General features: G+C 70.5%; 48 protein-coding genes and 2 pseudogenes (2 of these 50 cut by a window edge). 28 read left to right on the forward strand and 22 right to left on the reverse strand.

Features of this window, described 5'->3' with window-relative positions; translation table 11 throughout:
- From KIF24_RS33855 to ltrA, 7 genes and pseudogenes are all read left to right on the forward strand, one after another.
- Positions 1–87, forward strand: partial view of a helix-turn-helix transcriptional regulator gene (locus tag KIF24_RS33855; RefSeq protein ID WP_269440671.1) — the end only. The gene continues 327 nt to the left of window position 1, outside the view; 87 of the gene's 414 nt are visible here — the last part of the coding sequence; its start codon lies beyond the left edge, outside the window; its stop codon occupies positions 85–87.
- Between the two features lie 34 nt (positions 88–121).
- The gene (locus tag KIF24_RS09825) at positions 122–907 is read left to right on the forward strand and encodes an MBL fold metallo-hydrolase (protein ID WP_221083753.1); all 786 of its coding nucleotides are present in this window, start codon (positions 122–124) and stop codon (positions 905–907) included.
- A 35-nt stretch (positions 908–942) separates the two neighbouring features.
- A complete protein-coding gene (locus KIF24_RS09830; protein ID WP_221083754.1) occupies positions 943–1,719 on the forward strand; it encodes an alpha/beta fold hydrolase in 777 nt (258 codons plus the stop codon).
- Positions 1,668–2,549, forward strand: a pseudogene (locus KIF24_RS09835) (alpha/beta fold hydrolase); the annotation flags it as partial. The gene KIF24_RS09830 and the pseudogene KIF24_RS09835, both read left to right, overlap by 52 nt.
- Entirely contained in the window at positions 2,546–3,340 is a 795-nt protein-coding gene (locus KIF24_RS09840; protein ID WP_221083756.1) for an alpha/beta hydrolase, read from the forward strand. The pseudogene KIF24_RS09835 and the gene KIF24_RS09840, both read left to right, overlap by 4 nt.
- A gap of 316 nt (positions 3,341–3,656) precedes the next feature.
- The gene (locus KIF24_RS09845) at positions 3,657–3,914 is read left to right on the forward strand and encodes a group II intron maturase-specific domain-containing protein (RefSeq protein WP_269440672.1); all 258 of its coding nucleotides are present in this window, start codon (positions 3,657–3,659) and stop codon (positions 3,912–3,914) included.
- A gap of 769 nt (positions 3,915–4,683) precedes the next feature.
- Positions 4,684–5,949 carry a group II intron reverse transcriptase/maturase gene (ltrA, locus tag KIF24_RS09850; RefSeq protein WP_221083758.1) on the forward strand — a complete coding sequence of 422 codons (1,266 nt, stop codon included), beginning with the start codon at positions 4,684–4,686 and terminating at the stop codon, positions 5,947–5,949.
- 270 nt (positions 5,950–6,219) lie between these two features.
- Here the strand turns inward: ltrA and KIF24_RS09855 are convergent, their stop codons facing one another.
- On the reverse strand, positions 6,220–7,134 hold the full coding sequence (locus tag KIF24_RS09855) for a YhjD/YihY/BrkB family envelope integrity protein (RefSeq protein ID WP_221083759.1): 915 nt from the start codon (positions 7,132–7,134) through the stop codon (positions 6,220–6,222).
- A gap of 778 nt (positions 7,135–7,912) precedes the next feature.
- On the opposite strand from KIF24_RS09855, the gene KIF24_RS09860 reads away from it, so the two are divergent.
- Positions 7,913–8,149, forward strand: coding sequence for a hypothetical protein (locus KIF24_RS09860; RefSeq protein WP_221083760.1), 237 nt, complete (start codon positions 7,913–7,915; stop codon positions 8,147–8,149).
- Between the two features lie 140 nt (positions 8,150–8,289).
- Here KIF24_RS09860 and KIF24_RS09865 read toward each other — a convergent pair whose 3' ends face one another.
- Together KIF24_RS09865 and KIF24_RS09870 are read right to left on the reverse strand one after the other, a co-directional pair.
- A complete protein-coding gene (locus KIF24_RS09865) occupies positions 8,290–8,883 on the reverse strand; it encodes an adenylyltransferase/cytidyltransferase family protein (RefSeq protein WP_331461064.1) in 594 nt (197 codons plus the stop codon).
- Positions 8,884–9,206: 323 nt separating this feature from the next.
- On the reverse strand, positions 9,207–10,115 hold the full coding sequence (locus tag KIF24_RS09870) for an SDR family oxidoreductase (RefSeq protein ID WP_221083761.1): 909 nt from the start codon (positions 10,113–10,115) through the stop codon (positions 9,207–9,209).
- Between the two features lie 53 nt (positions 10,116–10,168).
- Between KIF24_RS09870 and KIF24_RS09875 the strand changes: the two genes are divergently transcribed.
- From KIF24_RS09875 to KIF24_RS34980, 3 genes and pseudogenes are all read left to right on the forward strand, one after another.
- On the forward strand, positions 10,169–10,831 hold the full coding sequence (locus tag KIF24_RS09875; protein ID WP_230415441.1) for a TetR family transcriptional regulator: 663 nt from the start codon (positions 10,169–10,171) through the stop codon (positions 10,829–10,831).
- Between the two features lie 521 nt (positions 10,832–11,352).
- Positions 11,353–11,757: a hypothetical protein gene (locus tag KIF24_RS09880; protein WP_221083762.1), complete on the forward strand. Its 405-nt coding sequence runs from the start codon at positions 11,353–11,355 to the stop codon at positions 11,755–11,757.
- Between the two features lie 101 nt (positions 11,758–11,858).
- Positions 11,859–11,975, forward strand: a pseudogene (locus KIF24_RS34980) (hypothetical protein); the annotation flags it as partial.
- Between the two features lie 122 nt (positions 11,976–12,097).
- On the opposite strand, the gene KIF24_RS32480 reads toward KIF24_RS34980, so the two are convergent.
- A complete protein-coding gene (locus KIF24_RS32480; protein WP_230415442.1) occupies positions 12,098–12,409 on the reverse strand; it encodes a hypothetical protein in 312 nt (103 codons plus the stop codon).
- A 351-nt stretch (positions 12,410–12,760) separates the two neighbouring features.
- Here KIF24_RS32480 and KIF24_RS09890 point away from each other — a divergent pair, with 351 nt between their 5' ends.
- From KIF24_RS09890 to KIF24_RS09905, 4 genes are all read left to right on the forward strand, one after another.
- A complete protein-coding gene (locus KIF24_RS09890; RefSeq protein ID WP_221083764.1) occupies positions 12,761–13,159 on the forward strand; it encodes a hypothetical protein in 399 nt (132 codons plus the stop codon).
- Positions 13,156–13,851 carry a S1 family peptidase gene (locus tag KIF24_RS09895; RefSeq protein ID WP_221083765.1) on the forward strand — a complete coding sequence of 232 codons (696 nt, stop codon included), beginning with the start codon at positions 13,156–13,158 and terminating at the stop codon, positions 13,849–13,851. The genes KIF24_RS09890 and KIF24_RS09895 overlap by 4 nt, the downstream gene beginning before the upstream one ends.
- 308 nt (positions 13,852–14,159) lie before the next feature.
- Positions 14,160–14,450 carry a hypothetical protein gene (locus KIF24_RS32485; RefSeq protein ID WP_331461065.1) on the forward strand — a complete coding sequence of 97 codons (291 nt, stop codon included), beginning with the start codon at positions 14,160–14,162 and terminating at the stop codon, positions 14,448–14,450.
- A gap of 75 nt (positions 14,451–14,525) precedes the next feature.
- Positions 14,526–14,699, forward strand: coding sequence for a hypothetical protein (locus tag KIF24_RS09905; protein ID WP_221083767.1), 174 nt, complete (start codon positions 14,526–14,528; stop codon positions 14,697–14,699).
- A gap of 411 nt (positions 14,700–15,110) precedes the next feature.
- Here KIF24_RS09905 and KIF24_RS09910 read toward each other — a convergent pair whose 3' ends face one another.
- Positions 15,111–15,260, reverse strand: a complete 150-nt coding sequence (locus tag KIF24_RS09910; protein WP_221083768.1) for a hypothetical protein — start codon at positions 15,258–15,260, stop codon at positions 15,111–15,113.
- Positions 15,261–15,708: 448 nt separating this feature from the next.
- On the opposite strand from KIF24_RS09910, the gene KIF24_RS09915 reads away from it, so the two are divergent.
- On the forward strand, positions 15,709–23,844 hold the full coding sequence (locus KIF24_RS09915) for a non-ribosomal peptide synthetase (protein WP_221083769.1): 8,136 nt from the start codon (positions 15,709–15,711) through the stop codon (positions 23,842–23,844).
- Positions 23,845–23,935: 91 nt separating this feature from the next.
- Here the strand turns inward: KIF24_RS09915 and KIF24_RS09920 are convergent, their stop codons facing one another.
- Genes KIF24_RS09920 through KIF24_RS09935 form a run of 4 tightly spaced genes read right to left on the reverse strand, consistent with a single transcriptional unit; the run spans position 23,936 to position 27,274 of the window.
- Positions 23,936–24,340 (reverse strand): FAS1-like dehydratase domain-containing protein, encoded by a 405-nt coding sequence (locus tag KIF24_RS09920; RefSeq protein ID WP_221083770.1) that lies wholly within the window; start codon positions 24,338–24,340, stop codon positions 23,936–23,938.
- A complete protein-coding gene (locus tag KIF24_RS09925; RefSeq protein ID WP_221083771.1) occupies positions 24,337–24,612 on the reverse strand; it encodes an acyl carrier protein in 276 nt (91 codons plus the stop codon). The genes KIF24_RS09920 and KIF24_RS09925 overlap by 4 nt, the downstream gene beginning before the upstream one ends.
- Complete coding sequence (locus KIF24_RS09930) at positions 24,609–25,031, reverse strand: phosphopantetheine-binding protein (RefSeq protein WP_221083772.1); 423 nt, start codon at positions 25,029–25,031, stop codon at positions 24,609–24,611. The genes KIF24_RS09925 and KIF24_RS09930 overlap by 4 nt, the downstream gene beginning before the upstream one ends.
- Positions 24,950–27,274 (reverse strand): condensation domain-containing protein, encoded by a 2,325-nt coding sequence (locus KIF24_RS09935; protein ID WP_221083773.1) that lies wholly within the window; start codon positions 27,272–27,274, stop codon positions 24,950–24,952. The genes KIF24_RS09930 and KIF24_RS09935 overlap by 82 nt, the downstream gene beginning before the upstream one ends.
- An 85-nt stretch (positions 27,275–27,359) precedes the next feature.
- On the opposite strand from KIF24_RS09935, the gene KIF24_RS32490 reads away from it, so the two are divergent.
- Entirely contained in the window at positions 27,360–27,725 is a 366-nt protein-coding gene (locus KIF24_RS32490) for an acyl carrier protein (RefSeq protein ID WP_221083774.1), read from the forward strand.
- Positions 27,722–28,507 carry a glucose 1-dehydrogenase gene (locus KIF24_RS09945; protein WP_221083775.1) on the forward strand — a complete coding sequence of 262 codons (786 nt, stop codon included), beginning with the start codon at positions 27,722–27,724 and terminating at the stop codon, positions 28,505–28,507. The genes KIF24_RS32490 and KIF24_RS09945 overlap by 4 nt, the downstream gene beginning before the upstream one ends.
- Positions 28,508–28,510: 3 nt before the next feature.
- On the opposite strand, the gene KIF24_RS09950 is transcribed toward KIF24_RS09945, so the two are convergent.
- From KIF24_RS09950 to KIF24_RS09985, 9 genes are read right to left on the reverse strand one after another with little or no spacing between them, the layout of a single operon-like run.
- A complete protein-coding gene (locus KIF24_RS09950) occupies positions 28,511–29,284 on the reverse strand; it encodes a maleylpyruvate isomerase family mycothiol-dependent enzyme (RefSeq protein ID WP_221083776.1) in 774 nt (257 codons plus the stop codon).
- A 7-nt stretch (positions 29,285–29,291) separates the two neighbouring features.
- Positions 29,292–30,440 (reverse strand): aminotransferase class I/II-fold pyridoxal phosphate-dependent enzyme, encoded by a 1,149-nt coding sequence (locus KIF24_RS09955; protein ID WP_221083777.1) that lies wholly within the window; start codon positions 30,438–30,440, stop codon positions 29,292–29,294.
- Positions 30,437–31,870, reverse strand: a complete 1,434-nt coding sequence (locus tag KIF24_RS09960; protein ID WP_221083778.1) for an FAD-binding oxidoreductase — start codon at positions 31,868–31,870, stop codon at positions 30,437–30,439. Before KIF24_RS09960 ends, KIF24_RS09955 begins: the two co-directional genes overlap by 4 nt.
- Positions 31,867–32,949, reverse strand: a complete 1,083-nt coding sequence (locus KIF24_RS09965; RefSeq protein ID WP_407939990.1) for a thiamine pyrophosphate-dependent enzyme — start codon at positions 32,947–32,949, stop codon at positions 31,867–31,869. The genes KIF24_RS09960 and KIF24_RS09965 overlap by 4 nt, the downstream gene beginning before the upstream one ends.
- Positions 32,850–33,524: a thiamine pyrophosphate-binding protein gene (locus KIF24_RS34985; RefSeq protein WP_407939907.1), complete on the reverse strand. Its 675-nt coding sequence runs from the start codon at positions 33,522–33,524 to the stop codon at positions 32,850–32,852. The genes KIF24_RS09965 and KIF24_RS34985 overlap by 100 nt, the downstream gene beginning before the upstream one ends.
- Positions 33,521–34,756 carry an ABC transporter substrate-binding protein gene (locus KIF24_RS09970; protein WP_221083779.1) on the reverse strand — a complete coding sequence of 412 codons (1,236 nt, stop codon included), beginning with the start codon at positions 34,754–34,756 and terminating at the stop codon, positions 33,521–33,523. The genes KIF24_RS34985 and KIF24_RS09970 overlap by 4 nt, the downstream gene beginning before the upstream one ends.
- Before the next feature lie 46 nt (positions 34,757–34,802).
- Complete coding sequence (locus tag KIF24_RS09975; protein ID WP_221083780.1) at positions 34,803–35,927, reverse strand: sulfotransferase family protein; 1,125 nt, start codon at positions 35,925–35,927, stop codon at positions 34,803–34,805.
- A complete protein-coding gene (locus KIF24_RS09980) occupies positions 35,924–36,859 on the reverse strand; it encodes an NAD(P)-dependent oxidoreductase (protein WP_221083781.1) in 936 nt (311 codons plus the stop codon). The genes KIF24_RS09975 and KIF24_RS09980 overlap by 4 nt, the downstream gene beginning before the upstream one ends.
- A gap of 29 nt (positions 36,860–36,888) precedes the next feature.
- Positions 36,889–38,028: a Glu/Leu/Phe/Val dehydrogenase dimerization domain-containing protein gene (locus KIF24_RS09985; RefSeq protein WP_221083782.1), complete on the reverse strand. Its 1,140-nt coding sequence runs from the start codon at positions 38,026–38,028 to the stop codon at positions 36,889–36,891.
- Between the two features lie 148 nt (positions 38,029–38,176).
- Here KIF24_RS09985 and hppD point away from each other — a divergent pair, with 148 nt between their 5' ends.
- Genes hppD through KIF24_RS10005 form a run of 4 tightly spaced genes read left to right on the forward strand, consistent with a single transcriptional unit; the run spans position 38,177 to position 43,899 of the window.
- Positions 38,177–39,214 (forward strand): 4-hydroxyphenylpyruvate dioxygenase, encoded by a 1,038-nt coding sequence (gene hppD / locus KIF24_RS09990; protein WP_331461066.1) that lies wholly within the window; start codon positions 38,177–38,179, stop codon positions 39,212–39,214.
- Positions 39,211–41,658, forward strand: a complete 2,448-nt coding sequence (locus tag KIF24_RS09995; protein WP_221083784.1) for an aminotransferase class I/II-fold pyridoxal phosphate-dependent enzyme — start codon at positions 39,211–39,213, stop codon at positions 41,656–41,658. Before hppD ends, KIF24_RS09995 begins: the two co-directional genes overlap by 4 nt.
- Positions 41,655–43,151, forward strand: coding sequence for an amino acid adenylation domain-containing protein (locus KIF24_RS10000; protein ID WP_221083785.1), 1,497 nt, complete (start codon positions 41,655–41,657; stop codon positions 43,149–43,151). The genes KIF24_RS09995 and KIF24_RS10000 overlap by 4 nt, the downstream gene beginning before the upstream one ends.
- Before the next feature lie 13 nt (positions 43,152–43,164).
- Positions 43,165–43,899 carry a thioesterase II family protein gene (locus KIF24_RS10005; protein ID WP_221083786.1) on the forward strand — a complete coding sequence of 245 codons (735 nt, stop codon included), beginning with the start codon at positions 43,165–43,167 and terminating at the stop codon, positions 43,897–43,899.
- A gap of 10 nt (positions 43,900–43,909) precedes the next feature.
- On the opposite strand, the gene KIF24_RS10010 is transcribed toward KIF24_RS10005, so the two are convergent.
- The 4 genes from KIF24_RS10010 to KIF24_RS10025 all read right to left on the reverse strand — a co-directional run bounded on the left by KIF24_RS10010 (position 43,910) and on the right by KIF24_RS10025 (position 48,411).
- The gene (locus tag KIF24_RS10010; protein WP_221083787.1) at positions 43,910–46,171 is read right to left on the reverse strand and encodes a non-ribosomal peptide synthetase; all 2,262 of its coding nucleotides are present in this window, start codon (positions 46,169–46,171) and stop codon (positions 43,910–43,912) included.
- 71 nt (positions 46,172–46,242) lie between these two features.
- Positions 46,243–46,431, reverse strand: a complete 189-nt coding sequence (locus KIF24_RS10015; RefSeq protein WP_221083788.1) for a hypothetical protein — start codon at positions 46,429–46,431, stop codon at positions 46,243–46,245.
- Positions 46,424–47,650: a cytochrome P450 gene (locus KIF24_RS10020; RefSeq protein WP_221083789.1), complete on the reverse strand. Its 1,227-nt coding sequence runs from the start codon at positions 47,648–47,650 to the stop codon at positions 46,424–46,426. The genes KIF24_RS10015 and KIF24_RS10020 overlap by 8 nt, the downstream gene beginning before the upstream one ends.
- Positions 47,650–48,411, reverse strand: a complete 762-nt coding sequence (locus KIF24_RS10025) for an FkbM family methyltransferase (RefSeq protein WP_230416210.1) — start codon at positions 48,409–48,411, stop codon at positions 47,650–47,652. The genes KIF24_RS10020 and KIF24_RS10025 overlap by 1 nt, the downstream gene beginning before the upstream one ends.
- A 142-nt stretch (positions 48,412–48,553) precedes the next feature.
- Here KIF24_RS10025 and KIF24_RS10030 point away from each other — a divergent pair, with 142 nt between their 5' ends.
- The 6 genes in view from KIF24_RS10030 to KIF24_RS10055 are tightly spaced (at most 55 nt apart) and all read left to right on the forward strand, a layout consistent with a single transcriptional unit that may run on beyond the window.
- On the forward strand, positions 48,554–51,478 hold the full coding sequence (locus tag KIF24_RS10030) for an amino acid adenylation domain-containing protein (protein WP_221083791.1): 2,925 nt from the start codon (positions 48,554–48,556) through the stop codon (positions 51,476–51,478).
- On the forward strand, positions 51,475–53,043 hold the full coding sequence (locus KIF24_RS10035) for an argininosuccinate lyase (protein WP_221083792.1): 1,569 nt from the start codon (positions 51,475–51,477) through the stop codon (positions 53,041–53,043). The genes KIF24_RS10030 and KIF24_RS10035 overlap by 4 nt, the downstream gene beginning before the upstream one ends.
- Positions 53,040–53,936, forward strand: coding sequence for a GHMP family kinase ATP-binding protein (locus tag KIF24_RS10040; protein WP_221083793.1), 897 nt, complete (start codon positions 53,040–53,042; stop codon positions 53,934–53,936). The genes KIF24_RS10035 and KIF24_RS10040 overlap by 4 nt, the downstream gene beginning before the upstream one ends.
- Positions 53,937–53,944: 8 nt before the next feature.
- On the forward strand, positions 53,945–56,167 hold the full coding sequence (locus tag KIF24_RS10045; protein ID WP_221083794.1) for a pyridoxal-phosphate dependent enzyme: 2,223 nt from the start codon (positions 53,945–53,947) through the stop codon (positions 56,165–56,167).
- A 52-nt stretch (positions 56,168–56,219) separates the two neighbouring features.
- Positions 56,220–57,251, forward strand: a complete 1,032-nt coding sequence (locus KIF24_RS10050; RefSeq protein ID WP_221083795.1) for a GntG family PLP-dependent aldolase — start codon at positions 56,220–56,222, stop codon at positions 57,249–57,251.
- A 55-nt stretch (positions 57,252–57,306) separates the two neighbouring features.
- Positions 57,307–57,671, forward strand: the beginning of a protein-coding gene (locus tag KIF24_RS10055; protein WP_269440674.1) for a TauD/TfdA family dioxygenase. The gene runs 517 nt beyond the window's last position; only the first 365 of its 882 coding nucleotides appear in the window; its start codon is at positions 57,307–57,309; the stop codon falls past the right edge of the window.

Genomic DNA, 57,671 nt, shown 5'->3' on the forward strand with positions numbered 1-57,671 from the left:
CTGTACCGCATCTTCCCGAAGCTCGGCATCAGCGCCCGCGGCCAGCTGCGCACGGCTCTGGAGACGCTGCCGCAGTCAGCTGACTGATGCGTCCCCGCCGGGCGCCGGAGATGGTCGGGGCATGAAAGACGTACGAGTTACGCATATCGGTGGACCGACGACGCTGATCGAAGTGGCCGGCTGGCGGATCCTCACCGACCCCACCTTCGACCCGCCGGGCCGTCGGTACTCGTTCGGCTGGGGCACCGGCTCCCGCAAGACCACCGGGCCGGCGCTGTCACCGGAACAGGTCGGCCCGGTGGACGTCATCCTGCTGAGCCACGACCACCACGCCGACAACCTCGACAATCGCGGCCGGGAACTGATCGCCCGGACACCCGTCGTGATCACCACCCGCGCCGGAGCCCGCCGGCTCGGCGACCCGGCGCAGGGGTTGCAGGCCTGGGAGAAGACCGTCCTGCGGGACCCGGATCGGCCGGCCATCACCGTCATTGCGACGCCGTGCCGGCACGGACCGGCGCTGAGCAGGCCGATCGCCGGCCAGGTGATCGGCTTCGCCCTGCACTGGCCCGGGCAGGAGCACGGCGCCCTCTGGGTCACCGGCGACACCGTCCTCTACCCGGCGGTGCGCGACGTGCCGCGCCGGCTCACCGTCGACACGGTGTTGCTGCACCTGGGCGCGGTCCGGTTCCCGATCACCGGCCGGCTGCACTACAGCCTCACCGCGGCCGAAGCCGTCGAGCTCTGCCGCCTGGTTCGGCCCCGCACCATCATCCCGGTGCACTACGAGGGATGGTCGCACTTCAGCCAGGGACGGCAGGCGATCGAGCGGGCCTTCGCCACCGCCCCGGACGGGCTCGGCGAGCGACTGCACTGGCTGCCGCTGACACGACAGTCAGTGGACTGATGCCCGGGCGGCCCCGGATCGACCAGCGTGGTGGCATGCCAACTCGACGTAACCTCATCGCCGGCTCAGCGGCCATCGCGGCCGGCACCCTGATCGGATCACCGGCCACCGCGTCCACCCGCAGCAAGCCGACCGTCGTGCTGGTGCACGGCGCGTTCGCGGACGCCTCCGGCTGGAACGACGTCGCCCGAATCCTGTTGCACGATGGCTACCGGGTGATCGCCCCGGCCAATCCGCTGCGCAGCGTGTCCGCCGACTCCGCCTATCTCTCGAGCGTCCTGGCGACCCTGACCGGGCCGCTGATCCTGGCCGGCCACTCCTACGGCGGCATGGTCATCACCAACGCCGCCCGGGACAACCCCCACGTCAAAGCCCTGGTGTACGTCGCCGCGTTCGCCCCTGACGAAGGGGAGACCCTGCACGACCTGCAGGTCAAGTACCCCGGCACCAAGCTCGACGAGAGTTCCCTGGACTTCCGGCCGCACCCCGGCGGCTACGACGGATACGTCAAGCCGGAGGCCTTCCGCGAGGTGTTCGCCGCCGACCTGCCCCGCCACGTCACCGACCTGATGGCCGTCACCCAGCGGCCCGGCGACACCACCACCCTGGGCGAGCCGTCCGGTGCGCCCGCCTGGAAGACGATTCCCTCGCACTTCCTGATCGCCCGCCACGACAACCTGATCCCGGCCACCGTGCAGCGATTCATGGCCGCCCGGGCCGGTGCCCGCAGCGTCGAGGTGAACTCCTCGCACGTCGCCATGATGTCCCAGCCGCGCGCGACCGCGGCCCTCATCCGGAAGGCAGCCCGATGAGATACGTGACCACCACCGACGGCGCGTCCATCTTCTACAAAGACTGGGGCGCGGGACGCCCGGTCGTGCTCAGCCACGGCTGGCCGCTCAACTCCGACAGCTGGGAGGCCCAGGCGCTCTTCCTGGCCGGCCACGGCTACCGGGTCATCGCCCACGACCGCCGGGGGCATGGCAGGTCCACCCAGACCTGGCACGGCAACGAGATGGACACCTACGCGGACGACCTCGCGGCCCTGATCGAGCACCTCGAGCTGACCGAGGTCACCCTGGTCGGGTTCTCCACCGGCGGCGGCGAGGTCACCCGCTATCTCGGGCGGCACGGGAGCGCCCGGGTCGCGCAAGCGGTCCTCGTCTCCGCGGTGCCGCCGCTCATGGTGCGCCGCGACGACAACCCGCACGGTGTGCCGATCGACGTCTTCGACGGCCTGCGCGCCGGCTCGGCGGCCGACCGTTCGCAGTTGTATAAGGACCTCGCCGACGGCCCGTTCTTCGGCAACAACCGCGACAGCGTACAGATCTCCCAGGGTATCCGCGACGCGTTCTGGCTGCAGAGCATGGCGGCCGGGCACCGCAACGCCTACGAGTCCATCGCGGCGTTCTCGGCCACCGACTTCCGCGACGACCTCGCCGCCTTCGACGTGCCGACGCTCGTCATCCACGGCGACGACGACCAGGTGGTGCCGTTCGAGGTCGGCGGCAAAACCTCCGCCGACCTGGTCAAGGACGCCCGGCTGCTCGTCTACCCGGGCGCGCCGCACGGTATCACCGACACCCACAAGGAGCAGCTCGGCAACGACCTGCTCACGTTCCTCGAGGAGTACCGCGCATGAGCACGATCGTCCTGATCCACGGACTGTGGGTCACCCCGCGCAGCTGGGAACAGTGGATCCCGTACCTCAAGGCCAAGGGCCACACGGTGATCGCGCCCGCGTACCCCGGCTTCGACGTCGAGGTGGAGGCGCTACGCGCCGACCCGGCCCCGATCGCCGCTGTGACCGTCCCCGAGACCCTCGCCCACCTGGAGGAGATCATCACCGCACTGCCGGAGAAGCCGATCCTGATCGGGCACTCCTTCGGCGGCACGCTCACCCAGCTGCTGCTCGACCGGGGCCACGGCGCGGCCGGCGTGGTAATCGACTCGGCGCCGCCGGAAGGTGTCCGGGTCACCCCGCCGTCGCAGATCAAATCCCTGTTCCCGATCTTGAACAATCCGGCGAAGCGCCACCAGGCGGCCGGCTTCACCCCCGAGCAGTGGCACTACGCGTTCACCAACACCCTCTCCGAGGAGCAGGCCCGGGAGGCCTACGACCGGTACGCGATCCCCGCGCCGGGCAGCTGGGTATGGGCCTACGGCCTGATCGCCAACTTCAAACCCGGCAAGCAGGAGACCTGGGTCGACTACCACAACAACGCCCGGGCGCCGCTGCTGTTCATCGCCGGCGGCGCGGACCACATCATGCCGCCGTCGGTTAACAGATCCAACGCCGAGCACTACAAGGCGCCGGACACGATCACCGACTATTACGAGTTCGCCGGCCGGTCCCACTGGACCTGTGCCGAACCGGGCTGGGAAGAGGTCGCCGACAAGGCACTCGACTGGGCGTTGCACCACGCTCGCTGACGGGTCGCATCCTGGGCCGGCGTCGTCTCCTGCCGGCCCAGGGAGCCGAGGATCATGCGTAGGTCCCGAGTTCGATTCTCGGAGGCGGCTCAGGGGAAGGCCCCGACCAGGAGAAATCTCGATCGGGGCCTTATGTTTGTCTATGTTGTTTGAATCGCCCCCCGAAAACCCCCCAGAAACGCGTGTGCGCGATCGGGTTTCACGTGTCTGCGCCGTGGCAGGGGCACGGCAAAGTCAGCGGGTGGGGTGTTTGGGCCACGGGCAGGGCAAAGTCGTAGAGTGCTCGTCTGAGGAGCAGTGACAAGTCCTCAAGGACCTGGCACTGATGTTCAACAGCATCGTGCAGGGTTGGATCAACTATTACGGGCGCTTCTGCAAGTCCATGTTGTATCCCCTCCTGCGGCGCATCAATGATCATCTGGTGCGTTGGGCCATGCGGAAATACAAACGGTTGCGCCGACGCGAGAAGCGGGCGGGGGAGTTGATGGCGGAAGCCTCACGGCGATCCCCACGACTGTTCGCCCACTGGCGGTTCGGCCTCAAACCCGGCGGCTGGACGATGGGAGCCGTGTAAGCCGAGAGGTTTAAGCACGGTTCTATGAGCGGCGGGGGTGCGATTCCCCCCGCCGACTCTCCTCGTCGTCATGGTGTCCGGAACGAGGGAACAGGCCGAAAGCCTGTGGGAACAGGTGGCGGCGGTCCTCGCCCCGGTCCGGCTCCGGCTGGCACCGGACAAGACGAAGATCGTGCGTGTGCCACGCGCGCAGAGGGAGAGGTTGGGATGTAGGTAGGAGACCTCGATCGATGTGCTGCTGCGTGGAAGATGAAGGATTGTGGCCCTTCGGCATCGCCCTTCGGGGGGTGGTGTCAAACCGCCTCATGCTGCGTTGGCTGAAGACCGGCGTGGTGAGCGATGAGGAAAAGGCGCCGTGAGAGGTGTCAGGTGGGAATCGGGAAGGCGAGCGTAAGCGAATCGCTATTGAAGTGTCGAAATTAGTTTTAGATGGCATCAGAACTGGAGCGTGCACGAGGTTCCAGGATGAGTCTGGCGGATACCCGGTTACTGGCCAGGCGGTGCCCGGCATGTAGGCGACGCGAGCCCGGTTTGCTGCTTTCACGTGGAACGTGGGAAGGCCAGCCCCGACACTGCCGCCGCTGGGGAGCGGCGGCGAGAGGGAGTGCGCCAAGCGGCAGAAACCGTAAGGCGTTGAGTACTGTCGCGGGGTTGGCATTCGGACCGGCTCATAGTAGTGAGGAACCCTCTGTAATGGAGGGGGAGCGAAGGGGCCGGACCATCCGGGGTGAGTTCGTTCGGGCAACCAGAAGATTCTGGGAGGGATCGAGTGGGCGAGCTGAAGTCGCCGGGAAAGCCGTTTGTCATCTCGAAGCGGCTCGTCTGGGAAGCGTACCTGAGAGTCAAGGCCAACCAGGGTGCGCCGGGTGTGGATGGGTGCTCGATAGAAGAGTTCGAAGCCGATCTGGAGAATAATCTGTACCGGATCTGGAATAGGATGTCTTCGGGTAGCTACTTCCCACCCCCGGTGAAGGCGGTGGAGATGCCGAAGTCGCATGGCGGGGTAAGAATTTTGGGCGTGCCGACTGTGGCTGATCGGATTGCGCAAACGGTGGTTGCCATCGAGTTGGAGAAACGGGTGGAACCGATGTTCCACCGGGACTCGTTCGGCTATCGGCCACGGCGCTCCGCGTTGGACGCGGTAGGCACGTGCCGGAAACGCTGCTGGGAATACGATTGGGTGGTCGATTTGGACATCCAAAAGTTCTTCGACAGTGTCGATCACTCGCTGATGGTCAAGGCGGTAGAGGCCAACACCGACCAACCGTGGGTGGTGCTGTATGTGAAAAGGTGGCTCGTTGCGCCGATACAGCATCCCGACGGTTCCCTGCACGAGCGAGACAGAGGAACCCCGCAGGGTTCGGCCGTTTCGCCCGTGCTGGCCAACCTCTTCCTCCACTACGGATTCGACCTGTGGATGGCCCGCACGTTTCCGGCTGTCCGGTTCGAAAGATATGTGGATGATGCGGTGGTGCACTGCGCGACCCGCCAGCAAGCGGAAATGCTGCGGGCCGCAATTGATCAGCGGATGGTGGAGATCGGGTTGCGACTGCACCCGGACAAGACCCGAATAGTCTATTGCAAGGACAGCAACCGGCGGGACGAGCACGATGCCGTCTCGTTTACGTTCTTGGGCTACACCTTCCAACCCCGGCGAGCGCGGAACACGCGGAGGCAGGTGCGGTTCACCTCGTTCCAGCCTGCGATGAGCCGGGAGAAGCTGACCGAGAAGGGCCGGGAAGTCCGCCGCTGGCGGCTGCACCGGCGACCAAACGACACTCTGGACGACCTCGCGGAGGCGATCAACCCGATCGTGCGAGGTTGGATGACCTACTGGGGCCGGTTCTACCGGACCGAAATGGACCCGCTTCTCAAACGCATCAACACCTACCTGATGCGGTGGGCGCGCAAGAAGTACAGGCGGTTGCGTGGGTTCAAGCGCCTCAAGGCGTGGTGGAAAGCGGTTACGCAACGTGACCCCGTCCTCTTCGCGCACTGGGAGTGGACTCACCGTTTCCATCCGGCTGGGTGGTAAGAGCGGAGTGACGGGAGACCGTCACGCTCCGTTCTGTGGGAGCCCGAGGGTGAGATTCCCTCGGGCTACCCGACACATCGACGAGGGCTTCAAACTTTCTCGGGTTCCGCATCCGGAGAGACCGGCAGAAGGGAAGCGACCGCCGTTACATCTACGCCTTCCCATCGAAGATGGCGCTCGCCCCGGGGTCCGACGCGGCCATCCTGTACATCGGCGGCAAGGCGGGCTGCGGCTGGCGCATCGACCGAGCCACCACTAGTGTCTGCGGGTTCAGTCGGGATGGCGGGCGATGGGTTTGCCGCGTGGGTGGATGCCGGCGACGCCGCGGCCCAGGTCTATGGCCGTGCCGGAGCGTGCGGTCGCGGCGAGCGCTGCGCCGAAGAGGAGGATCTGGTTGAGCAGGTAGAGGTAGGTGAGCAGGCCCACAGGCCCGACCACCGCTGTGAAGGCGGGCCGGTTCTCGGTACGAGCGATGAGCAGGCGTCCGACCGTGTTAAGCAGTTGGATGCCGAGGGCGGTGACAAGGGCCGCCGGAAGCAGCCGGCGCAGGCTCATCCGGATCCTGGACAGTGCGGTGAGCACCGCGGTGGCGAGAACCAGGTTGACGAGCAGCTCGAGCAGGTGGCTGCACACCGCCACGACGGTGCGGGAGCCAGGTGTCAGACTTTGCGTGAGCGTGTTAATCAATGCGGTGGTGGCGAGTGATCCGGCGAACAGTAGTCCCAGCCCGACGAGCGCGCCGAGGTCGACCAGCCGGCGCAGGAGCCAGTTGCCTGGCTGTTGGTCGAGCAGCCATACCGCGCGCAGCGAGGAGCGTAACGCCTCTACCCAGCCGATCCCGGCCAGCAGCAGGGCGGCGCCCGCGAGCACGGTCACGTCGCCGCGGCGGACCTCGTTCGCGATCGGCGCGATCCAGGGCAGATTCGACTCCAGGTACTGGTTTGCCGCCCGTAGCACACCCGCTTCGTCCGGATCCAATAGACGCCCAACGATCGAATACGCGAGCACGCCCAGTGCGTAGGTGGCAAAGAACCCAAAATATGAGACGGCACCGGCGAGCCGGCCGCCGAGCACATCGGTGAACCTTTGGACTGCTCGCCACGTGTGATTGACCACCATCAACCGCTGGCGGGCACCGGCGAGTGTCCGAGAAAACCGATCCTTCAACCGGCTGTTGATCCCCACTCCCGTATCATCGCGCACGGACACGGCCGGCCTCGGAGTTTGAGCGAGTCCACCCTGACGGAGCTAGAATGTCACCGGCGATAGGCAACCAGCCGGGGTGGCGATCGGCTGCTCATGCTGTCGTTGGTTCGTGCCGGCTCAGGGGGTGGCTGCTTGAGCTGCTGGGGTGCGTCATGGTCTCGACCGCACCGCGACCGAGGGCGTCGGCCCGGCCTCAGCTGGGCTCCTTACGTACTGGTAGGGGATGGCAACACATCCCAGCGCTCGTGACAGCCGTCCAAGATCGCTTATATCGTTTGATAACGGATCTATGGATGGCATGCAGAAGAGTCCATGGATGCGGCTGCCAGCGGTCAACGGAGCCTTGAAGCGCGAGTAGGCGGCGGAGCAGGCAACCCAACGACGGCGATGATGCAGAAGCCGATCGCCGCACGGAGCACGGTCAACATGACCGGAGACACCCCGGCTGCGGCGAGGTGCGGATATGCCGTCGTTCCGGCTACCACCGCGAGGAGCGCCAGGAAGGCCGTCGCCAGGGTCCGCGACGGAGTGAGGGCCTTACGCCTGGCACTGTCCATGGGCTAATGGTCGCGCTGCGATGTCGAGCCCGCGATCGTCCGCTCAAGAAGTTAGCGTCCTGATCTGCCGCCGACAGCGCGTCATGCAGCGTGGACGGCTGCCATAGGGCGAGCGTCCCTCCGCGCCGAGGTCATTGCGGCCGTCCAGTCCAGGGGATCATGATGAGCGGTCAGCGATGTGCAGTCGGCGGAGGAGGTTTATGGAAGAGGACGACTTCTGGATGCGGCTGGAGTCCCGCATCTGCGGAGAGCTTCAAGGTTTCGAGGACAGGCAGCTCCGCTGGAACTGGTGCGACGGCCTTGTCGCTGAACAGTACGACCTGCTGCGCGAGGAGCCGTGTATCCGGGGCCGTGCCTGGGTGCGGGCCGAGCGGGCAGGAGCCCTGGAAGTTCGTCCTGCTTGTCGACGCAGCCGCACGATCGCGCGAAGAGATTAACTGGTCGGCACTGATGCCTGACGACCGGATGACGGGCTGGCTATTTGCTGATGCTCCAAACAAGACGATGATCATCGACCCGTTGTCGTGCTACCCGGACTAGGCATCCTCATCTGGCCGCGATGAGCGCGGTCTCGCGCTCATCGCGGCCCCCCTTTGCGCTTGTTGCTACCAGGCCCCGACATGGCACTGTGGACCATATGGCGGACACGAAGATGACCGAATCTGCCGGAGAGCGTTGCCGCCGTTCCGCTACTGCTGGGCGTCACTCTGCAGCGTGATGCGACCGACGGGCCGACTGTGCCAAGCGGTATGCGCGTGCGACCGTGGACGAAGTGGCGGCAAGCTGCGGACGGGACGGCAACCAGACCGTCTGAATGCCGAGTTGTTCGTTCATCGTCGTACCGAAGGTTCTCGGCCGTACGCACGCCGCGGACGATGACCGTGGCGCCGCGGCGTAGGCAGTAGGCAGTGGTCAGGCCGGTCCAGGTGTCCACCTCGACATTGCCCCAGGCTGCCGGCATGGCGTCGCCCACGAGTACGGCCCTTGTCTCGGCCTCGGCGGTTGGTCGCTTGTTCGCGTTCACCGCCAGCGACACGATGACCCGGTCGAACATCACCCGAGCACGGGCCACCAGGTCGCGGTGCCCCGAGGTGAACGGATCGAACGTGCCGGGATAGACCGCCAACGAACCGTGTACCGGCGCCGCCCCGCGATCCGATGTAGCCGTCACCGCGACTCCAACCACATGGCCACGATCATCCCAGCCTTACATGTGCCGACCCGACTTTAAGCATTGTCGTCACTACCGACCACCGCCGACGTCCTGATCTGCCGCCGACGGTGCACGCCGCCGCCAGTCGGAGCCGTCACGCTCCGTGGGCGGCCTCAGGTTCTGGTCGATGTCCGGTCCTGCCGAATTGAGTGCACGCATCTTGGTCGATTTCGGCGTTCGGATTGAGTGACAGCTGGTGAAGCCGAGCAGCTGGGCTCGTCCCGAGTGCTCGATAAACCGAAGCGGCGGCCCGGGAGCAGTCTCGGGCCGTCGCTTGTGGTTCATACCTGGAAGTAGTGCCCCCCGTCCAGGTCGGCGATGAGGCCGGGGTGGGTCGGGGTCCAGCCGAGCAGTTCGCGGGTGATCACGGCTGATGTGGGGTTGTCCATCTGCGCGAACGCGCCGAGGAAGCCGAAGTAGTCGCCCGCCTCCTCGGGGCTGATGCTCCGGACCGGGATGCCCAGGTTGCGGCCGACGGCGGCGGCGATGTCGGCGAACGGGACGCCCTCGTCGGTGACCCCGTGCAGGCGCGAGCCGGCCGGTGCCTTCTCGAGGGCGAGTCGGTAGAGGTTGGCAGCGTCGAGCGTGTGCACGGCCGGCCACCGGTTGGCGCCCTCGCCGACGTATGCGGCGTACCCGTTCTGGCGGGCGGCGGCAATGATGGCTGTGATGAAGCCGTGGTGGTCGAGCGAGCTGTGCACCGTGGGCGCGAGCCGGACGACCGAGGAGTGCACGCCGCGCGAGGCGAGGTCGGCCACGAAGTTCTCCGCGTCGATCCGGTAGCCGCCCGGGAGCACGTCCCGTTCGGTGCCGGGGCGGCCGACAACGCCGCCCATCACGATCATGGCCGTCCCGCTCGTGCCGACCAGCGGCTTGCCGGAGCCGTCCAGACCGTCGGCCAGTGCCTTGAGGGCGACGAGGTCGGCCTCGGCAGCGCCGGCCATGTCGCCGGTCAGCATGAGGTCGTGGCGAAACGCGAGGTGGATCACGCCGTCGGAGGCGGCCGCCTCCTCGCGCAGCACGTCGAGGTCGGACAAGTCGCCGCGGCGCACCTGGGCGCCGAGCTTCTCGATCGCGGCGGCCGACGCGTCGGAGCGGGCCAGGCCGACGACCTGGTGCCCGGCGGAGAGTAGTTCCGGCAGGACCGCGGAGCCGAGGTGGCCGGTGGCGCCGGTGAGTAATACCCGCATCGTGGTTCCTTCCCAAGGACCGATGTCATCTTGTGCTATCACCGTACACCGTGATGTCACCACGCGACATGCTTCGCCGAGAAAGATGTCGCCGTGTGACATCGGATACCATTGCCGGCATGGCACGCTGGCAACCGGACGCACGCGGCCGCTTGGAGGCGGCCGCCTTCGAGCTGTTCCGCGAGCGCGGCTTCGACCAGACCACCGTCACCGACATTGCGGCCCGCGCCGGCCTCGACAAACGCACGTTCTACCGGCTCTTCGGCGACAAGCGCGAGGCACTCTTCAGCGGCGGCGAACTGCTGGAGGAGGCCTTGGTCAAGGCGGTCGCCGAGACGGACGCCGCCCCTTTCGAGACGGTTATCGCCGCCTTCCACCGGGTGGCCGACGAGATCTTCGCCGACCGCCACGACCTGGCTCGGGTGCGCCAGTCCATCATCGAGAGCAGCCCCGAGCTACAGGAGCGCGAGCTGCGCAAGACGGGCGCGCTAGCAGCGGCGGTCGCCGCCGCCCTGCGCGCCAAGGGCGTCGGCGAGACCACCGCCACCCTGGCCACCGAATCGGGCGTCACGGTCTTCCGGGTGGCATTCGCCCGCTGGATCGCGCCCGGCAGCGACGCCCCCCTCACCGACCTCATCGCCGAGATGGCCGCCGAACTGCACGCGGTCACGTCGGCCCCACCCGCAAACGCGGCGACGCCCACCAGACGATCGTGACGAAACGTCGGCAACACTGCTGAACGGGTGCACGGATCTGCCGCCAATCGCTCGCTACGCAGCGTCACGTTCAGCTCAAGTCTGCGGATGTTGATCGATCAAGGCCGCAGATCGTCTTCTCTAGGCTGACGCCATGTCGGCGGAGCCGGATACGGCCGGGACAGACCTGGAACGTGCACAAGTCGCTGCGGGCCGCGCTACAACGATCCGGCCATGCCCGGCGAGGTGGTCGCCCGGCTGAGTAGTGCGCATTTCGCCTTGCCGACCGGCAAACCGCGGCCCACTTGACCGCCCGGCTGCGCCTCGCCGGATTGCCTACGATCCCGGCAGGTGCCACATCGAGTGGTGGAACCAGCACCCACTCAGACAGTTCCAATATCCGACGTCACCATTAAAGGTCGCACTCAGCGAGATCGACGACGTGCTGCAGACCGTCTGGGTCTCCGGGCCAGGAACCGAACAACCCGGCACACTGCTCTCCAGCGGGATAACGCCGCTGCCGTCGGAACAAGCCCGCGCTGATGATCGATCTCGGACGCCGCAGCACGCCCATGGACGGCGGCATCTGCACCTACCAAGTCGTCGTCGACGGCGGCGCCTGCCCTTGGAAGTTGAACTGCGAGGGCTGCGACAAGTTCGTGATGACCGGCGCTGACCTGCTCTACTGGCGGCGCAAGCGCGAACATTGGTTCTCGCTCGCCGAACGCGCGCCCACCGACGAGATGGCCGACTGGTTGCACCAGCAGTTCGAGCCCACCGCCAAAGCGATCGACGGCCTGGAACGAGCCCTCGCTGGTCTCAACCTTCTGGAAGACGCGCTCGCGCTCGACTTACGCCGTCCGCAGGACTACTTCCACCGGCTCTGGGGCGTCGGGTTCCGAACCTCCGACCTCGTCACCGTCGGCAGCTCGAAGGAAGATCAATGATCACGACCGGCGCCGGAACCGTCCGGACACAGGCGGCCAACCGCGCCCGCCAGCAGAGCACCCGCGACAAGCTGCAACGCGTCGACACGACGCTGCGCACCATGCGCCGCGAGCGGACCCCGATCACCTATCCCGCGGTCGCGGCCCGAGCCGGCGTGTCTCGCACCTTCCTCTACCAGAACACCGACGCCAAGAAACTGGTGACCACCGCGATCGCCTCCAACGGCGACCAGCGGCGCCGAACCCAGGCAGCACACGACGCGCACGTCGAAGCCTCCTGGCACCAGCGCGCGCTCAACGCAGAGGATGCACTCAAGGCCACCTACACCGAGATCGACACTCAACGGAGCGCATCGGCATCCTCCTCGGACAGATCCGCGACCTGCAAGCCGAGTACGCCGAAGGCACCGCCCAACGCCTCGCCGAGCAGAACACCACGCTCAAGCAGCGCGTTCGCCAGCTCACCGAGGACAACAGGGGGCTGGAGCAGAAGCTGCAAGCCGCCCGCTCCAACAACCGCTTCCTCGACAAACGCCTGGCAGACCTCGAAGCCGAACTCATCGAAACCAGATGACTCCTTCGTCCGAAATGGCCCCACCCAGGCATCGCGGCCTACGGATAGGAACCCGAGGACACGGACGAGCCACAACATGGCCAGAAGTTCGGCCCACGGTAGTGAAGCCGCTACCGACGGGCATTGACACCCGTCGCATCGATCGGCACAAACGAGCCATTCCGGTGGTCGGTACTTACCGCCACCACCGATGAGCGAGGCGGAAGCTCCAGTAGCGTGCTTGGGGCTTCATCGCTGCGATCCTGGGGAGGTCAAAACGTGCGGAAGCGTTCCCGAAGGCTCGTTCCAGCTATCGCAGGCGTGCTGGTGGCGGCGCTCGCTGCCGCAGCCCCTGCGGCAGCCGATCCCGGCGGCCGTCCGCTGCCCTCCGAGGTTCGATCGACGGAGGAGAGGCAGCTAGTCGATGAACTCGGGGTTCAGCCACCCGACGTGGACGCCAAAACGCTGCAAGCATCCAGCGCGGCTCGGCGGATTCAGCAGGTCATCGACGAGGGCCACGATCAGGGGTTCGGTTCGTTGCGGCTGGTTCGCGACACCGGCGCGGTGGAACTGCGTTGGAAGGGCAAGTTACCCGCAGCGGTCGACGAGGCCGTCAGGGCAGGACGCCGTGACGTGCCGGTCGCGGTGGTCGGCAGCAAATTCACGCTGGCCGAGCTGACTGCGGAGATCCGTCGCCTGTTCAAGGCTCCAGCCTCACAGCTTGGCGGTGAACTGGTGACTGCGGCCCACTGCCAGACGCGAGCGGGCTCAAGCTCTCTGTCGCTGGCACCACGAACGTCTCTGCGGTTACCAGCAACCTACGCGCGAACAGGATTCCCGTTCAGGTGACGGCCGTGCCGGCGATTCAGCCGGCCGGACGCTGGGACGATGTCACGCCGTTCTGGGGCGGCAGCGTCATCTGGACAGGCACCGGCGCCCTCTGCACCGCCGGGTTCGCAGCCAGAACGTCCACTAACGCCCGAGTGATGATTACCGCACGGCACTGCGGAGCGAACACCAACTGGTACACCCCGCTCTACCAACTCTACGTCGGGCGCTCCAACAGCGGCTCAGTGGCTCTCGACGCCATGACCATCAGCGAGCAGACCTACCAGGGTGCGGTCTTCACCGGCCCCTTCAACTCCAACTCCGGCGTACCGATCGTAGGCTGGGCCAATGCCGTTCTCAACGACGTGGCCTGCACCTCCGGTGGCCTCAGCGGCAACGACTGCAACACCAGAATTACGGAAACCAACATCTACTTCAACCTGAACGGAAACCTCACTGGCCCAGCGTTTGTCACTGAACACTTGGCAGGGGTCGCATCCGTCGGTCAGGATGACAGCGGTGGGCCGACGATCGGCTACGACACCGGCGGATTCAGGGCGTTGGGCATCATCAGCGCCGTCGCGACCGGGCAGGAGTTCGAGGGCACCTGCCAGGGGTATGACTACACCGGACGCCGGTGCTCGCGGGTCGCATTGCACATCAATATCGGCAGCATCCTGTCGCACTTCAACCTGACCATCGCCACCAGCTGACCCGACGGCAGGTCCGCGCTATGCTAAATCTTGCCATGCGTACGCAACGAATCGGCTTGGTCGCAGCAGCCAGCTTCCTGGCGGCGACAGCAGGGTGCGCCGGATCCAAAGCCAATGATCTCGGACAACCGGCGGGGCCGACACCGGCCCAAACCCGGGAACTCCTGACGACGCCCTCCACGGCTCTCGGTGACACACCGCGGGATCTGCTGATCCGGGACGCCGAACGCACCTATCCCACCAACTCGTACTCAGGCCTGAGCACCGATGGAGCGGCGCTGGTGATCCACCGCGTGCCAGTGCCACGAGTGGACGAACTCGACACCGGTCTGCGCCTTCGACACCGGGACGTCCAGTTGGCCTTCGCCGACGCGCAACATCCACGCACCGTGCTAAACGAGGTGTCGGACAGCATCAAGAAGGACATCTCGTACTGGCAAACCGAAGGAGTGGCCGTCGCGGCCGTGGCACCCCGCGCCGACGGATCCGGCGTCATGGTCATGGTCGACCAAGCGACCGCGGACCTGGCCGCTGCCATGCGGGAACGATACGAGTTCCCGAACCTCGAGCTGACCCAAGGCGAGGTCGCCCCCGCCTGACGCCCCTCCGTCCTCATGCAGATCAACTGCCCAGCCGAAACGCTGCCCCCGCACCCATCGGCCAGACTGCGCGCCATGCCCGCGAACTACGGCTTTGCAGTGGTCAATGGTCGGACGCTTGCCGACAATGCCCCCGAGGTGATGATGTCGCTGGCGGTCAACACAGGAATCAACTCCGGCCTAACCCCTGACACCACCAAAGAAGCCCGCTCCGACTCCTTCCCGTACGTGGTTCCCGCCGCGCGGTGACTCCTGTCCTGTCACGACCCGCCGTCGCAGTACTAGGAACCTAAAGATCACCAGAAGTCGTGCTCGTCCTCTACACAACTCTCAGCCATGGCGTTTCAGGACGGAGCCAAACAAAACGAAACAACGCCGGGGCCTTGCGAACACCCCGACACCAAGCGGCGTATCCACGAGTTGCTGGAAGTCTCCGGCCTGCTCGGCGGGCAGGGACAGCGTGTAGTAGGCGGTCTCGCGGCTGGTCTTCCCACCTTCCGGCCGTCACCCAGGCGACCGCATGACCGCGTAGCGGCACCGTGGAGGCGGTGAGCTCGGCGGCGGTCGTGACGAGGAAGAGGACGAGGCCCCTGTGACCGCAGAGTTGCAGGATGGCGAAGACGTCCGCCGGGAGGAGGGTCTGGCGGGCGTCACCGCTCATCAGGATGAGCGGGTCGGCCAGCCTGGGGTGATCTCCCCGACCACCCCTGGCAGGGCGACGAGTCGGGCGAGCCGGCGGAACAGGTAGGTGGCAGTGAGGACGAGCGCGAGCGCGACGGCGCCGTGCAGTGCGGTTGTCGGGTAGCTCATCGCGCCGTCCACGATCGAGCCGTACGACTGTCGGGCGGTCGTGCCCGAGGGGCCGGGTGCCTGGTGTTCCTGACTGGTGGGTCGGGCTCGTGCGGGCCGCGGTCCGGCGGCCCGCACGGCACCGGGCGGGTGGGTTTACCAGGGCCAGTCGATGAGGTGAAGGGTACGCACCGGGCAACCTCCCAACACTGCGTTGGCGATCGACTACCTCCTGCATCGTTACTGATCGCGGTAACTCCTGTAAATATCCTGCCCGTGGGATTTTCCTGAAATTTGGCCGATCAGCGGCGCCCGGCTGGCAGAGGGGTCGAGCGGGCCTCGTTGACGTTGCACAACGCCGACATTACTCTAGTCAAAGTCTTGAGACTACAGTAATGCCGTAGGTGGGGTGGTTATGGGTAGCTTCGGGGATCGAGTCCGTTCACTTCCGGCTGACGAGCGGGACAAGGTGCTCAGGAGACTGGCCGGCGGCCTTGTCGAACCGGAGCAGGACCTCATCCGGCGTCGCGCCGAGGGCAGCGGTGCGCTGCCGCTGTCCCATCTGCAGGAGCACCTCTGGTTTCTGGACCGGCTTACCCCCGGCACCAGCACGTACAACCTGGGTGCCACCTTCCGGCTGCGCGGACGCCTCGACGTCGGCGCACTCTGCGCGAGCCTGCACAACCTCATCACTCGACACGAGGCGCTGCGCACCACCGTCGTCGACCAGGACGGTATGCCTGCCCAGGTGGTCCACGACAGTGGTTGCCCGGTCTCCGTCGTTGACCTGTCCCGCACCCCGGCCGCCGACCGGTCCGCCACCGCCGCTCGCTGGGCCCGTGAGGCCGCCGAGACTCCGTTCGGCCTTGGTGTGGAGCCACTGTTCCGCGCCGCGGTCGCTGTCCTCGGTCCGCAGGACTACCTGCTCGCCCTCACCATGCACCACATCTGCGTCGATGGTTGGTCGGCGCAGATCCTGGTGGCCGAGCTGACCGAGCTGTACGGCGCTGCCGTGACCGGCACTGAGCCGGCGCTGGCCGTACCGCAGATGCACTACCCCGACTTCGCCGTGTGGCAGCGCGGCCGAACCGACGACATGCTGACCGCGCAGCTGGGCTACTGGCGGGAGAAGCTGCGAGACCTGTCGACGTTGCCGATGCCCACCGACTTCTCTCGTCCGGCCGTACCCTCCGACCGCAGCGACAGTGTCACGACGGCCCTGCGGGGCACGGTGGTGCCGGCCCTGCGCGAGCTGTCCCGCCGACGCGGCGCGACACTGTTCATGACCCTCATCGCGGCCTTCGACGCGGTGCTGTCCCGCTACACCGGGCAGGACGACATCGTCATCGGCACCACCACCACCGGCCGGCACCGCCCGCAGCTCGAGCAGATGATCGGCCACTTCGTCAACATGGTCGTGCTCCGCACCGATCTCGGCGGCAACCCCACGTTCGACGAGGTGCTCGACCGGGTGCAACAGACCGTCCTCGGTGCCTGGCGGCACCAGGACGTCCCGTTCGAGAAGGTCGTCGCTGCGGTACGCCCCGAGCGGGAGGCCGGGCGGAATCCGCTGTTCCAGGTGGGGCTTCAACTGTTGCCCGCGGCGGCCTCGGGCGCCCCGTTGAATTTGCCCGAGGTGATGGCCTCGATGGTGGAGGCGGGGCTGGACCGGCACCCGTTCGACCTGTCGCTGACCGTACGGGAAGAGGCCGAGGCGCTGCACATCAGCGCCGACTTCCGCACCGACCTCTTCGCCGCGCCCCGGATCGAACGGCTCGTGGGGCATCTGTGCACGGTGCTGGAGGCCGTCGCGTCGGACAGCTCCATCGTGCTGGGTGACCTGCCGATCCTCACCCCGATCGAGCGGGAGCAGGTCCTCGAGGCGTGGCAGGGCGCGCGCCGGCCGTACCTGCGCGAGCCGGTGCACCGGCAGATCGCGGCGCAGGCGGTCCGGACCCCACGCACCGTCGCCCTGCGCCACGGCGACGTCCAGCTCACCTATCGCGAGCTGGTGGAGCGCGCCGAGCGGCTTGCCGCACACCTTCGTGGTCGCGGAGTCGGGCACGAGGACGTCGTCGCGGTCGGCCTGGAACGCGGCATCGACACCGTCGTCGCTTTCCTTGCCGTGATGAACGCCGGCGCCGCGTTCCTCCCGCTGGATCTCGCCCACCCCGCGAACCGGCTCGCCTATCAGCTCGACGACGCGGATGCCAAGGTGGTGATCAGCCACAGTGGCGTACGGGACCGGCTCCCCGACAGCACCGGCTGGCAGCCCATCTGGCTGGACCTCGACGCCGCCGCGATCTCCGCCGCGGCGGAGCCCGCCGCAGCGTCGCCGGTCACCGAGTCCTCTCTCGTCTACGTGCTGTACACGGCCGGTTCGACCGGGCGGCCCAAGGGCGTGCTCATCGAACACGGCGCACTGTCCAACTTCGTCTCCTGGATGACCGGGGTGTTCGAACTCGGGCCCGGCGACCAGATGCTGCAGTACGCGGCGGTCAACTTCGACCTGGCCGAGGGGGAGATCTTCGCCGCGCTCACCGCAGGAGCCACCCTGGTGCTCGCCCCGGAGCGGCTGCGCAGCGACCCGGGCGCGCTGTCCGACCTGATCGCGGCCCAGGGCATCACCTATCTGGGTGCCCCACCAGCGGTGCTGAGCCTCATCCCGCCTGCCGACTACCCGCTGCTGCGCAAGATCCTCGTCGGTGGCGAGGCGTTGCCCGGCGACCTGGTGAACCGGTGGCGTGCCCCCGGCCGTCGCTTCGTCAACGGGTACGGGCCCACCGAGATCACCATCGGTTGCAGCTACTACGTCTGCGAGCACCGCGAGTGGCGGGGACAGCCGCCCATCGGTCGGGCCATGCCGAACCGCTTTGTCTACGTGCTGGACCGCTTCGACCAGCCTAGCCCGGTCGGCGTGCCCGGCGAGATCACCGTCGGCGGTGTCGGTCTGGCGCGGGGATACCTGAACGCCCCCGAGCTGACCGCGGCGCGGTTCGTGCCGAACCCGTTCCGCCCCGGTGAGCTGATGTACCGCACCGGCGACCTCGGCATCTGGAGCGAGACCGGCCACCTGCAGTTCCTCGGGCGCATCGACACCCAGGTCAAGCTGCGCGGCGTACGGATCGAGCTGACCGAGATCGAGGCCTGCCTGGTCAGTCACCCGGACGTGCACCGGGCCGCCGTCCTGCTCCGTACCGACCTGCCCGGCGGTCCTCGACTCGTCGCGTACCTGGTGCCAGGCTCCCGGGTGCCCGCCGAGGCCGAACTGCGGGCGCACCTCACTCGTGACCTGCCGGCCAGCGTCGTTCCTGGCAGCTTCGTCGTGCTCGACGAACTGCCGTTGACCACGGTGGGCAAGATCGACCGGGCGGCACTGCCCGCACCGTTGCTCACCCAGGGCCGCGCACCCCGCACCGAGTCGGAGCGGGTGCTCTGCGAAATCTTCGCCGAGGTGCTCGGCCTCGACGAGGTCAGCATCGACGACAGCTTCTTCGACCTGGGCGGGTACTCGCTGCTGGTGGTGCGGCTGGTGAACGCGGTACGCGAGCGGCTCGGTGTGGAGTTGGAGATCCGTACCGTTTTCGACGCGCCGACCGTCGGCGGGATGGCCCACCACCTGATGGGCGACAGCACCGCGGAGTCGGATCCGGCAGTCGACGGGCAGCCCGCGCAGGTGGCCGGGGAGCCGCAGGCGGTGGAGACCGCTGGCACCCCGCTCGACCCCGGCCCGGTGACCGGTCCGGTGACCGAGACGCAGACCACGGTCGCGCCGAAGATCAAGTCGGTCGCTCGCACGGGAGGCGGGGAGGAGGCAGCTGGCAACGGCCCGGTGCGCACCGGCGACCTTCCCCTCTCCTACGCCCAGCGACGGCTGTGGTTCCTGGCCCAGATGGAGGGGCCCACCGCCACCTACAACGTGCCGATGGCGCTGCGGTTGACCGGGCCGCTGGATCCGGAGGCGCTGCGAGCCGCACTCGACGACGTGGTGGCCCGGCACGAGGTGCTGCGGACGGTCTTCCCGTCGGTCGCCGGGGAGCCGACGCAGCGGATCGTCGAGGACGCCCGGGTGCCGTTCGCCCGTCCGGACGTCGAGCCGGGGCACCTGCCACGGCACCTCGCCGATGCCGCCGAGACCGTCTTCGACCTCGCCACCGATCTGCCGATCCGGGCGTGGCTGCTGCCCGACGGGCCGGACGAGCACGTGTTCATGCTCGTGCTGCACCACATCGCCAGCGACGGTCTCTCCCTGCTGCCGCTGCTGACCGACCTCGGCGTCGCCTACGCGGCTCACCGCACCGGGCAGGCGCCGGGGTGGTCGCCGCTGCCACTGCAGTACGCCGACCACACCCTGCGCCAACGGGCGCAGCTCGGCGACGTCAGCGACCCGGACAGCCCGTTGGGCCGCCAGCTCGCCTACTGGAAGCGGACGCTGGCGCAGCTGCCGCCCGCGCTGCCGCTGCCCGCCGACCGGCCCCGCCCCGCGGTCGCCAGCTACCGGGGCGACCTGTTCACCTTCCCGATCGACGCCGAGCTGCACGCCCGCCTGCTCGACCTGACCCAGCGCCACCGGGTCAGCATGTTCATGGTCTTCCAGGCCGCGTTCGCCGCGCTACTGACCCGCCTCGGCTCGGGAACGGACATCCCCATCGGCGCGCCCACCGCCGGCCGGTCCGAGGCCGACCTCGATGCCCTGGTCGGCTTCTTCGTCAACACCCTGGTGCTCCGGACCGACACCGCAGGGAACCCCACCTTCGGCGAGCTGCTGGCCCGGGTACGTGACACCGACCTCGCGGCCTTCGTCCACCAGGACCTGCCGTTCGAACTGCTCGCCGAGGCGCTGAGGCCGCCGCGTAGTGCCGCACACCACCCCCTGTTCCAGGTGGTGGTGCAGGTCAACAGCGGTGGGGCCGGTGACCTGCCGCCGCTGGGCGACGTCACCGTCACCCCCGAACTGGTCGATCTGTACGTGGCCAAGTTCGACCTGATCCTCGGTGCCGAGGAGAGCTACGCCGACGGACGACCGGTCGGCATCCTCGGCTCCTTCGAGTACGCCACGGACCTGTTCGACCAGGACACCGTGCAGCGGATGGCGTTGCGGCTGGTCCGCCTCCTTGACTCCGTAACCCGTGATCCCGCACAGCCGTTGGGCGCCGTCGACCTGTTCCTCCCCGGGGAACGGGAGCAGGTCGTCGAGGAGTTCAACCGCTCGGAACACCCGGTCACCGACGCGACCCTGCCCGACCTCTTCGAGGCGCAGGTGGAGCGCAGTCCAGACGCCCTCGCCGTGCTCGCCGACACGGGTACCGTCAGCTACGCGATGCTGGACGAGACCGCGAACCGGCTCGCCCATCACCTCCTCGCCCACGGGGTCGCGCCCGGAGCGATCGTCGCGGTCGCGATACCCCGCCGGATCGAGCTGATGGTCGCCCTCTACGCCGTGCACAAGGCCGGCGCGGCGTACCTGCCGCTGGAGGTCGACCACCCGGCCGAGCGGCTGCGGTACGCGGTCGGGCACAGCCGCCCGAGCCTCGTCCTGACCACCTGTGACGTGAGCCTGCCCGACCTCGACGTGCCGGTCGTTGTCCTCGACGATCCGCGGACCCGCTCCGAGTTGGTCAACCGTCCCGCCACCCGTCCGGCGCGTGCCCTGCATCCACGGCACCCCGCATACGTGATCTACACCTCCGGTTCGACGGGGCAGCCGAAGGCGGTCGTGGTGTCGCACCACGCGATCGTCAACCGGCTCACCTGGATGCAGCACCATCACGCCCTCGACGCCACTGACCGGGTACTACAGAAGACGCCGGCAGGTTTCGACGTGTCGGTGCCGGAGTTCTTCGGGCCGCTACAGGTGGGCGCGGCGCTCGTACTCGCCGCGCCGGGGGAGCAGGCCGACCCGGGACGCCTGGCCGCCCGCATCCGCGACGGCGGGGTCACCGTCGTGCACTTCGTACCGTCGATGCTGCGGGCGTTCCTGGCCGAGCCCGCCGCGGCGACCTGCACCGGCCTGCGGCGGGTCGTCGCCAGCGGGGAGGAACTTCCGGCTGCGGTACAGCGGCGCTTCCACCAGCTCCTCGACGCGGAACTACACAACATGTACGGGCCGACGGAGACGACCGTCGAAGTCAGCGAGTGGCGTTGCCGCCCCGGCGACACCGGGCCGGTGCCGATCGGACGCCCACTGTGGAACACCCGCTTCCACGTCCTGGACGGCCACCTGAACCCGTTGCCGATCGGTGTTACCGGTGAGCTGTATCTCGCGGGCCGCCAGCTCGCCGACGGCTACCAGCGCCAACCGTCGCTGACCGCCGAGCGGTTCCTGCCCGACCCCTACGGCCCGCCAGGTACCCGCATGTACCGCAGTGGTGACCTCGCGCGCTGGCGGGCCGACGGCGCATTGGAGTTCCTGGGCCGCGCGGACGACCAGATGAAGATCCGTGGCCTGCGCATCGAACCCCAGGAGGTGGAGGAGGGCCTCGCGCGGCACACCGGCGTCGCGTACGCCGCAGTGGCGGCCCGCCCGGCCCCGGACGGCGGCGCTCAACTCGTCGGCTACCTGGTGCCCGACCCGGCCACGGAACCGGTGCTGCACCGCCTGGCCACGATGCGCGCCGCCGAGTCACTGCCGTGGCAGCAGCTACCCGACGGCACCGTCGTGATGGCGCCGGATCGCGCCACCGCCGACTTCCTGCACCGGAAGTTGAACGAGGACGGCCCGACCGCACCGGCAGGCCTGGACCTGCCGCCCGGCGCGTGTGTCTTCGACGTCGGCGCGCACGTCGGTATGTTCAGCCTCGCCCTGCACCGTGTGTACCCGGACGCCGTTACGTACGCCTTCGAGCCGGTGCCTGCGCTGCACCGGATGCTGGAGCTCAACACCAGCGTGTACGGGGTGTCCGCCCGTACCTTCGCCCACGGACTCGGCGAGACCGACGGCGAGGTCGACTTCACGTACTACCCGCACCTGTCGGTGATCTCCGGCCGGTACGCCGACACCGCGGCCGACGCCCGCATCGTGGCGGCGTACGAGGGGGTGTCGGCGGATGGTCCGGACCGGCGTGAGCTGCGTGACGAGCGGCTGCGGCCGGAGAAACTCACCGTCGCGCTGCGGGCCCTGTCCCGCGTCATCGACGAGACCGCCGTCTCGCGGATCGATCTACTCAAGGTCGACGTCGGACGCGGCGAGCTCGACGTGCTGCGCGGGATCCGAGACGAGCACTGGCCGGTGATCCGGCAGGTGCTGGTCGAGACCGACGACGGACGCGTCGACGAGCTCACCGCGCTGCTGACCCGTCACGGCTTCGCCGTGTGCCGGCACGCGGCCCCCCTGCTCGCGAACACCGGGCTGGTCAGTCTGCACGCGGTACGTCCCGACGACCCGCCGTCGTCGCGGCAGACCGAGGTCGTGCGTCCCCGGTCGGAGGCGGAGTTCGTCGCCGACGTACGTGACGAGGCCCGCCACGCGCTGCCGGAACATCTCCTGCCGCAACGCTTCGTCCTGCTCGACCGGTTGCCACTGTCGACGAACGGCAAGCTCGACCGTTCCCGGCTGCCCGACCCCGGCCGGGGCGCGGGGACGGGACGGGCTCCCCGTAGCCGCGAGGAGGAGATCGCCTGCGACATCGTCGCCGAGCTGCTGCACCTGGACCGGGTCACCATCGACGACAACTTCTTCGACCTGGGCGGTCACTCGTTGCTGACGGTCCAACTGGTAAACCGGATCGTCGCCGCGACGGGGCGGCAGCTCAGCGTCCGGTCGGTGTTCGTCACCCCGACCGTCGCCGGGCTGCTCTCCGACGGACCCGAGCGAGGTGGTCTCGACGTCCTGCTGCCGCTGCGGCCCACCGGCAGCCGGGCACCGCTGTTCTGCGTACACCCGTTCACCGGTCTCAGCTGGGGCTACGCGGGGCTCGCCCAGCACCTGGACCCCGACCGGCCGCTGTACGGCCTCCAGTCGCCCCTGCTCACCGATCCGGACTCGACGGCACTCGATGTCGCTGCCCTGGCGCAGGAGTATGTCGGGCGGATCCGCTCCGTCGCGCCCCAGGGGCCGTACCACCTGCTGGGCTGGTCGCTCGGCGGGCTGGTGGCCCAGGAGATCGCGGTGCGACTGCGCGAGCAGGGCGAGCAGGTCGGAGTCCTGGCGCTGCTCGACGCGTACCCGGTGCCGCAGCAGGGCGCGGCTGCTCAGCCGCCCACCCCGGCCGAGGTGCTCGGCGTGCTCACCGGCGACCCGGAGTTGCGCGGTACCGACCCCGAACTGTCCGCGCTGCCCGGCGACGAGGAACTCGCCCGGCTGGTACGCGCGGCGAATCCCGCGCTTGCGCAGCTGCGGACCGGTGAGATCGCCGCGCTCGCCCACGCCGCCGCGAGCCACGTCGAGGCGATGCGTCACCACCTGCCCCGCCGGTACGACGGCGAGGTGCTCCTCTTCGCCGCCACGCAGGGGCGGCCCGAGGACGCGCCCACGGCCGACACCTGGGAACCGTACGTCGGCGGGTTGGCCCGGGTCGACGTCGCGGCGAGCCACTGGACGATGACCGACCCCGCGCCGCTGGCGGACATCGCCGAGGTGCTCCGGCAACGACTGGGCGAGGCGTGACCGACGATCGCACCCGCCTTCGTCCCGAGCGGCAGTCGACCGCTCGGGACGATGGCCCGTCAAACTCGGATCGGATCGGCGGTTCGCGCGGTCAGCTCGGCGGGGGTACCACCACGGTGGCTTCGGCGGTGACCGCGACGACGGCAGGGTCCAGCGGACGTGCCGCGGTGACGCCCCGGTCGGGCTCGGCCCGGCAGAGCACCGAGCAGACGAGCGCGACGGTACGGGACCGGGTGCGGACCCGGGTCACCGTGGCGGAGAACTCGACCACGTCGCCGGCGCGGATCGGGGCGTGGAACTCGACGGCCCGGTAGCCGGCGAGCAGCCCCTCGTCGCCGTCGGTGCGGATGGCGAGTTCGGTGACCGCGTCACCGAACCCGGCCAGCGCGTACGCGCCGTTGACGAGGTCGCCGGCGTAGCGGACGTCGGACCGGGAGACGTACCGTCGGTGCACCACCTGCACGCCGAGTCGGGGATCGGTGTCGGAGGTGCTCACCGCGGTTCGCCTCCCGTGGTCTCGCCGTGCAGCTGCGCCACCACCAGGCGGGTCAGCAGGCCGCTGGTGGGCTGCTGGAAGAACGCGGCGGCGTCCACCTCGACCTGGAAGACCCGGTTGGTGCGGTTCACCAACCGGATCAGGGTGAGGCTGTCTGAGCCCAGCTCGAACAGGTTCGCCGCGGGGTCTATCTCGTGTCCGGGCAGGACGGCGGCGAGGACCTCGTCGCGCAGGACGGCGGCGACCGGCTCGTGCAGCGGGTCGGCGGTCATGCCGGTTCTCCGGCCAGGCCGAGCTCGGCGACGAGCTGGGCCTGTTGTGCCACGGTCGGATGCTCCAGCAGCTCGATCAGCGGCACGGAGCCGTCGAGCACCTCGGCCAGCCGGGCTGAGAGCTGCTGCAGCATCAGAGAGTGCCCGCCCAGGTCGAAGAAGTTGTCGTCGGCGTACGCGGGCGCCCGGCCGAGCAGCTGGGTCCAGACGTCGGCGATGACCTGCTCGGTGGGGCCGGACGGGGGACGGGCGTGGGACCGGCCGCCGGTGGCGGGTGCGGGCAGCGCGGCCCGGTCGACGCATCCGTCCGGGGTGTACGGGAGGTCGGGCACCACGGTCAGCCCCGGTACGGCGAAGCCCGGCAGCCGCTGCTCGAGCTGCTGCCGTGGCTGCGCCGTGTCGGCCGTGCCGTCCAGCACCAGATACGCGTGCAAGCTTCCGTCCGGTGTGGTGACCGTCGTGGCGTTGCGTACCCCGGGGAGTTGGACGAGCAAATCGGTGATCTCGCTCGGGTGCAGTGGTACCCCGCGCAGGACGGTCCGGTCGGTGGCCGGGCCGGCGAGTTCGACGGTGCCGTCCGCGCGCAGCCGCGCGTGCCAGCCGGTCGGCTCGTCCGGATCCGGGCCGTCGACGGCGCCCAGGTGCAGTGTGCCGAAGGCGCCCTGCGGCAGGGGACGGCCCGACGGGTGCGCCGTCCACGCGCGCAGGGGGCGAGCGGGCGCCCAGCGGCAACCCGTTCCCGGCCGACCGACAGTCGGCCCAACGTCGCCAGGCCGCCGCCCGGCCGTAGGCAGCCGTACCAGACCAGGTCGGCTCGGGCGACGAGACGCTCGGCGGCGGCCCGGTGCAGGTCGCCGACGGCCAGCAGGGCACAGCCCTCCGGGGCCCGCCAACCGGCGGGCAGCCGGGCCAGCAGCGGCGTGGTCGCGCTGACGTGACTCGGTCGCAGCCGGTCGATCAGCGCGGCGAAATCGGCGCCGTCGCCAACGGCGCGGATCAGTTCGGCGCCGGTGGCATCGGCCAGCGCGGCGTCGACGTCGGCCAGCGCACTGCCGTGCGGCGCGGTGCTCAGCAGCCGACTGACGGGCCCGACGAGGGCGGCGGCGGCCGGGATCGTCGCGAGGTGAGGATCGTCGTCGAGGGTACCGGTTTCCGTGGCGGTGCCCGTTGACGCGGTGGAGGACGATGCCGCCTCGCCCCCGGCACCGGGGGGCACCGGTAGTGCGACGACCGGGGTGTCGACGCCGGTGACGACCTCGTTGACCAGCGCCCAGAACTGCCCGGCGAGCGTGACGACAGTCGACTCGTCGAAGATGTCGTCGTTGTACGGCCACTGCGCGCCGAGCCGTACCCCGTGCAGGACGTTGATGCCGAGGTCGTACTCGGTGCCCTCGGAGCGCAGGGGGAACGGCTCTCCGCGCAGGCCTGCGGGGGCCAGCGGCAGCCCCGGACCGGCGTCCGCCAGGTACGAGTAGGAGACCTGGTACAGCGGTGGCACGCCGGCCTCGCGGACCGGGTTGACGTCCTGCACCACCCGCTCGTACGGCAGCTCCTGCCGGGCGTACGCGGCCAGGGCGTGGATGTGCTCGCGGGCGATGACCTGCCGTGCCGTGTCGGTGTCGTGCACCTGTGAGCGCAGCGGCAGCACGTTGACGAAGTAGCCGATGAGGTGTTCGGTCTCCGGGTGGGCCCGCTCGCTCTTGGGCACCCCGATGACGATGTCCTCCTGGTCGCTGTACTGCCACAGCAGGATGCGGTAGCAGGCGAGCAGCAGGACCGAGGGCGTGGTACGCAGCGCGCGTGCTGCCTCGTACACCCGGTCGCCCAGCCCTTCGGGTGCGGTGTCGTAGTAGAACCGTCCGGAGCCCTCGTGGCGGGCCGGGCGGGGCCGGTCGGTGGGGATGGCCAGCTTGTGCGGCGCGTCGGCCAGGTGCCGCTGCCAGTAGTCGAGTAGCCCGGCCAGCCGGTCCCCGCTGAGGCGCTCGCGTTGCCAGACCGCGAAGTCGACGAACTGGATCGGGAGGGTGGGCAGGGGTGGCGCGCTGCCGTACGCGGCGGCCTCGTACCGGTTCCACAGGTCGCGGAGCAGGATCGCCCGTGACGGCATGTCGGCGACGGCCACGTGCTGGTTCACGACGAGGACGTGGTCGTCGTCGGCGAGCCGGTAGACGCGTACCCGCAGTGGGGGTTGCGTCGCGAGGTCGAAACCGGCGAGCGCGTCGGCGCTGGCCCGTTCCGTGTAGGCGGCGGGGTCGGTGCCGGTGAGGTCGACCAGGTCGAAGTCCACGGTGCTCACCGGCAGGATCCGTTGCGCCGGCGCCCCGTTCACGATCGTGACGACGGTGCGCAGCGAGTCGTGTCGGGCGGCGAGGTCGGCGCAGGCGTTGCGGAGCGCGGCCACGTCCAGCGGTCCATGCAGGCGGCTGGCGGTGGGGAAGGCGAAGATGTCGCGGCGTTGGTAGAGCTGTTCGAGATACCAGAGCCGTTCCTGCGCGTACGACAGGGGAGCGGGCGTGTCGGGATCGGCGCGCCGGGCCAGCGGTGCGTTCGTACGCGGCGGTTCGGCGCGGGCGCGGAGCACCCGCTCCAGCGCCCTGCGCCGGTCGGCGGGCAGGTGATCGAGTCGCCGCTGGAGCGCTTCCGTCTCGGACTCCGTGGTCATGCGTCGCCTCCCCGGTCTCAGCCTTGACTCACGATATAACTCTAGTCAATAGTTTAGTTGTTGCTCGGTCGATCAGGGGGTGCGAGTGGACACCGAAATCCGGTCCGGCGGCGCCGAAGACGATCAGGTCCTGCACCGGTTGCGCGACGAGTGCTACGGCGTCGTGCTCCCCGGCGTACCGGTCCGTGCCGACGACGACCTGTTCGAGATCGGCGGCGACAGCGTCATGCTGATCCGGCTGGTCGCCATGGCCCAGCTCACCTTCGGCGTCGAGATCGACGCCCTGCGCTACTTCCAGAGCCCCACGCTCGCCACGCTCGCCACCGAGGTGCGGCGAGGACTGACCCCGCCGACCGTCGACGAGCAGCTCCTCGACGACGTGCTGGCCCGGGTGGAGTCGATGACCGACGACGAGGTGCAGCGCCTGCTCGACGGGGCGGGACCACGATGAGCCCGGGATCCACGCGGTTGACCGGCAAGGTCTGCCTGATCACCGGCGGCACCGGGGGCATCGGACTGGCCACCGCGGAGTTGTTCACCCGACACGACGCGCGGGCCGTCGTGGTCACCGGCCGCGACCCCGAGCGCGGTGGCGCCGCGGCCGAACGACTCGGCGCAGGCGCCTGGTACCTGCCCCAGGACGTCACCGACGAGCGCCGCTGGGACGCGGTCGTCGACGCGGTCATCGCCCGGTACGGGCGCCTCGACATACTGGTCAACAATGCCGGCTGGATCGGCGACGAGCAGGCACAGGACATCGAGGAGGTGGAGCTGGACCAGTGGCGGCGCATCGTCGCCGTCAACCTGGACAGCGTCATGCTCGGCTGCCGCGCCGCGGTACGCGTGATGGGGGCGGCCGGCGGCGGCAGCATCGTCAACGTCTCCAGCACCGCCGGGCTCATGTCCACCCCCCTGTTCACCGCGTACGGCGCGGCGAAGGCCGGGATCACCCAGCTCACCAAGTCCGTCGCGGTCCATTGCGCCTGGCGCCGGTACGGCATCCGGTGCAACTCGGTGCACCCCGGACTCGTCGAGACCGACCTCGGCGACCGGGTGCTCGCCCTGTTCGACCCGGACGTGGACCGGGCCCGCACCACGTACCTGGCCCGGGTGCCGATGGGTGAACTCGGTACGCCCGACGACGCGGCGGCCGCGATCCTCTACCTGGCCAGCGACGAGTCCCGGCACGTTACCGGCACCCAGCTCGTGGTCAGTGGTGGTCTGGGCGTCTGACGCTCACGGCGTGATCTGGCTCTTCAGCAGCCTCCGCACCAGGTCGGCGTCGCCGTCGACCAGGTGCGTTCCCTCCGCGAACGGCAGCCGCTGCCACAACAGGAACAGCACCTGCTCGGCCGCCCCCCGTACCACCGCCACCGCGTCGCCCGCCGGGGACGCGTCCGGGCCGGTGACCGCCGGGACCTTGCCCTCCGACGGGGACAGCACCCACCGGTGCCCGGTGTCGGAGAGCTCCACCACCACCGGACCGGTCAGCGTGGCGACCGGCTTGCCGTCCCAGCGGTGGCCCACCGCCAGCATCACCCGCAGCACTTCGTCCACGCCGTCGGCGGCCACCAGTTCCGGCACCGGTCGCAGCTCGCCGAGCGCCTGGTCGGCGTCGCGGCCGTGAATCGTCGTCTCGTGCAGCTGCCGACGAAACCAGAAGGCGGCGGTACTGGGCACGGTGCTGAAGTTCCAGCACGGCGCCGACGGGTCGGTCTCCGACAGCTGGCGCAGCAGTAGATCCGCCCCGGCGCGGTACCAGTCCGCGGGCGCCACGTCATCGTCCAGCTTGGGCACCTGTCGGGCCCGCTTGCCGGTGCGCACGTTCTCCGCGGCCCACCGGTGGATACCGCCGAGATGACCGACCAGTTCCCGCAGTCCCCAGCGGCGGCTGACACTGACCGGCACGGACAGGTCGGCCTTGCGGGCGATCGCCTCGAACGCGGCCATCTCCTCCGCCAGCGGTTCGAGGTAGTCCGGCGCGGCAAGTGGCAGCGGTGTCGGCTCCATCGTCGGATCACCCTCCTCCGGTCAGGCGGTCACCCGCCAGGCGCAGCGTATCGAGACGCTTGCAGAATGCGAAGCGGACGAGCCCCCGGCCCCGACCGGGGTCGGCGTAGAAGCGGGAGGCCGGGATCGCCGCCACCCCCCGGCTGCGGATCAGGTCGGTGCAGTACGCGACGTCGTCGTCCGGGCACCGGCCGAGGAGGAAGTACGTGCCCTCGTTCTCGGCCAGCGTCAACGTCGTACGTTCCAGGTGGTCCCGCAGCACCGCCCGCCGCTGGGCGTACTGGGCGCGCAGCAGGTCGTAGTAGCCGCTCGTCGGGGCATCGCGCAGCATCGCCGCCGTCGCCAGTTGCAGCGGGGTCGCCGGCGCGAACGTCACGAACTGTTTGACCGCGCGCAGCGCCGCCGTCAGCGCCGGCGGGGCGACGGCCCAGCCGACCCGCCACCCGGTGGCCGAGAAGGTCTTCGACACCGAGGAGATGGTCACCGTACGCTCCCGGCACGCCGCGACCCCGGCGACCGGAAGGTGCGCCACCGCGTCGAAGGTCAGGTGTTCGTAGGTCTCGTCCGAGACCAGGTATGCGTCGTACCTTTCGGCGAGTTCGCCGAGCAGCGCGAGCTCCGACTCGTGCAGCACCCGGCCGGCCGGATTCCACGGCGTGTTCAGAAAGACCAACCGGGTACGGGAGTTGAACGCCTCGGTCAGCCGCTGCGGGTCCAGCCGGAAGTCCGGAAAGTCGCAGGAAACGTAGCGCACCGTCGCCCCGGCCGCGCTCACGACGGGCGGATACTGCTCGTAGAAGGGCTCCAACACGATCGCCTCGTCGCCCGGTTCGAGCAGCCCGATCGCGGCACACCAGATCGCCTCGCTGGCACCGGCGGTCACCGTCACCTCGGTCTCCGGGTCGACCTGCCGGTGGTGGCGCCGCAGCAGGTCGGCGGCGACCGCCTCACGCAGCGCGGGCAGGCCGATGCTGAGGCTGTACTGGTGCCCACCGCGACGAATCGCATCGTCGGCGGCCTGCAGCAGCGCGGCCGGTGGGCCGAAGTCCGGCGCGCCCTGGGCCAGGTTCACCGCCTGCTGCTGCGCCGCCAGCTGGCTCATCGCCGTGAAGATCGAGGTTCCGTACGGGCGCAGATCGCTGCGGAGCAGGGTCACGCCGGCACCTCCGACCCGGTGACGACGGCCCGGCCGCCGACGGTGGTGGTGGTGAAGATCCGGCCACCGTTGAGGATCCCGTGGGGATCGAGCGCCTGCTTCAACAACCGCATCGTCGCGACCTCCTCGGGCCGGCGAGAATAGGCCAGGTACGGCTCCTTCTCGAAGCCGATACCGTGTTCGGCGGAGATCGACCCCTGGAAGCGCTCCACATTGCGGTACACGATGTGCTCCACCTCCGTCTTGCGCTTGCGGGTGGTCTCACCGGTGACGACCGCGATGTGCACGTTGCCGTCGCCCAGGTGCCCGAAGACCTGTAACGACACCTGCGGCCACAGCTCGCGCAGCTCCCGCTCGACACTTGCCAGGTAGGTCTTGAGCGAGGTGGCGGGCAGGCTCACGTCGAAGCCGAACAGCGGCAGCTCGCCACCGAGGATGAGCGACGGGATCCGCTCCCGTACCGCCCACAGCGCCGCCACCTCGGTCGGCCCCAGCCCGACGGCGGACTCGGCGATCAGGTCGGCGCAGGCGGCCAACCCGGCGACGAACCGCTCGCTGTCTCCCGCCGGATCCGAACCCTGCATCTCCACCAGCGCGTAGACCGGATATCGGCCGGTCAGTGGCGTACGTACCGTGTCCCGCAGCGGCAGGATCAGCTGGTACGCCTCGTCCCAGATCGCCTCGAACGCGCTGATCGAGCCCGGCAGCGCCGCGCGGAGCCGGCCCAGCAGCGCGAGTGCCGCGTCGACGCCGGACACTCCGCAGAAGGCCACGTGGCGGGTCCGGGGCAGCGGCTGCAGGCGCAGCACCGCGCGGGTGATCACCCCGAGCGTGCCCTCGGAGCCGATGAAGAGGTGCTTGAGGTCGTATCCGGCGTTGTTCTTGACCAGTTTGTGCAGCCCCGGCAGCGTGGTGCCGTCGGCGAGGACCGCCTCGACGCCGAGCACGAGGTCCCGCGTCATGCCGTAGCGCAGCACCCGGTTGCCGCCCGCGTTGGTGGCCAGGCACCCGCCGATCGTGCACGAACCGCGCGACGCCAGGTCCAGCGGGAACATCAACCCGTGCCGCTCCGCGGCCTCCTGCACCTGCTGCAGCGTGGCACCCGCCTGGACCGTCATCGTCGCGCCGACCACGTCGATCTCCTCGATCGCGGTCATCCGTTCCAGCGAGAGCACCACCTCGTGCGCGTCCGGCACCCCGCCACCCACCAGCCCGGTCATGCCGCCCTGCACCACCACCGGCTGGCGCCGGCGATGGCACTCCGCCAGCACCGCAGCAACCTCGGCGGTGCTCGCCGGACGAGCCACCACCGTCGGTGCGCCGATCCGGTCGCTGCCCCACAGGTCCTGCGCGTACCGCGCGCCGATCGCGTCGCCGATCAGCACATGCTCGGCACCGATGAGCCTGGTCAGTGGCGCGACGATGGTCATCGGGTCCTCCTCAGGTCGGCCAGGTGCTGGTAGGCGGAGATGTGCGCGAGACTGGTCCGTACGTGCACCACGACGGGTCCGTAGTGGGCCAGCGCCTTCGACAGCACCGGCTCCACCTCGGCGTCCGCGCCGATGGTGAGACCCAACGCCCCGTACGCGTGGGCGAGCAGCGCGAAGTCCGGGTTGGCCAGGTCGGTCCCGGCGACCCGTCCCGGGTAGGCGCGCTCCTGGTGCTGGCGGATCGTGCCGTAGCTGCCGTTGTCCGCCACGACGATCACCATGCGGGCGCGGCGCTGCACGGCGGTGGCCAGTTCCGTCCCGGTCATCAGGAAGCCACCGTCACCGACCAGGACGACGGTGGGCTCGTCCGGGCGACGCAGCGCGGCGGCCACCCCTGCCGGTACGCCGAATCCCATCGCGCTCGACCCGATGCCCAGCAGCCGGCCGCCGTCGGCGATCCGGTGGTACCGGTGCACCCAGGAGGTGAAGTTGCCCGCGTCGACCGTCACGGTGCCGCGCCCCGCGGTCAGCTGTGTCAACACCGAGACGACCCGGCCGAACACCACCCCGTCGTGGGCGCTGACTGGTCTCCACCGGGCCTGTTCGGCCTCGTGGCCGGTCAACTGTCGGACCCATTCGTCGTCGGCCGGAGCGCGTGGTGGCGCCGCGGCGAGCTGTTCCAGGAAGGCGACGGGGGAGCAGGCGTACGCCAACCGGGGTCGGTAGGCCCCGCCCAGCACGGTCGGGTCCGGGTACACGTGCACCAGTGCTGTGGCCGGGTCGGGCACCGTGTACCGCTGGGTGCTGACGGCGTCGAGCCGGGTGCCGACGGCCAGCACGAGGTCGCTCCGGCCAACCAGGTCGCGCTGTCGCTGCTGGGTGGCCAGGTGCAGGTGTCCCGCGTACAGCGGGTCGGTGTTGTCGAACAGGTCCTGCCGCTTGTTCGTCACCAGCACCGGGAGGCGGTGCCGGCGGGCGGCTACCCGCAGTGCGTGCCGACCGTCGGGGCTGTCCAGTCGACCGCCGGCGAGCAGCACCGGCCGCTCGCTGCCGGACAGCAGAGCCAGGGTGCGGGCCACCGCGTCGGCGGGCGGCAGGGCGGGTTCGGCCACCGTCGGTGGCCCCCGACGGACGGTGGCACCGACTCGGTCAGCACGTCCTCCGGGACCACGAGCACCGCCGGCCCGGGCACTCCGCCGCGGGCCGCGGCAAAGGCGCGGGAGGTGAACTCGGCGACGTGGTGCGGGTGCTCGACGGTGAAGACCCCCCGGGACATCCCGGCGAAGGCGGCGCGGTGGTCGAGTTCCTGGAAGGATCGCCGCCCCCGCTCGCCGGTGTGGACGTCGCCGACGACCAGCAGCAGGCCGGTGGCGTCGAGGTCCGCAGAGTGCACCGCGATGGCCGCGTTCGTCGCGCCGGGGCCACGGTTGACCAGCACTACCCCGGGCTGCCCGGTGAGCTTCGCGTCGGCCAACGCCATGAACGCCGCCCCGCCTTCGTGCCGGCAGGTGACCAGGTCGATGCCGGCGTCGGCGAGCCCGTCCAGGACCGGCAGGAAGCTTTCGCCCGGTACGCAGAAGATCCGATCCACGCCGTGGGCGCGCAGCGTGGCGACCAGCCGACCGGAGGCCGTCGTCGGGGCCTGACCGGTCACCGGGTGACCTGGACGTCGCGCTCGGGTCGGGTCACCTCGCCGGCGCGGGCCTCGGGCGGGTGGACGATCGTCGCCTCGTCGAAGGTCTGCCCGAACCGCTGGTACTGCATCAGCACGATCGGCGGCGGGCTGTGATGCCAGTGCTCCTCGTCCCGGCGGAACCGCACCGGGCCACGCCACGTGTCGAACTCGTGGGTCTCCAGCGCGTCGATGATGGCCTCCCGGCTCAGTCCGGTGGCGACGTCGGCGGCCTGACCGAGGATCGTCACGTCGGTGAAGGCGTTCAGCGCGTTGTCCGGCGGGAACGAGCCGAACCGTTCGACGTAACGCTGGGTGAACCAGCGTCCGATCTCGGTCAGGCCCGGCCAGGACGGCCGGTAAAGCAGCGCCGGCCAGATCACGTGATTGCCGACCTCGCCGGCGAGGCGCCAGTAGTCGTCCGAGCGCATCGGAAACGGAAAGAGCACGACGAGCATCGGCCCGGGCAGCAGCCCGACCTCCGCGGCCTGTTGGATGATCATGTAGTTGGTCCGAACCACACCGCCGTTGATCAGTACGTCCGGCGCGAAGTCCTTGACCGCCCGCAACTCCTCGCGTACGTCGTCGGTGCTGTCCTGCGCGAAGTCGAAGCGGAGCACCTCGACGCCGCGTGCGGTCAGCTCGTCGGCGATGGTGTCGGCGTTCATCAGGCCGAAGACGGTGTCCGCCGCCAGCATCGCCGCCTTGCGTACCCCCTGTTCGACCAGCAGGTCCGCGATCATCGGCGCCCGGTCGGCGATGGTGAAGTAGGTGCGGAACAGGGTGCGGCGGCGTTTCTGGGTGAGCGTGCTGTGCCCGTTCTCCACGAACAGCGGCACGCCGAACAGCTCCGCGGCCTCCGAGACCCCGGGCGCGGTCCGCAGGTGCCACTGCCCGATGACCGCGTGCACCTGGTCCACGAGCGCGAGCTTGGCCAGCGCACCGACGGCGCTGCGCTGCATGATCTCGCCCTCCTCCATGGGCTGGTCGTTCTGCAGCACCAGCCGCACCGGCAGGCCACCGCGCACGCCGCCCCGTTCGTTGAGGTACTCCGCGCCGAGGCAGGCCGCCCTGGTGATCAGCTCACCGGCGGTGGCGTCGCCGGGGCCGGTGACGGGCGTCAGCAGGCCGATGGTGAACGCCTGCTTCGCCTCCGCCGTGGGCTCGTTGGTGGCCGCGATCAGTGCGGCCGCGCGAGATTGAGGGGTGGTCACGGTGGTCCTCCCTGGGGCCGGTGTCGCTGCTATGGATCGGGATGGGTCACGGACGTCGGAGCGCGGCGAAGTCCCGGGCCAGGTGCATCGGGTCGAGGCCGTAGTCCTCGGCGCGGTAGCGGTAGGCGCCGGTGCTGTACTGCGGATGGGCGGCGAGGTATCGACGCATGGCCGTCTCGGCCGGCCCGTCCAGCCCGACGCCGAGTCGGTCGCAGATCTCGCGCATGGTGGCGATCGGGTCGCGGACCAGGTCGACGTAGTCCGCCTCGATCAGCTGTGCCGTCGGCGGTAGGGCCGCCCGGTCGCGGGCGAAACGGCGTAGCCCGGTGGCGACCGCGGTCGACCACTGTCGACCGATCTCGTGCCGGTCGATGGCATCGGAGCGGGCGCCGCGTACCGTCTCGCAGAGCAGGCAGGTGGAGACGACGGTGACGGCGGGGTCGCGGTGCAGCACCACGATCCGCGCGTCCGGGTAGACCCGCACCAGGTCGGAGAGGTGCCACAGGTGGAACGGGCACTTGAGCACCACGTTCCGGCCGGGGCGACGCCACAGGATCGCCTGCAGCTGGCGCCGGTGGTCGCGGTACGCCGCCAGCATGCCGTTCTCGTCGAGCCAGCGGTCGTACGACGGCACCCGGTACCGCATCCCGTAGACCATGCTGGCGAAGGCGTTACCCGTGAGCCGGTGGCACTCGTCGGGGCGTCGGGCGTCGAGGAAGTGTATCGAGCGCAACAGCGGGGCGACGGTGTAGTACTCGTCCACGTACCCCTGCGCCCGGTCCGCGAGGTCCTCCGCGTCCGCGCCGGATTCGCTGACCGGCAGCATCAGCTCCCACAGCGCGGGCGCCCGCATCGCCGGGTGCTCGGTGAGCAGGTTCTGGGCGAGTGTGGTGCCGGTGCGCAGCAGCCCGGTGACGAAGATGGGCCGCCGCAGCGGAACGTTCCCGACGTCCGGGACCTGCGCGTGCAGCCGCTCCACCGCCGCGCGCAGCCGCAGCGCCGTGACCAGTCCGCCGTGCACGGCGGCCGCGCCACGTGAGTGCAGCCGGCCCTCGCCGCGCAACGCGTCGGCGAGCCGCTGCAGGCCCTGCTGGTAGGGAGCCCGTGGGTCGACAGGCAGACTGGCCTCGGCGAGCATCGCGGCCGGGTCCAGGGTGAACTGGGTGGTCATCGGATCACCCCGGTCCGGGCCAGGAACGGGCACGCGGCAGCGCCCTGGTCCACCGTTGTCGGCTCGCGGGACCAGGCGGTGAACTCGGCGAGGAAAACCTTGGCGACGGCATGTTCCTCCTGCGGAAACCGGTACGCCCCGTGCGGTGTGACGAAGAGTCCCGGCACTTCCCAGAGAGGACTGTCGGGTGGCAGCGGCTCCTCGTCGTGGACGTCGAGCACCGCGCCGCGCAACCGTCCGGCCCGTAGCGCGGCGACGAGAGCGGGGGTGTCGAGGGTGTCGGCCCGACCGACGTTGACCACGACCGCGTCGTCCGGCAGCGCCTCGATCACCTGACGGTCGACCAGGCCACGGGTGCTCGGGTCGCTCGGCAGGGTGCTGACCAGGTGGTCGGTGTCGGTGGCGGCGGCCCGCAGCAGGTGCGGCGGTAGGACCGTTTGGGCCAGTGGCGACGGTCGGGCGCTCCGGGTCACCGCGGTGACCCGGACGCCGAAGGGTGCCGCCAGCTCGGCGATCGCGGAACCGATGCGGCCGAGGCCGAGCAGCAACAGCCGCGACCCGGAGACCAGCCGGGCGTCGGGCAGCGACCACCGCCGCTCGCGCTGCTGGTCGCGCAGCCGGGGCGCGTCCTTGGCCAACGCCAGGACCGCCATCCACGCGAACTCCGCCACCGCGCGGACCGGGACGGTGGCGGAGGTGGTGACGCGAAGCCCCGGCGGCGCACCCGCGGCGGCCAGGTGGTCGGTGCCGGTGCCGGTCAGGTGCAGCCAGGACAGCCGCGTGCAGCGGCTCAGCAGGCCGTCGGGGAGACGGTTGGCGACCAGGACGTCGATGGTCTCCGGTTGCGGCGGGTGCACACTGACATCGGGTACGACGTCGACACGTACCCGTGGGTGGGCGGCCCGCAGGGCCCGGGCGACGGCCGGACCCAAGCTCGGGTGGTACACACAGACGCGCGGGCTCATACCGTCAGCGGCTCTGCGTTCGCGGCGCGGGCGCCGGCCCGTTCGGTGGCGAGAGCGTCAGCGATGACGCTCAGGGGCCGGCAGGTGCCGCGTGCCCGGGTGATGACCTCGGTCGTGTTGCCGCGGATGATGGCGGCGACGGTCTCGAAGAGACCGGCGACCAGACTGTCCGGGTCGGAGCACCTGCTGACGGAGTCGGTGAGAAGCAGGCCGGTCACCGCCGCCGCCCCGACATTGATCACCGGACCGGGCAGCGTGTGGACCCCGCGCTCGGCGAGCGTCGCCTCGGCGGTGGGTGTGCAGGTCAGGTTGCCCGCCTCGACCAGCAGCCGTGGAGTGATCCGGTGCACGTTGTCGTCGTTGACGGCACCGCTGCCGGCGGCCAGGACCAGGATGTCGGCCGGGACGTCGAGCCAGGCGTCCGGTGTGGTGGTCAGGTCGAGTCCGGTGGGCAGCCGGCGCCGGTCGATGCTGCCGGTGCTGTCGGTGGCGTCCAGCAGCGCGCTTACTGGAAGCCCTCCGGGCGCGCTGACGGTGCCGTGCCGGTCGGCGACCGCCACCACGGGATAGCCGCGGGCGGCCAGCCCGGCGGCGACCGCCCGCCCGACGACGCCGAAGCCCTGGATGGCGACCGAACGCACCGCGTCGGGCCCGAGGAGCTCTCCGGCGGCGCTGTCGACCGCCTCGCAGACACCGAACCCGGTCACCTCCCGGCACCGACTCCACAGCTCTCCCCAACCGCAGGGCAACCAGGAGAGCCGACGTTGCGGGTCGAAACCGGCGGCGGAGAAGAAGAGGTCCCGGTCGTCATGGGTGATGCCCTGGTCCGAGCCGAGGTACAGGCCGCCGCGTAGCAGTGGGGCGATCTGCCGGCCGAACGCGGCCAGTATCCGGTTGCGGTGCGGTCCCGGCGGCAGCCCGCAGCGGATGCCCGCCTTCGCGCCGCCGATCGGGATGCCGGCCAGGGCCAACTTTCTGGTCATCGCCGAGGCGAGGCGGGCGACCTCGTCGATGGTGACGTCCGTGGTCATCCGGGTGCCGCCCATGGCGCGTCCGGCGACGAGCGAGTCGGCGACGACGAACGCCTCGATGTCGTGTTCCTCGTCGCGGATGAAGATCTTCATCTGACTGGTCATGCGACTCCGATCAGGAAAGCCACCGGGACACCGGGCGGTGGCGGCCGTTGCGGTCCGCGTCCTGCGCCGGTTGACGAGGCGATACTAAACAAATACAGTGACTTGAGTAAAGTCGGCATAACAAGAGTTAACATTGGTGGGGGTTCAAGTGTTTCGTGACATCCCGTACCTGGACCTGGTCACCGACGACCCGCAGGGCACCGTCGACCTGTTGTGCGACGGGTTCGCCTTCGCCCCGGCGGCGAGCGCCGCCGACACCGACCGGCGGGCCCTGGCGCTGCGCAACGGTCCGGTGACCATCGTCGTGTCGTCCCCGGTGGGCATCGGTGGGCCCTTCGCGGGACACCTCGAACGACACGGCACCGGCATCATCGACATCCCGATGACCAGCACCGATCTCGACGCCGACATCCAACAGCTGGTCCGGGCCGGCACACCGATGCTGCCCGCACCCGCGGGTGTCGCGGTCGCCGCCGGGTTCGGACCCGTCGTCCACACCCTGCTCCCCGACGGGGCCGCACCACTACCGCCCGGTCTGGAGTGGACGCTGCTGCCCGAGCGTCCCGTCTCCCGCGGCGCGCTCGACATCCGGGCGCTCGACCACATCGCCGTCTGCCTGCCCGGCGGAACCCTGCAGCAGACCGCCGACCACTACGCGTCCGCCTTCGGCCTGCCCCGATACTCCAGCGAGTACATCGAGGTGGGCGCGCAGGCGATGGACTCGGTGGTGGTACGCAGCCCTTCCGGCGCCATCACGTTCACCCTCATCGAACCCGACCTGTCGCACGAGGCCGGACAGATCGACGAGTTCCTCGACCGGCACTCGGGTGCCGGCGTGCAGCACCTCGCCTTCCTCGTCGACGACATCGTCACCGCCGTCCGCCAGGGGCGCGACGCCGGGATCGCCTTCCTCACCCCACCCGGCGTCTACTACGAGACCCTGCTCGATCGGGTCACCTCGCTGCGCGACCGCATCGGGGACCTGCGCGACACCGGGGTCCTCGCCGACTGCGACGAGTGGGGCTACCTGCTCCAGATCTTCACCCGCTCGCCGTACCCGCGCCGGACCCTCTTCCACGAACTCATCCAGCGCAACGACGCCCGCGGCTTCGGCAGCGCCAACATCCGTGCCCTCTACGAGGCGGTCGAGCGTGAGCGCCAACGTGAGAGCGCCCGCAGTCGATGACCGCGCCGCACCGGCCTCACCTCAGCCTCGACGACTTCGCGTCGGCCGCCCGCGCCAAACTGCCGCCCGACGTGTGGGACTTCGTCGAGGGTGGCGCGGGCCACGAACGCACTCTCGCGGCCAACCGGGACGCGTTCGGGCGGATCAGGCTGCGGCCCCGGGTGCTGACCGGGGTGAGCACCGTGGACCCGGGCGTCACGGTTCTCCGACGCCGCTGGGCCGCCCCGGTCGGCATCGCGCCGATGGCCTACCACACCCTGATCCACCCCGACGGGGAACTGGCCTCCGCGCGGGCCGCCTGCGCCCGCGGTCTCCCGCTTGTCGTCAGCACGATGGCCGGCCGGGCCTTCGACGAGATCCGCGCGCAGACCACGGCTCCGCTCTGGCTGCAGCTGTATCCACTACGCGATCCCGACACCACGGCGTGCCTGGTGACCGCGGCGGAGCGGGCCGGCTTCGAGGCACTGGTCCTCACCGTCGACGCCCCCCGCCTCGGCCGTCGTCTGCGTGACCTGCGCAACGGCTTCCGGCTGCCGGACGGGGTGGTGCCGGTCAACCTGCCCGCCTCCTGGCGGGACGGGTCCGGTCGTCCCGCCGGGCACGCGGCCACCAGCTTCGCCACCGGACTCACCTGGGACGACGTCGCACGGCTGTGCGGCTCCACCACGCTTCCGGTGCTCGTAAAGGGCGTACTGACCGCCGAGGACGCGCGGCTGGCCGTCGCGGCGGGCGTCGCTGGCGTGGTCGTCTCCAACCACGGCGGGCGGCAGTTGGACGGGGTGAGCGCTGCCGTCGACGTCCTCCCCGAGGTGGTACGCGCCGTCGACGGCACCGTCGCGGTCCTGCTCGACGGCGGCGTACGCACCGGCATCGACGTGCTCGCCGCGCTGGCGCTGGGCGCCACCGCCGTCCTCGTCGGGCGGCCGGTGCTGCACGGGCTGGCCGTAGCCGGGGAACCGGGGGTCGGCGACGTCCTTCGGATCCTGATCGAGGATCTCGCCGAGAGCATGCTCCTGGCCGGTCTGGCCACCATCGCCGACATCGGCCCCGCCGCCATCACCGCTCCGGCCGCCCGCCACCACGAACCGGCCGCCGCACCCCTGCCCACCGACCCGACCACCGTGCCGGTGTGCGGCGAGCCGGCCGCGCCCGGCCTGCACCTCACGCAACTGCACGCCAGCCTGCGGCATCCCGTGCTGCGTACGATGACCTTCCTCAACGACATCGTCGCCCGCTATCCGCAGGCGGTGTCCTTCGCGCCGGGACGCCCGTTCGAGGGCGGGTACGACCTGGCGGAGCTGACCGGGCACCTGCGGTCCTACCTCGACCACCGGCACGCGCAGGGCCACGGCGAGAACGCGCTGACCCGCGAGCTGTTCCAGTACGGGCCGACCGCCGGCACGATCCGCGACATCGTCGCTCGTTCCGTCGCCGAGGACGAGGGGATCCGAGCCGCCCCCGAGGCGTACGTGATCACGGTGGGGGCGCAGGAAGGACTCCTGATCACCGTGCGGGCGCTCTGCGCCGGCCCCGACGACGTGTTGCTCGTACCCGATCCGTGCTACACCGGCATCACCGGCGTCGCGAGCCTGCTCGGCGTGACCGTCCGCGCGGTGCCCGAGACCGCGGACGGCCCGGACCTGGCGTGCCTGGAGCGCCTCCTGGCGCGGCTGCGGGCCGAGGGACAGCGAGCGCGGCTGTTGTACCTCGTCCCCGACGCCGCCAACCCCTCCGGCACCACCATGGGCCGGGCCGCCCGCGAGCGACTGCTGGAGGTGCTGCGCCCGCACGGCACGCTGGTGCTCGAGGACACCCCGTACCGCCTGCTTGGCCCCGCCGACCGCCCACCCACGCTCAAGGCGCTCGACCGGCACGGGCAGGTCGTCCATGTCGGATCCTTCGCCAAGTCCGCCTTCCCCGGCGCCCGGGTGGGCTACGTGATAGCCGACCAGGTCGTGCACCGGCCGGCGGGCACCGGCCTACTTGTCGACGAGCTCACCAAGATCAAGAGTATGGTCACGGTGAACACCAGCCCGGTCAGCCAGGCACTCGTCGGCGGGCTGCTGCTGCGCGCCGACCACCGGCTCGGCGAGGCCACCGTCCCGGCCGCCCGGCGCTACTCGACAATGATGCGACTGCTCCGCACCGAACTGGACCGCCACTTCCCGCAGCCGCTGCGCGACCGGCTCGGGGTCGGCTGGAACGACCCGGCCAGCGGATTCTTCCTCAGCCTGACCGTGCCGTTCGTCGCCGCCGACGATCAACTCGACCACTGTGCCCGGGAGTACGGCGTGCTCTGGACCCCGATGAGCTACTTCCACGTCGAGCCCGGCCCCGACGCGGGACTGCACGCCATCCGGCTGTCCGTCAGCTACCTCACCGAGCAGGGGATCATCGACGGCGTCGGGCGACTCGCCCGCTTCATCACCGACACCTGCGCATGACGGCGACCAGTACCGCGATCGCCGTACCTCAGCTGGTACGGCCGTGGACCCGACACGCCCCGCAGGCCGCCGCGGTACGCCAGGGCAACCAGTCGCGCGACTACGGTGCCGTCACCGGCCTGGCCCGCGCCGTGGCCGACCGGCTCGCCGCCGCCGGAGTACGCGCCGAGGACCGGGTCGCCGTCCTCGCCGACCGCAGCGCGGACCTGCCCGCGGCGCTGCTGGGGATCGCCGCATCCGGCGCGGTGTGCGTCCCGATGGACGCCACCCATCCGCCCGACCGGCTCGGCTACGTCGCCGCCGACGCCCAGGCCCGGCTCCTGCTCACCGACGGGACGCAACCGGTGCCGCCCGTCCTGGCCGGGCTGCCGGTGCTCCGCCTGGACACTCTCGCCCCGGCACCTGGGGAGGTCGGCTTCGACGGCCATCCGTACCAGCTGGCGTACCTGCTCTACACCTCCGGTTCCACCGGGCGTCCCAAGGGGGTCGGCGTGACCCACGGCGCGCTGGCCAACTGCCTCAGCACGACCGCCCGGGCCGTGGGCTATGCACCGGGCGAGCGGTGGCTCGCGGTCACCCCGCTCACCTTCGACATCGCCATGCTGGAGCTGCTGCTCCCGCTCTGCGCCGGTGGGCAGGTCGAGATCGCCGGACGCGAGCAGGCCCGCAGTGGTCCCGAGCTGGCGCGGCTGCTCTCCGTCACCATCCCGCGCTACCTGCACGCCACCCCGCTGACCTGGCAGATGCTCTTCACTGCCGGCTGGACCGGTGCGTCCGGACTCGTCGCCCTGATCGGTGGCGACCGGGTTCCGCCCGCGCTCGGCGGGCGCCTGGCCGACCGCGTCGCACGGGTGCACCACCTATACGGCCCCACCGAGGCGACCATGTACGCCGTCAGCGACATCGTGCGGCCGGGCCCGCAGCCCGCGGCGCTGCCGATCGGCACCGCGATTCCCGGCACCCGAGCGGTGGTCCTCGACTCCGCCCTGCGTCCGGTGCCGCACGGTACGGTCGGTGAACTCTGTCTCGGTGGCGTCTGCCTGGCCCGTGGCTACCTCGGCCGGCCCGCGCTGACCGCGCAGCGCTTCGTACCCGATCCCGACCACCCCGGCGAGCGGCTCTACCGCACCGGCGACCGGGCACGGCTGTTGCCCGACGGGCGGCTCGAGCTGCGGGGTCGCGACGACGACCAGGTGAAGATCCGTGGCCACCGGATCGAGCTGGGCGAGATCGAGAACGTGATGAGCGAACATCCCGACGTCGCCGTGGCCGCCGCCGTGGTCGTACCGGCCGGCGCGGACCAGCGCCTCGTCGCGTACGTGCAGCTGCACCCGGCCGCGCCGGCGACCGCGCTCGACACACTGCGGGCGTACCTGCGCGACAAGCTTCCCGGGCCCATGCGACCCACCGCGATCGGGGCGCTGCGGACCATGCCCACCACGACGACCGGGAAGGTGGACCGCAGCGCACTCGCCCGGATCCGTCTTCCGTGAGGTGAGGACAACGATGTCGGTCGACGCCACGCGCGCCAATGGCTGGTTGCTGCGCCCGGTCGAGGGCGACCCGGCCACCCGCCTGTTCTGCCTGCCGTACCTCGGTGCCGGCGCCTCGATGTACCACCGTTGGCCGCGTCGCATCGGTGACGTCGAGGTCTGCCTTCTGCAACCACCGGGTCGGGAGAACCGGCTGCTGGAGCCCGCGTACGAGGCGTACGGACCGTTCGCCGAGGACCTGCTGGCCGCGATCGAGCCGTTGCTGGACCGGCCGTACGCGATCTTCGCCCACTGCAACAGCGTCTTCGCCGCGTACGTGGTGGCGGTGCGGCTGGCCGCCGCCGGTCACCCGCCACGCCGTTTCTTCGCCTCCTCGATGGTCGCCCCCGACGAGGTCCCGTTCGGCAGCCTGCTGGATGTCCCCGCCGACCGGCTGCCCGAGGTCGTCGCCGAGCTGGTGCGGGCGCGCGGCGTCGAACCGTCGCCGGAGATCGTCGAGCTGGCCATGGAGGCGGTCGAGGGCGACCTGCGCGCCTACCGCGGCTTCGGCGGTGCCGCGCCCGGGTCGATGCCCTGCCCGGTCACCGTGCTGTCGTGGCGCGGCGACCGCACGGTGCCGCCGAGCCTGACCGCCGGGTGGGCCCGGTTCGGCCGGGACCGCGCGGTCACTCTCGACGGCCACCACTGGGCTTTCCTGGACCCCTCGCCGGCCCTCCTCCGGGTCATCGACGAGGATCTGGCCGGCTGAGGGGTCCGCGTCAGGCTGACCCGAGCCGCGCGACCGCCGCGGCGAAGTCGGCCAGCACCGGCTTCTCGAACAGCAGGCGCATCGGCAGCCGGGTGAGCTGGTATGCCTGCCGTACCGAGCCGATCATCTGGGCCGCCACCAGTGAGTGCCCGCCCAGCTCGAAGAAGCTGTCCGTACGCCGTACCTGGCTGATGCCCAACGTCTGCCGCCAGACGCTCGCGATGCGCTGCTCGTCCGGGGTCTGCCACTGCCCGGCCGGTTCGGTGGGGGCCTCGTCCGACGGGTCCGGCAGGACGGCGCGATCGATCTTGCCGCTGCTGTTCAGCGGCATCGCGTCCAGCACGACGTACGCGGCGGGGAGCATGTAGTCGGGCAGTGCCCGGCTCAGTGGGGCGCGCAGCGCGCCCCGCAGCGCCACCGGGTCGACGGCCGGATCGCTGACGGTCAGGTACGCCACCAACCGGTCGTGGTCGCCGTCGCGGCGTACCAGCACGGCCGCGTCGCGGACCTCGGGCTGTGCCATCAGGTGATGCTCTATCTCGCCCAGCTCCACCCGGAATCCACGCAGCTTCACCTGGTGGTCCACGCGTCCGAGGTGGTGCAACTGACCGTCGTTGCCGAACCGCCCGAGGTCACCGGTGCGGTACATGCGCGAGCCGTCCGGGCCGTGCGGGTCGGGCAGGAACGTCGCCGCGGTCAGGGCCGGCTGCCCCCGGTACCCGCGGGCGAGTCCCACCCCGGCAACGAAGATCTCCCCGGGGGCGCCGACCGGCACCGGCCGCAACACGGAGTCGAGCAGGTAGACCGCGAGGTTCGGCAGGGCGGTGCCGATCGGGGGTGCGCTGGTGACCGGGGCGGTGACGTCCGTGAACGTGGCGCAGACCGTCGTCTCCGTCGGTCCGTACGCGTTGACGAGTCGGCGGCCGGGGGCCCAGACGGCGGCCAGGTCGCGGTCGCACTGCTCGCCGGCGGAGATGACCAGGCGCGGGTTGCCGAGATCGTCCGGGGTGAGCGCCCGCAGCAGGGTCGGTGGGTACGTTCCGACGGTCAGGCCCAGATCCCGGATCTCGCCGGCGATCTCCGCCGGGGTCGCCTCGGCAGTGGTGAGGACGCCGAGCGTCGCCCCACCGGAGAAGGCCATCGCCATCTCCCAGACGGAGGCGTCGAAGGCCGCCGAGGAGAACAGCGAGGTGCGGTCATCGGGGCCGACCGTGAACCGGTCCCGCAACGTCACCGCCAGGTTGGCGAGCCCGGCCTGGGTGACCTCCACACCCTTCGGACGCCCCGTGGAGCCGGAGGTGTAGATGACGTAGGCCAACTCCGCCGGGGCCGGCAGGTCGGTGAGGGGGGTGTCGGGGTGGGCGGCGATCGCCTCCGCGTCGCCGTCGAGCAGCAGCACCGGGCCGGTGTACGCGGCCACCGCACCGGCCTCGTTGCCGGTGCTGAGCACCAGCGTCGCGCCGGCGGCGTCGAGGACGTCGCGCAGCCGCTCGGCCGGATGCCGGGGATCGAGCGGCAGGTACGCCGCCCCGCTCTTGAGCACCGCGAGGAAGGCCAACGGCAGCTCCACCCCGCGGCCGACGCAGACTCCGACCACCTTGCCGGCGCATGCGCCCGACTGCCGCAGGTGGTGTGCCAGCCTCTGGGCTCGGGAGTCGAGGTCCCGGTAGCTGATCGCGGTGTCGCGGGTCCGCACCGCAACGGCGTCCGGTCGGGCCGCTGCCGTCTCGGCGAACAGCTGCGCCGGTACGGCCGACGACGGCGTCGTCACGTTCGGGCGGGGAAGCCGATCGAGCAGTGCCTGGTCGTCCGGGCTGAGCATCGGCAGCTCGGACAGTCGCCCGCCGTCCTGCGCCGTGGCCCCCGTCAGCAGCAGGGTGAGCTGGTGCAGCAGCCGCTGCGCGGTGGCGGCGGTGAACAGGGGCGACCGGTAGTGCAGCAGCGCCCGGCTGCCGTCCTCGGCCAACCACAGGTGCAGCTCGGTGTCGTGGGACATGGCGGGCGGCGTGGTGCCGACCGAGACCGCCAGCTGGGGCGGCCCGGAGATCGCCAGGAGGGTCGACGCGCCGAGGTTGCGGTGCGCCAGCGCGTCGAGCAGCACCTCACGGGTGCGGCGCAGGAGCTCGGTGAACGAGGGTTCGCCGGAGCAGTCGAGGCGTACGGTCGCGGGCAGCATCTGCTCCGGGTGCCGGGCCCGCGTCAGTGGCGTGGTGACCAGCACGTCGTCCTGCCCGGCGAGGCGGGACGCCCAGGCGCCCACGACGGCGGTCACCACCATCAGGGTGCTCGCCCGCTCGCGTCGGGCCAGCCGGCCGATCGTCCGGCCAACGTCCGGTGGCAGCGTCAGCTCGAAGCAGGCGGGGAGCGGGTCGGACCGGGCGCCGGCGGTCGGTCGTACGGCAGGCCGAGCCGGGGCGGTGCGCCCCGCAGGTGCCGCTGCCAGTAATCCACGTGTCGCGGGTCGTCGACCAGATCGGTCGGTGCGTCGGGCGCACCCGTCGGCTGCGCGGCGGAGGTCAGCGCCTCAGTCACGATCGTCCTCCAGATGAATGCGTACGGGAAGCTGGTCCAGGCCCCACATCAGGTTCGACCTGAGCCGGCGGACCGGTCCGGTCAGCTCGACGCGCGTCACCTGGCTGGCCAGGGCGTCGAGGGCGACTCGCAGTTCGAGCCGGGCCAGGGCGGCGCCGATGCAGAAGTGCTGCCCCATGCCGAAGGTGACGTGTCGGTTGGGCCATCGGGTGATGTCGAAGCGGACCGCGTCGGGGAAGGCCGCCTCGTCGCGGTTGACCGCCGGGTTCCAGATGGTCACCTGTTCGCCGGCCTCGACGAGCTGTGATCCGACGATGACGTCGGTGAGCGCGGTGCGCATGACGTGCAGGCTGGGCGCGGTCCAGCGCAGGATCTCCTCGACGGCGGTCGGCATCACCTCGTGCGTCTCGTGGCGCATCCGTTGCCACTGCGTCGGGTTCTGGATGAACGCCAGTACGCCGCCGGCCGTAGCGTGCCGGGTGGTCTCGTTGCCGCCGGTCAGGATGCCGTTGATGTTGACCTGGATGTCCTCGTCGGACATCCGGTAGCCGGCCGACTGCCCGGTCACCATGGCGCTGATCAGATCCTCGCCGGGGCTGCGGCGACGTTCGGCGATCAGGTCAGCCGAGTACAGGAAGATGTCGGCGTGGGCCTGTTCCTGCAGCGCGTCGCTGATCGGGTCGCCGTCGACCTCGGTGACCGAGCCGAACGCGGTACGGGTCAGCTCGATCATCAGGTCCCAGTCGTCACGGGGTACGCCGAGCAGCTGGCAGGTGACGTAGAGCGGCAGCCGCCCGGCGATGCGGTCCACGAAGTCGAACGAGTCGAGGTCGCGTACCTCTTCGAGGAGTTGCCGCACGATGGCGCGCATGCTGTGTTCCAGCCGCTGTACCGATCTCGGCGTGAAGGCGGGGTTGAGCACGTCGCGCATCCGCCGGTGCCGGGTCCCGTCGGTGACGATCAGCATCTTGCCGACCGAGGCGCGTCCGGCGGCACCCTCACCACCGATGCGCATGCCGCGTTCCGAGGTGAAGGACTGCCGGTCCTCGTAGACGGCGGTGGCGAGGCGGTGGGTGGTGATCGCCCAGAACTCGGAGCTGTCCGGCCGCCGGTTGCGGTACATCGGGGCGTGTTCGCGCAGGTGGTCCCAGACCTGGTACGGGTTGCCGCTGACATACAGCTCCGGGTCGCCCAGGTCCACGTCGGTCAGCTGGTCCATCACGCGCCTCCGTGCGGGCGTACTGCGAACAACTCGAAGATGTCGGTGCCGGTGAGCAGCGGATCCTGGGCCACTCCGACCCGGAAACCGCGTTCGGTGAGTTCCTGACGCAGCCGGTGCAGCCGTCCCGCGATGTCGTGCAGTTGCACGACGAGCTGCCGGATCGTCGGCCAGTGCCGTTCGGCGATTCCGCGCAGCACCTCGACCTCCGCCTTCTCGACGTTGATCTTCACCAGGTCGATCGGCTCCCCGTCGAGTTCGTCGGCGACCTCGGAGAAGGTCCGCAGCTCGCAGGTGAGCGCCTCGCTGTGGTGCCGGTCGGCCACCATCTCCTCGATGTCGACGGTGTCGAATCCGCTGTTCGCGAGGAAGGCGCGGGTGAGCTGTTCGTCGTACCCGCGATCGGCGTGGAAGCTCGTCATCGCGGTGATCTCGGGGTAGTTGGTGAGCACCGCGCTGCCGGGCCGGTCCGACAGGGCGAACGGGTGGGCCGCGCCGCGTATCCCGTGTTCGGTGAAGTTGGCGGCGAGCGCCTGGTGGCACCTTGGTGCGGGTTCGAACGCGAAAACACGGCTACCCGCCTCCCAGTGGAAGAAGAGCGAGGCGATGCCGACGTTCGCCCCGACGTCGAAGACGGTCCCACCCGGCCTCAGGGTGACGCCGTGCTGCAGGTAGGCGCGTCCGGTCACGATGTTGCGGTACATCAGGCTCGTCTCGCCGCCGTTGAGTTGCATGACGTCGTAGCCGTTGGGCAGGCGCATCCGCTCCACGCGCCGTACCTCCCTTTCGATCGACCCTTCGTACGTGGCTTTCCAGTCATCTTGTATTGACTGTAGTTGTGTAGAGATTACAGTAGTTGCCAGTCGATGACTACGGATCCGTACGTGGGGGAGGGGCGAGTACGTGACAGAGCCGCTACCGGCACAGGCCGACCACGACCGATGGAAACTGTCCGATGAGGCGGCCGCTGCCGTGACGAGGGCGGCCCACGCCGCGCAGGTGCCACCCCGCGAGGTGGTCGCGGCGGCCTGGGCCAAGGTCAGGTCGGTGCTGACCGGGGACCCCGAGCTACCTCCTGGTCCCTGGCGTTCGTTGCTCGGCACCGACACCGGCGAGGCCACCCTCGACGGCGAACCGCCGACCGCCGTTCTCCTCGGGCACCGCGCCGACCTGCTGCGCGGCGTCGACGTGTCCCGGGTGGGTGAGTACCTGCACGGGGTCCTGCGGGCTATCGACACCGACCTCGAGGCCCCGCACGAGAAGCACTCACTGCTCAGCGGCAAGGACGTGTGGCGGCAGCTCAACGTGTTGCACGGCGAGCTGCGCGAGCTGCCCGGTCGACGGGCGCACGAGCTGATCGGCGATCAGGCCCGGCGTACCCCGGACGCCGTCGCCGCCGTCCTCGGCGAGCTGCGGTGGACGTACGCCGAGCTGGACCAACGCGCCAACGCGGTGGCGAACCGGCTCATCGTGGCGGGTGCCCGTCCCGGCGACGTCGTGGCCGTACTCAGCGAACGGAGCCTGCCGTGGGTGGCCGCGATCCTCGGCATCCTCAAGGCCGGCCTGGTCTACCTTCCGATCGACCCGGCCTATCCGCATGCCCGGATCGGCGGCATCCTGCGGCGCAGCGCCGCCCGACTGCTCCTGGCCGAGGCGCCGGCCGAACCCATCGCCGACGTCCCGGTACTACCGCTGGACGCGGCCGGGGTCACCATTGACCCGGGGGTGTCCGTACCGGCCGACGCCGCCGCGTACATCTACTTCACCTCCGGCTCCACCGGCGAGCCGAAGGGAGCGGTCTGCGCCCACGACGGCATGCTCAACCACCTGAGCGCCAAGATCGACGACCTGGGCCTGACCGAACAGGACGCCGTCTGCCAGAACGCGCCACAGTGCTTCGACATCTCCCTGTGGCAGGTGCTGGCACCACTGCTGGTCGGCGGACGCACCGTCCTCGTTCCGCCGCAGGTGATCCTCGACGTGGAGTCGTTCCTGGCCACCCTCGACCGGGAGCGGATCACCGTCCTGCAGCTCGTCCCCGCCTACCTCGAGGTCCTCCTCGGCCACCTGGACCTGACCCCGCGCCAACGCCCGGCGCTGCGGATCGTCTGCGTCACCGGCGAGGCCATCGCCCGCAACCTCGTCGCCCGATGGTTCGACTGCTTTCCCGAGGTCCCGCTGGTCAACGCCTACGGCGCGACCGAGGTCTCGGACGACACGACGCATGAAGTCATGCGTACGGTGCCGCCCACCGAACTGGTCCCGGTCGGCCGCCCGGTGCAGAACGTCTCGGTCTACATCCTGGACCGCCAACTCGCCCTGGTGCCCTTCGGCGCACCCGGACAGATCGCCTTCGCCGGCCGCTGTGTCGGACCCGGCTACATCAACGACCCGGACCGGACCGCCCTGGCCTTCGTGACCGACCCGTTCCAGGCCGACCAGCGGATGTACCTCACCGGCGACTACGGCCGATGGCTGCCCAACGGGCACCTGGAGTTCCTCGGTCGCCGAGACGAACAGGTCAAGATCAGCGGGATGCGGGTCGAGGTCGGCGAGGTCGAGAACACCGTGGCCCGGGTGCCCGGCGTACGCTCCGCCTGCCTCGTCGTCGTCCCGATCGGGACGAGCAAGCGTCTCGCCGCCTTCTTCACCGTCGACGAGCCGGTACCGGACCTCAAACGGCGGTTGGCCGACCTGCTGCCGGCCCACATGGTCCCCTCCACGCTCCACCAGGTGGACGCGTTGCCACTGACCGAGAACGGCAAGGTGGACAAGGCGGCGCTGGTCGCCGCCGCCCTCCGGGCGGGCACTCAGGCGGCTGCGCCCCAGGACCGTGAACCGGCCACCAACCCGCTGGAGCGCCGCCTCGCGGCAGCCTGGGCCGAGGTGCTCAACCGCCCGCTGGAAGACATCTACCGCACCGACGACTTCTTCGCTCTCGGTGGCAACTCGCTCTCGGCGGTCCGTCTGATCGTCAAGCTCAAGCACCTCATCACCCTCACCGATCTGACCAGCAATCCGGTACTGGCCGACCTCGCCGAGGCCGCGAGCCGCACCAACCAGGCGCGGCTGCTGCAGACCCTGGCCGCGCCGGATCGGACGGTGGCGACGGTGGTGACCGTGCCCGACGCGGCGGGCACCGCGCTCAACTTCCAACCGCTCGCCGCCGGACTCAAGGCCATGAACTGCGCCCTGCTCGCCACCGAGCTGCCCGGGCACGACCTCGCCCGCCCCGACGAGCCCCTCGCGGACGTGACGCAGGTCGCCACCCGGCTCGCGGACGAGATCGCGGCGGGCGCCATCGGTGCCTTGATCCTCTGGGGCCAGGGCAGCGGTTCGGCGGTCGCGTTGGAATGTGCCCGCCTGCTGCATGAGCGGGGTCGCCCGCCCGCACAGCTCTTCCTCGCCGCCGCCAGCGCCGACCCGGCACAGCTCGCCGCGGACCTCGCCGAGGTGCAGGCGATGGGGGAGGGGGAGATCCGCCGGCACATGGCGGCCCAGGCCACCTACACCGAACTGGACGAGCTCAAGAGCGAGCGGGAGGCGCTCATCGAGCGGGCGTACCGGCACGACACCCTCGGCGCCGCGCGTTTCCTCCGGCACGCGCGGGAGCGGTGGACGCAACTGCCCGTCCCCACCTGGGTCGTCTCCGGCGCCGACGACATGCGGCTGGCGACCGAGCCGCACCCCGAGCGGGCGTGGCGGCACTTCGCCCCGGCGGCGCGGCCGATCGTCCTGCCCGGTGCGGGACGACACTTCCTCCGCACCCACGCCGCCGAGGTGGTCGACCTGCTGCGGCCGGTCGTCGCCACCCGGACCGCCGCGTGACCGGGCGGCCGGTCGTGGAGCCGACCACCGCGCCGCTCACCGGACGGCTCGGTCGTAACCCCGCCGCCGTGCTGCACGAGCACGTGCTGGCACCGCAGTTCCGCTTCGAGGTCGACCACCTGCTCGGCTGGTACCGGCTCGTCGAGCGGGTGCTGCTCGCCGAGTACGCCCGGATGAAGCTGGTCACCGAGGCCGAGGCGGCCTCGATCGCCGAGCTGCTCGACGAGGCCACCGCCGACCGGATCACCGCCGACCCGGCAGCCAACCTCTCCGACATCTGCCTGGCGTTGGAGCAGCACGTGCTGGCCGGTCTGCCGGCGGTGCCGCCCGCCTGGCACGTTGACCGCAGCCGCAACGACATCCAGGCCACCGCTCAGCTGCTGTACGCCCGAGGCGAACTGCTCGACATCGCCGGGGCCCTGCTGGAGGTGGCCCGCGGCGCCTGGCACCGGGCCGGTGCCGTCGCGCACCTGCCGATGCCCGGGTACACCCACCTGCAGGCCGCCCAGGTCATCACGCCCGGCTTCTTCCTCACCGCCCTCGTCGAGCACTGCCTGCGTACGCTGCGGCGACTCGTGGTCACCTACGACGAGGTCAACCTGAGCCCACTCGGCGCCGGCGCGATGAGCGGGCAGGAACTGCCCTGGGACCGCGACCGGATGGCCCTCCTGCTCGGCTGTGCCGGTCCGCAGTCCCACGCGTTGACCGCCGTCGCCTCCCGGGCCTGGGCGTTGGAGATCGCCGGCGAACTCTCCCACTTCGGCGTGGGACTGAGCCGGTTCGTCACGGACCTGATGGCCTGGGCCAGCAGCGCGTACGGCTTCGTCGAGCTGCCGGACGAACTCGCCGGCATCTCTGCGGCCATGCCGCAGAAGAAGAACTATCCGGTGTTGGAGCGCATCCGCGGCCGGACCGCGCACCTGACCTCGCTCGCGCTCGATCTCGGCATCGGCCAGCGGGCGACCCCCTACAGCAACATGGTCGAGGTCTCCAAGGAGGCCGGGTCGCACCTGCACGACCTGTTCCGCTCCGCCCGCGGTGTGCTCGCCCTGCTGCAGGCGGTCCTGGAAAACCTGCGCTGGCGCCCGGAAAGGATGCGGGCCGCCTGCGACCGGGAGTTCCTCGGCGGCTTCACCCTCGCCAATCGGCTCACCCTCGACAAGGGGGTTCCCTGGCGTACCGCACAGGTCGTCGTCGGGCGGTACGTCAGCGCCAAACTGGCCATCGGTGACCCCCTGGACCGACCGGACCCGCCGCTGCTGGCCCGCCTGGCCGCAGCGGCGGGACACCCGGTGACCGAGCCGGAGCCGCTGTTGCGTGGGCTCGACAGCGACGGGCAACTGAGCGTCAAGTGCTCCGCCGGCTCCGCCCATCCGGACCGGGTCCGCGACCTGCTGGAGCGCCAGGACGGTGCGCTCGGCCGGCTGGCGCGGGAATTGGGCCGCCGTCGGACCACGGTCGACTCGGCGATCCGGGACGTGCAGGCGCTCTTCGCCGCTCCGCCCCCCGCACCAACACGAGAAGCCTCGCCGAGCCCTGCCGCAGAGCGAGGGACGGCGTCGTGAGCACCGGACAGGCCCACCGCTCTCGGACCGCCACCGGCGTCAGCTCCGCCTTCGGCACGTTCGGTGAACTGCTCCAGGGGGTCCTGCCGGATCAGGTCGACTTCCTGGTCACCATGCCGATCGCCCGGTGGGCCACCGCTACCTTCGAGCTGATCGCCTCGGGCGGGGTCAGTGTCACCCCCGCGCACAAGGTCAAGGCGGCGCGACTGACCGCGGCGATGCTCGCCACGTTCGCGCCCGGAGCCGGGGGACAGCTGGTGCTCGACAGCACCATCCCCGAGGGCAAAGGGCTGGCAAGCTCCTCCGCGGACCTCGTCGCGACCGCCCGCGCGGTCGCCAACGCGCTCGGCGTACACCTGCCCGACTCCGGCATCGAGGACTTCCTGCGGGAGATCGAGCCCACCGACGGTGTGATGTACCCGGAGGTGGTGGCCTTCGAGCACCGAGCGGTGCGGCTGCGGGCCCGGCTCGGCATGCTGCCCCCGCTGACCGTGGTCGGCATCGACGAGGGCGGCACGGTCGACACGGTCGCCTTCAACCGCATCCCGAAGCCGTTCCCCGCGCAGACCCGCGCCGAGTACGCGAGCCTGCTGGAGATCCTCACCACCGCCATCGCGGTGGGTGACCTCGCGACCGTCGGCCGGGTGGCCACCCGCAGCGCCGAGCTCAACCAGCAGTTGCGGCCCAAGCGGTGCCTGACCGCGATGCTCGACATCTGTGCCGAGGCCGGTGGGGTCGGCGTCGTGGTGGCACACAGCGGCACCGCGATCGGCCTGCTCCTGCCACACCAGGCGCTCGGGTACGAACGCCGCCTCGACCTGACCCTGCGCCGCTGTGCCGAACTCAGCGATCAGGTTCTGCTCTACCACGCCCTCTGCGTGGACTACCGATAGGAGCTGCCGTGCGCTTCGAATCCATGGTGGACGCGATCGGGCACACCCCGCTGGTCCGTCTGCGGGCCCCCGGCGATGTGCAGCTCTACGCGAAGCTGGAGCTCCAGAACCCGTACGGGATGAAGGACCGGGTCGCCCGCGAGGTGGTCCTCGCCGCGCGGGCGACCGGTGAGCTGACACCGGGCGCGCCGATCGTGGAGAGCTCGTCCGGCACGTTGGCACTCGGACTGGCGCTGGTCGGCGCAGTGCTCGGGCACCCGGTGCACATCGTCACCGACCCCCGCATCGATCCGATCACCCTGGCCAAGCTTCGATCGCTCGGCTGTGTCGTGCACGTGGTGTCGGCGATGGCCCGCCACGGGTGGCAGAGCGCCCGCCTGGAGCGCCTCGCCGAGCTGCGTCGGGAGCTGCCCGGCTCGTACTGGCCGCAGCAGTACGGCAACCCGCTGAACCCGCGCGCCTACCGGGCGTTGGCCCGGGAGATCACCGCTGACCTGGGGGCGGTCGACGTGCTGGTGGGCTCGGTTGGCAGTGGTGGCTCCCTCTGCGGTACCGCCCGCGCCCTGCGCGAGCAGCAGCCGGCGTCGCGGGTCGTCGCGGTCGACTGCGTGGGCAGTGTCCTGTTCGGTCACCCCGACCAGCCCCGTCGACGGCAGAGCGGCCTGGGCAACAGCCTGCATCCGGAGAACCTCGACCACACGGTGTTGGACGAGATCCACTGGCTCAACGATCGGGAGGCGTTCGCCGCCACCCGGGACCTCGCCCGGGAACAGGGGATCTTCGCCGGGAACTCCGCCGGGTCGGTGTATCAGGTGATGAAGGGGCTGATTGGACGGCTCGCCCCGGGGATCCGGATGGTCGGCATCCTGCCCGACCGGGGCGACCGGTACGCCGAGGGCTTCTACGACGACACGTACTGGGCCGAGCAGCAGCTCGACGACCTTCCGCTGGCCCGTGAGCCGGTGCGGGTGTCGTACGGCACCGAGATCACCTCGTGGTCCTACGCGCCGGTGCCGCGCCAGGAACTGATCTTCGTGGAGTCCAACACCACCGGCACCGGGATGCTGGCGCTGCGCCAGGCGGCGCGGCTGGGGCTGCGCCCGGTGCTGCTGACCCACCGCCCGGGGCGCTACCTCGGACTGCCCGACACACCCGCGGAGGTCATCGAGTGCGACACCAACGACATCGACGTTCTCCGTACGCTGCTGTCCCGGCGAGCCCGGCAGCGCCGCCTCGCCGGCGTCACCACCACGAGCGAGTTCTACCTGGTGACCGCTGCCACCCTGACGAACTGCCTCCGGTTGCCCGGCAACGGCGCGGACGCGGTCGCGGCCTGCCGGGACAAGGCACGCACCCGGATCCTGCTGCACCGGGCGGGTCTGGCGCAGCCGCGGCACACCGTCGTGCGGGCACCGCACCAGGTCCCGGCGGCGGTGGCGCGGTCCGGGCTGCCCTGCGTGGTCAAGCCGACCGACGACTCCGCCTCGGCCGGGGTACGGCTGTGCCGTACCGAGGCCGAGGCGCGGGCCCAGGTGGCCGCACTGCTCGCCGTCACGGTGAACGTACGCGGCCAGGCCACCTCCGGCTCCGTGCTGGTCGAGCAGTACCTTGCCGGCCCGGAGGTGAGTGTGGAGGCGTTCGCCTCGGACGGGCGCGTGGAGATCGTCGGCGTCACCGAGAAGCAGATCGGACCCGAGCCGTACTTCGTGGAGGTCGGTCACGTCTTCCCGGCGGCGGAGCGACCGGGAAGCGAGGCGGTCCGGGAAACCGCCCGGCGGGCGCTCGCCGCGGTCGGGCTCGACCATGGCGCCGCGCACGTCGAGATCCGGCTGACCGACGCCGGTCCGGTCGTCGTCGAGATCAACGCGAGGCTGGCGGGCGGCATGATCCCTGAGCTGATCCGCCTCGCCTCCGGGCTCGACCTGGTCCAGCGGCAGCTACTGGCGGCGGCCGGGCTGCCGCTGGAGCCCTCGGCGCTCGCGACCGGGTACGCCGGCATCCGCTTCCTGGTCGCCGAGACCTGCGGGGTGGTGCGTGCCGTCGCCGGCGTCGAGGAGGCAGCCGCGCTGCCGGGCGTGCACGACGTGACGGTCACGGCCCGGGTCGGTGCCACGGTCGGTCCGGCGGCGGACGCGTACGGGCGGCTCGGCTGGGTGATCGCCACCGGGGACACCCCGAGGCGGTGCGGGCCCGCCTCGACGGGGCCATCGCCCGGGTGGCGCTGGATGTGACGCCCGCGTCGGACGGAACCGCCGCGGCTGACGAGAAAGTGACGGTCTCCGCATGATCGAGATGCGCAGCGACACCTTCACCCTGCCGACCCCGCAGATGCTCGCCGCGATGACCAGCGCCTCCCTGGGCGACGACGTCTACGGCGAGGACCCGACCGTCCGCGAGTTGGAAGAGACGAGCGCGGAGCTGACCGGCAAGGAGGCCGCCTGCTTCCTGCCCAGCGGCACGATGGCCAACCTCTGCGCGATCCTGGCCCAGGTGCCGCGCGGTGCAAAGGTCGTCGTCGGCGACGAGTCCGACATCTACCTGTACGAGGCCGCGGGCGCGAGTGTCTGCGCGGGGGCGAGCTACGAGCCGGTCGCCACCGACGAGGACGGGCGGCTACCGCTCGACCGGATCGCCGCGGCCTTTCCCGACGACCCGGACGATCCGCAGTTCGCACTGCCCGCGCTCATCTGCCTGGAGAACACCCACAACCGCGCCGGGGGCGTGGTGCTGGACGAGGCGTACCTGGCGGCGGTGCGCAACCTCGCCGACGAGCGGGGCGTCCCGGTCCATCTGGACGGTGCCCGTCTGTTCAACGCCGCGGTGGCGGCCGGAACCAGCGCCGCCGCCGTCGCCCGGCACGCCCACACCGTGCAATTTTGCCTCTCCAAAGGGCTCAGCGCCCCGGTCGGCTCGATGCTGGCCGGTCCCGCCGACGTGACGAACCGGGCCCGGCGGGCCCGCAAGCTGCTCGGCGGTGGGATGCGGCAGGCGGGCGTGTTGGCTGCGGCCGGGCTGATCGCCGTGACCGAGATGCCGCAACGGCTCGCCGAGGACCACGCCAACGCGCTGCGCCTCGCCGAAGGGCTGGCGCAGTTGCCCGGGGTGACGATCGAGCCCAAGCGGGTGCGGACGAACATCGTCCTGTTCCGCCTCGAGGAAATGCCCTGGCAGCGGTTCGTCGCCGCGACGGCCGACCTCGGCCTGCGGCTGGCGGAGTTCGGGCACGGTCGGATCCGCGCCGTGACCCACCGCGGCGTCGGTAGCGCCGACGTCGACCGGGCAGTGGAGATCATCGACCGGGTGGTGTCGCGGTGACCACGGTGGCGGGTACCGGCCAGATCGTCGAGGTTCGGCGGGCCGACGCCGCCGACTGGCTGCACGACAACCGCGTCGAGCTGCGGCAACGGCTCGACGCGGCCGGTGTGGTGCGGCTGCGCGGGCTCGCGCTGCACACCCCGAGCGCTTCGCGGCGGCCGTCGAGGCACTGGTGCGGCCCTGCCCCCGCCGGGAGCCGTTCGCGCCGCGTCCGCACGTGTTGGGAGAGGTGCACGGCGCGCCGACCTGGCCGGCGTACCGGGACATGTGTCCACACAACGAGCAGAGCCACGCCCTGGAGTTCCCGGCGACCCTGCTCCTGGCACACCCGCCGGGGCCGGCGACGACGGGGAACACCCTGCTCGCCGACGGGGTGGAGACGCTGTCCCGGCTGCCGTCGGGGGTCCGCGACACGTTCGT

The organism is Micromonospora tarapacensis (assembly GCF_019697375.1).
In the GTDB taxonomy this organism is placed as follows: Bacteria; Actinomycetota; Actinomycetes; order Mycobacteriales; family Micromonosporaceae; genus Micromonospora; species Micromonospora tarapacensis.

Excerpts from the sequence above, each read along its gene's own strand:
- KIF24_RS09825 (WP_221083753.1), top strand. The coding sequence starts at position 122 with ATGAAAGACGTACGAGTTACGCATATCGGTGGACCGACGACGCTGATC.
- KIF24_RS09830 (WP_221083754.1), top strand. The coding sequence starts at position 943 with ATGCCAACTCGACGTAACCTCATCGCCGGCTCAGCGGCCATCGCGGCC.
- KIF24_RS09840 (WP_221083756.1), top strand. The coding sequence starts at position 2,546 with ATGAGCACGATCGTCCTGATCCACGGACTGTGGGTCACCCCGCGCAGC.
- KIF24_RS09860 (WP_221083760.1), top strand. The coding sequence starts at position 7,913 with ATGGAAGAGGACGACTTCTGGATGCGGCTGGAGTCCCGCATCTGCGGA.
- KIF24_RS09870 (WP_221083761.1), bottom strand. The coding sequence starts at position 10,115 with ATGCGGGTATTACTCACCGGCGCCACCGGCCACCTCGGCTCCGCGGTC.
- KIF24_RS09875 (WP_230415441.1), top strand. The coding sequence starts at position 10,169 with ATGTCACCACGCGACATGCTTCGCCGAGAAAGATGTCGCCGTGTGACA.
- KIF24_RS09880 (WP_221083762.1), top strand. The coding sequence starts at position 11,353 with ATGATCGATCTCGGACGCCGCAGCACGCCCATGGACGGCGGCATCTGC.
- KIF24_RS32480 (WP_230415442.1), bottom strand. The coding sequence starts at position 12,409 with ATGTTGTGGCTCGTCCGTGTCCTCGGGTTCCTATCCGTAGGCCGCGAT.
- KIF24_RS09905 (WP_221083767.1), top strand. The coding sequence starts at position 14,526 with ATGCCCGCGAACTACGGCTTTGCAGTGGTCAATGGTCGGACGCTTGCC.
- KIF24_RS09910 (WP_221083768.1), bottom strand. The coding sequence starts at position 15,260 with ATGAGCTACCCGACAACCGCACTGCACGGCGCCGTCGCGCTCGCGCTC.
- KIF24_RS09925 (WP_221083771.1), bottom strand. The coding sequence starts at position 24,612 with ATGACCGCCGACCCGCTGCACGAGCCGGTCGCCGCCGTCCTGCGCGAC.
- KIF24_RS09935 (WP_221083773.1), bottom strand. The coding sequence starts at position 27,274 with ATGACCACGGAGTCCGAGACGGAAGCGCTCCAGCGGCGACTCGATCAC.
- KIF24_RS09945 (WP_221083775.1), top strand. The coding sequence starts at position 27,722 with ATGAGCCCGGGATCCACGCGGTTGACCGGCAAGGTCTGCCTGATCACC.
- KIF24_RS09950 (WP_221083776.1), bottom strand. The coding sequence starts at position 29,284 with ATGGAGCCGACACCGCTGCCACTTGCCGCGCCGGACTACCTCGAACCG.
- KIF24_RS09960 (WP_221083778.1), bottom strand. The coding sequence starts at position 31,870 with ATGACCATCGTCGCGCCACTGACCAGGCTCATCGGTGCCGAGCATGTG.
- KIF24_RS09975 (WP_221083780.1), bottom strand. The coding sequence starts at position 35,927 with ATGACCACCCAGTTCACCCTGGACCCGGCCGCGATGCTCGCCGAGGCC.
- KIF24_RS09985 (WP_221083782.1), bottom strand. The coding sequence starts at position 38,028 with ATGACCAGTCAGATGAAGATCTTCATCCGCGACGAGGAACACGACATC.
- KIF24_RS09995 (WP_221083784.1), top strand. The coding sequence starts at position 39,211 with ATGACCGCGCCGCACCGGCCTCACCTCAGCCTCGACGACTTCGCGTCG.
- KIF24_RS10000 (WP_221083785.1), top strand. The coding sequence starts at position 41,655 with ATGACGGCGACCAGTACCGCGATCGCCGTACCTCAGCTGGTACGGCCG.
- KIF24_RS10005 (WP_221083786.1), top strand. The coding sequence starts at position 43,165 with ATGTCGGTCGACGCCACGCGCGCCAATGGCTGGTTGCTGCGCCCGGTC.
- KIF24_RS10020 (WP_221083789.1), bottom strand. The coding sequence starts at position 47,650 with ATGGACCAGCTGACCGACGTGGACCTGGGCGACCCGGAGCTGTATGTC.
- KIF24_RS10025 (WP_230416210.1), bottom strand. The coding sequence starts at position 48,411 with ATGCGCCTGCCCAACGGCTACGACGTCATGCAACTCAACGGCGGCGAG.
- KIF24_RS10050 (WP_221083795.1), top strand. The coding sequence starts at position 56,220 with ATGATCGAGATGCGCAGCGACACCTTCACCCTGCCGACCCCGCAGATG.